65 protein-coding genes and 1 tRNA gene (1 of these 66 cut by a window edge) are annotated in these 53,815 nt (G+C 63.2%); 46 read left to right on the forward strand and 20 right to left on the reverse strand.

Annotated features, from left to right (window positions below; genetic code table 11):
• The 4 genes from BMX85_RS25430 to BMX85_RS25445 all read left to right on the forward strand — a co-directional run.
• On the forward strand, window positions 1–363 hold a 363-nt coding region (locus BMX85_RS25430), incomplete at its 5' end, for an alpha/beta fold hydrolase (RefSeq protein WP_143068066.1).
• A gap of 86 nt (window positions 364–449) precedes the next feature.
• Window positions 450–1,235, forward strand: coding sequence for a hypothetical protein (locus BMX85_RS25435; RefSeq protein WP_143068067.1), 786 nt, complete (start codon window positions 450–452; stop codon window positions 1,233–1,235).
• 46 nt (window positions 1,236–1,281) lie between these two features.
• A complete protein-coding gene (locus BMX85_RS25440) occupies window positions 1,282–1,473 on the forward strand; it encodes a hypothetical protein (protein WP_090325467.1) in 192 nt (63 codons plus the stop codon).
• A 54-nt stretch (window positions 1,474–1,527) separates the two neighbouring features.
• Window positions 1,528–3,843 carry an ATP-binding protein gene (locus tag BMX85_RS25445; protein WP_143068068.1) on the forward strand — a complete coding sequence of 772 codons (2,316 nt, stop codon included), beginning with the start codon at window positions 1,528–1,530 and terminating at the stop codon, window positions 3,841–3,843.
• 437 nt (window positions 3,844–4,280) lie between these two features.
• Here the strand turns inward: BMX85_RS25445 and BMX85_RS31345 are convergent, their stop codons facing one another.
• Both BMX85_RS31345 and BMX85_RS30250 read right to left on the reverse strand, forming a co-directional pair.
• Window positions 4,281–4,415, reverse strand: coding sequence for a hypothetical protein (locus tag BMX85_RS31345; protein ID WP_255372396.1), 135 nt, complete (start codon window positions 4,413–4,415; stop codon window positions 4,281–4,283).
• Window positions 4,416–4,469: 54 nt separating this feature from the next.
• Window positions 4,470–4,736: a hypothetical protein gene (locus tag BMX85_RS30250; RefSeq protein WP_143068069.1), complete on the reverse strand. Its 267-nt coding sequence runs from the start codon at window positions 4,734–4,736 to the stop codon at window positions 4,470–4,472.
• 152 nt (window positions 4,737–4,888) lie between these two features.
• On the opposite strand from BMX85_RS30250, the gene BMX85_RS25455 reads away from it, so the two are divergent.
• The 3 genes from BMX85_RS25455 (at window position 4,889) to BMX85_RS25465 (ending at window position 8,230) form a co-directional block, all read left to right on the forward strand.
• Window positions 4,889–5,542, forward strand: coding sequence for an NUDIX hydrolase (locus BMX85_RS25455; protein WP_090325472.1), 654 nt, complete (start codon window positions 4,889–4,891; stop codon window positions 5,540–5,542).
• Between the two features lie 142 nt (window positions 5,543–5,684).
• The gene (locus tag BMX85_RS25460) at window positions 5,685–6,542 is read left to right on the forward strand and encodes a phosphoribosyltransferase family protein (RefSeq protein ID WP_090325475.1); all 858 of its coding nucleotides are present in this window, start codon (window positions 5,685–5,687) and stop codon (window positions 6,540–6,542) included.
• Window positions 6,539–8,230, forward strand: a complete 1,692-nt coding sequence (locus BMX85_RS25465; protein ID WP_090325477.1) for a nicotinate phosphoribosyltransferase — start codon at window positions 6,539–6,541, stop codon at window positions 8,228–8,230. Before BMX85_RS25460 ends, BMX85_RS25465 begins: the two co-directional genes overlap by 4 nt.
• A gap of 44 nt (window positions 8,231–8,274) precedes the next feature.
• Here the strand turns inward: BMX85_RS25465 and BMX85_RS30815 are convergent, their stop codons facing one another.
• A complete protein-coding gene (locus BMX85_RS30815) occupies window positions 8,275–8,526 on the reverse strand; it encodes a hypothetical protein (RefSeq protein ID WP_143068070.1) in 252 nt (83 codons plus the stop codon).
• Between the two features lie 118 nt (window positions 8,527–8,644).
• Here BMX85_RS30815 and BMX85_RS25470 point away from each other — a divergent pair, with 118 nt between their 5' ends.
• The 9 genes from BMX85_RS25470 to BMX85_RS25505 all read left to right on the forward strand — a co-directional run bounded on the left by BMX85_RS25470 (window position 8,645) and on the right by BMX85_RS25505 (window position 15,305).
• Complete coding sequence (locus BMX85_RS25470; RefSeq protein WP_090326069.1) at window positions 8,645–9,952, forward strand: tyrosine-type recombinase/integrase; 1,308 nt, start codon at window positions 8,645–8,647, stop codon at window positions 9,950–9,952.
• 110 nt (window positions 9,953–10,062) lie between these two features.
• Complete coding sequence (locus BMX85_RS25475; protein WP_090325479.1) at window positions 10,063–10,914, forward strand: hypothetical protein; 852 nt, start codon at window positions 10,063–10,065, stop codon at window positions 10,912–10,914.
• Between the two features lie 102 nt (window positions 10,915–11,016).
• Entirely contained in the window at window positions 11,017–11,238 is a 222-nt protein-coding gene (locus BMX85_RS25480; protein ID WP_090325481.1) for a hypothetical protein, read from the forward strand.
• On the forward strand, window positions 11,238–11,714 hold the full coding sequence (locus tag BMX85_RS25485; RefSeq protein WP_090325483.1) for a helix-turn-helix domain-containing protein: 477 nt from the start codon (window positions 11,238–11,240) through the stop codon (window positions 11,712–11,714). The genes BMX85_RS25480 and BMX85_RS25485 overlap by 1 nt, the downstream gene beginning before the upstream one ends.
• Window positions 11,714–11,836 (forward strand): hypothetical protein, encoded by a 123-nt coding sequence (locus BMX85_RS31350; RefSeq protein WP_255372397.1) that lies wholly within the window; start codon window positions 11,714–11,716, stop codon window positions 11,834–11,836. The genes BMX85_RS25485 and BMX85_RS31350 overlap by 1 nt, the downstream gene beginning before the upstream one ends.
• Window positions 11,836–13,890 (forward strand): plasmid recombination protein, encoded by a 2,055-nt coding sequence (locus BMX85_RS25490; RefSeq protein WP_090325485.1) that lies wholly within the window; start codon window positions 11,836–11,838, stop codon window positions 13,888–13,890. The genes BMX85_RS31350 and BMX85_RS25490 overlap by 1 nt, the downstream gene beginning before the upstream one ends.
• A complete protein-coding gene (locus tag BMX85_RS25495; protein WP_090325487.1) occupies window positions 13,887–14,495 on the forward strand; it encodes a DUF6651 domain-containing protein in 609 nt (202 codons plus the stop codon). The genes BMX85_RS25490 and BMX85_RS25495 overlap by 4 nt, the downstream gene beginning before the upstream one ends.
• A gap of 113 nt (window positions 14,496–14,608) precedes the next feature.
• Window positions 14,609–14,929, forward strand: coding sequence for a hypothetical protein (locus BMX85_RS25500; protein ID WP_090325489.1), 321 nt, complete (start codon window positions 14,609–14,611; stop codon window positions 14,927–14,929).
• Window positions 14,930–14,951: 22 nt separating this feature from the next.
• Window positions 14,952–15,305 (forward strand): DUF2280 domain-containing protein, encoded by a 354-nt coding sequence (locus tag BMX85_RS25505; RefSeq protein WP_090325491.1) that lies wholly within the window; start codon window positions 14,952–14,954, stop codon window positions 15,303–15,305.
• Between the two features lie 12 nt (window positions 15,306–15,317).
• Here BMX85_RS25505 and BMX85_RS25510 read toward each other — a convergent pair whose 3' ends face one another.
• From BMX85_RS25510 to BMX85_RS30260, 3 genes are all read right to left on the reverse strand, one after another.
• Window positions 15,318–16,136 (reverse strand): hypothetical protein, encoded by an 819-nt coding sequence (locus BMX85_RS25510; protein ID WP_177196886.1) that lies wholly within the window; start codon window positions 16,134–16,136, stop codon window positions 15,318–15,320.
• 1,063 nt (window positions 16,137–17,199) lie between these two features.
• Entirely contained in the window at window positions 17,200–17,325 is a 126-nt protein-coding gene (locus tag BMX85_RS31355) for a hypothetical protein (RefSeq protein WP_255372398.1), read from the reverse strand.
• Window positions 17,326–17,491: 166 nt separating this feature from the next.
• Entirely contained in the window at window positions 17,492–17,947 is a 456-nt protein-coding gene (locus BMX85_RS30260; protein ID WP_143068071.1) for a hypothetical protein, read from the reverse strand.
• Window positions 17,948–18,312: 365 nt separating this feature from the next.
• Here BMX85_RS30260 and BMX85_RS25520 point away from each other — a divergent pair, with 365 nt between their 5' ends.
• From BMX85_RS25520 to BMX85_RS25555, 8 genes are read left to right on the forward strand one after another with little or no spacing between them, the layout of a single operon-like run.
• Entirely contained in the window at window positions 18,313–18,516 is a 204-nt protein-coding gene (locus tag BMX85_RS25520; protein ID WP_090325494.1) for a hypothetical protein, read from the forward strand.
• Window positions 18,513–19,205, forward strand: a complete 693-nt coding sequence (locus BMX85_RS25525; RefSeq protein ID WP_090325496.1) for a hypothetical protein — start codon at window positions 18,513–18,515, stop codon at window positions 19,203–19,205. The genes BMX85_RS25520 and BMX85_RS25525 overlap by 4 nt, the downstream gene beginning before the upstream one ends.
• Window positions 19,202–19,702 (forward strand): hypothetical protein, encoded by a 501-nt coding sequence (locus BMX85_RS25530; protein WP_090325498.1) that lies wholly within the window; start codon window positions 19,202–19,204, stop codon window positions 19,700–19,702. The genes BMX85_RS25525 and BMX85_RS25530 overlap by 4 nt, the downstream gene beginning before the upstream one ends.
• Complete coding sequence (locus tag BMX85_RS25535; RefSeq protein ID WP_090325500.1) at window positions 19,699–19,950, forward strand: hypothetical protein; 252 nt, start codon at window positions 19,699–19,701, stop codon at window positions 19,948–19,950. The genes BMX85_RS25530 and BMX85_RS25535 overlap by 4 nt, the downstream gene beginning before the upstream one ends.
• Complete coding sequence (locus BMX85_RS25540) at window positions 19,947–20,156, forward strand: hypothetical protein (RefSeq protein WP_090325502.1); 210 nt, start codon at window positions 19,947–19,949, stop codon at window positions 20,154–20,156. Before BMX85_RS25535 ends, BMX85_RS25540 begins: the two co-directional genes overlap by 4 nt.
• Entirely contained in the window at window positions 20,153–20,413 is a 261-nt protein-coding gene (locus BMX85_RS25545) for a hypothetical protein (RefSeq protein WP_090325505.1), read from the forward strand. The genes BMX85_RS25540 and BMX85_RS25545 overlap by 4 nt, the downstream gene beginning before the upstream one ends.
• Entirely contained in the window at window positions 20,410–20,727 is a 318-nt protein-coding gene (locus BMX85_RS25550) for a hypothetical protein (RefSeq protein ID WP_090325506.1), read from the forward strand. Before BMX85_RS25545 ends, BMX85_RS25550 begins: the two co-directional genes overlap by 4 nt.
• On the forward strand, window positions 20,724–21,890 hold the full coding sequence (locus BMX85_RS25555; RefSeq protein ID WP_229210666.1) for an AAA family ATPase: 1,167 nt from the start codon (window positions 20,724–20,726) through the stop codon (window positions 21,888–21,890). Before BMX85_RS25550 ends, BMX85_RS25555 begins: the two co-directional genes overlap by 4 nt.
• Window positions 21,891–22,083: 193 nt before the next feature.
• Here BMX85_RS25555 and BMX85_RS25560 read toward each other — a convergent pair whose 3' ends face one another.
• Window positions 22,084–22,416, reverse strand: coding sequence for a hypothetical protein (locus BMX85_RS25560; RefSeq protein ID WP_143068072.1), 333 nt, complete (start codon window positions 22,414–22,416; stop codon window positions 22,084–22,086).
• Window positions 22,417–22,641: 225 nt separating this feature from the next.
• Here BMX85_RS25560 and BMX85_RS25565 point away from each other — a divergent pair, with 225 nt between their 5' ends.
• Entirely contained in the window at window positions 22,642–23,208 is a 567-nt protein-coding gene (locus tag BMX85_RS25565; RefSeq protein WP_090325510.1) for a recombinase family protein, read from the forward strand.
• A 73-nt stretch (window positions 23,209–23,281) separates the two neighbouring features.
• Here BMX85_RS25565 and BMX85_RS25570 read toward each other — a convergent pair whose 3' ends face one another.
• From BMX85_RS25570 to petA, 8 genes are all read right to left on the reverse strand, one after another.
• On the reverse strand, window positions 23,282–23,488 hold the full coding sequence (locus BMX85_RS25570; RefSeq protein WP_143068073.1) for a hypothetical protein: 207 nt from the start codon (window positions 23,486–23,488) through the stop codon (window positions 23,282–23,284).
• A gap of 10 nt (window positions 23,489–23,498) precedes the next feature.
• Entirely contained in the window at window positions 23,499–24,374 is an 876-nt protein-coding gene (locus BMX85_RS25575) for an SDH family Clp fold serine proteinase (protein ID WP_218147408.1), read from the reverse strand.
• Window positions 24,375–24,589: 215 nt separating this feature from the next.
• Window positions 24,590–24,665: transfer RNA gene (locus BMX85_RS25580), tRNA-Thr, on the reverse strand.
• A 26-nt stretch (window positions 24,666–24,691) separates the two neighbouring features.
• On the reverse strand, window positions 24,692–25,174 hold the full coding sequence (locus BMX85_RS25585; RefSeq protein ID WP_090325514.1) for a ClpXP protease specificity-enhancing factor: 483 nt from the start codon (window positions 25,172–25,174) through the stop codon (window positions 24,692–24,694).
• Window positions 25,175–25,274: 100 nt separating this feature from the next.
• Complete coding sequence (locus BMX85_RS25590) at window positions 25,275–25,886, reverse strand: glutathione S-transferase N-terminal domain-containing protein (protein ID WP_017877976.1); 612 nt, start codon at window positions 25,884–25,886, stop codon at window positions 25,275–25,277.
• Window positions 25,887–26,001: 115 nt separating this feature from the next.
• Entirely contained in the window at window positions 26,002–26,766 is a 765-nt protein-coding gene (locus BMX85_RS25595; protein WP_090325516.1) for a cytochrome c1, read from the reverse strand.
• A 34-nt stretch (window positions 26,767–26,800) separates the two neighbouring features.
• The gene (locus BMX85_RS25600) at window positions 26,801–28,213 is read right to left on the reverse strand and encodes a cytochrome b (protein ID WP_090325518.1); all 1,413 of its coding nucleotides are present in this window, start codon (window positions 28,211–28,213) and stop codon (window positions 26,801–26,803) included.
• A gap of 3 nt (window positions 28,214–28,216) precedes the next feature.
• Complete coding sequence (gene petA, locus BMX85_RS25605; RefSeq protein WP_090325520.1) at window positions 28,217–28,825, reverse strand: ubiquinol-cytochrome c reductase iron-sulfur subunit; 609 nt, start codon at window positions 28,823–28,825, stop codon at window positions 28,217–28,219.
• 369 nt (window positions 28,826–29,194) lie between these two features.
• On the opposite strand from petA, the gene mscL reads away from it, so the two are divergent.
• The 3 genes from mscL to BMX85_RS25620 are packed head-to-tail and all read left to right on the forward strand — an operon-like array spanning window position 29,195 to window position 31,534.
• A complete protein-coding gene (gene mscL / locus BMX85_RS25610) occupies window positions 29,195–29,620 on the forward strand; it encodes a large conductance mechanosensitive channel protein MscL (protein WP_090326081.1) in 426 nt (141 codons plus the stop codon).
• 46 nt (window positions 29,621–29,666) lie between these two features.
• Window positions 29,667–30,836: a Do family serine endopeptidase gene (locus BMX85_RS25615; protein WP_090325522.1), complete on the forward strand. Its 1,170-nt coding sequence runs from the start codon at window positions 29,667–29,669 to the stop codon at window positions 30,834–30,836.
• Between the two features lie 8 nt (window positions 30,837–30,844).
• The gene (locus BMX85_RS25620) at window positions 30,845–31,534 is read left to right on the forward strand and encodes a DUF2461 domain-containing protein (RefSeq protein WP_090325525.1); all 690 of its coding nucleotides are present in this window, start codon (window positions 30,845–30,847) and stop codon (window positions 31,532–31,534) included.
• A gap of 51 nt (window positions 31,535–31,585) precedes the next feature.
• On the opposite strand, the gene BMX85_RS25625 is transcribed toward BMX85_RS25620, so the two are convergent.
• The 5 genes from BMX85_RS25625 to BMX85_RS25645 all read right to left on the reverse strand — a co-directional run bounded on the left by BMX85_RS25625 (window position 31,586) and on the right by BMX85_RS25645 (window position 34,620).
• Window positions 31,586–32,629 carry an NAD(P)H-dependent glycerol-3-phosphate dehydrogenase gene (locus BMX85_RS25625; protein WP_090325527.1) on the reverse strand — a complete coding sequence of 348 codons (1,044 nt, stop codon included), beginning with the start codon at window positions 32,627–32,629 and terminating at the stop codon, window positions 31,586–31,588.
• 47 nt (window positions 32,630–32,676) lie between these two features.
• Complete coding sequence (locus BMX85_RS25630) at window positions 32,677–33,120, reverse strand: SH3 domain-containing protein (protein ID WP_090325538.1); 444 nt, start codon at window positions 33,118–33,120, stop codon at window positions 32,677–32,679.
• Between the two features lie 130 nt (window positions 33,121–33,250).
• Entirely contained in the window at window positions 33,251–33,730 is a 480-nt protein-coding gene (gene secB, locus BMX85_RS25635) for a protein-export chaperone SecB (RefSeq protein WP_090325540.1), read from the reverse strand.
• Between the two features lie 158 nt (window positions 33,731–33,888).
• Window positions 33,889–34,149 carry a glutaredoxin 3 gene (gene grxC / locus BMX85_RS25640; RefSeq protein ID WP_090325542.1) on the reverse strand — a complete coding sequence of 87 codons (261 nt, stop codon included), beginning with the start codon at window positions 34,147–34,149 and terminating at the stop codon, window positions 33,889–33,891.
• Window positions 34,150–34,164: 15 nt separating this feature from the next.
• Entirely contained in the window at window positions 34,165–34,620 is a 456-nt protein-coding gene (locus BMX85_RS25645; RefSeq protein ID WP_090325544.1) for a rhodanese-like domain-containing protein, read from the reverse strand.
• 108 nt (window positions 34,621–34,728) lie between these two features.
• Here BMX85_RS25645 and gpmA point away from each other — a divergent pair, with 108 nt between their 5' ends.
• From gpmA to BMX85_RS25735, 18 genes are all read left to right on the forward strand, one after another.
• Window positions 34,729–35,475, forward strand: coding sequence for a 2,3-diphosphoglycerate-dependent phosphoglycerate mutase (gene gpmA, locus BMX85_RS25650; protein WP_090325546.1), 747 nt, complete (start codon window positions 34,729–34,731; stop codon window positions 35,473–35,475).
• The gene (locus tag BMX85_RS25655; RefSeq protein WP_090325549.1) at window positions 35,423–37,045 is read left to right on the forward strand and encodes a peptidoglycan DD-metalloendopeptidase family protein; all 1,623 of its coding nucleotides are present in this window, start codon (window positions 35,423–35,425) and stop codon (window positions 37,043–37,045) included. Before gpmA ends, BMX85_RS25655 begins: the two co-directional genes overlap by 53 nt.
• A 14-nt stretch (window positions 37,046–37,059) precedes the next feature.
• Window positions 37,060–38,682, forward strand: coding sequence for a S41 family peptidase (locus BMX85_RS25660; RefSeq protein ID WP_090325551.1), 1,623 nt, complete (start codon window positions 37,060–37,062; stop codon window positions 38,680–38,682).
• Window positions 38,683–38,729: 47 nt separating this feature from the next.
• Complete coding sequence (locus BMX85_RS25665; protein WP_090325553.1) at window positions 38,730–39,503, forward strand: HesA/MoeB/ThiF family protein; 774 nt, start codon at window positions 38,730–38,732, stop codon at window positions 39,501–39,503.
• 34 nt (window positions 39,504–39,537) lie between these two features.
• Entirely contained in the window at window positions 39,538–41,658 is a 2,121-nt protein-coding gene (locus tag BMX85_RS25670; RefSeq protein WP_229210667.1) for an amidohydrolase family protein, read from the forward strand.
• Window positions 41,659–41,868: 210 nt separating this feature from the next.
• Entirely contained in the window at window positions 41,869–42,312 is a 444-nt protein-coding gene (gene gspG / locus BMX85_RS25675; protein ID WP_090325555.1) for a type II secretion system major pseudopilin GspG, read from the forward strand.
• A 20-nt stretch (window positions 42,313–42,332) separates the two neighbouring features.
• A complete protein-coding gene (gene gspH, locus BMX85_RS25680; protein ID WP_090325557.1) occupies window positions 42,333–42,824 on the forward strand; it encodes a type II secretion system minor pseudopilin GspH in 492 nt (163 codons plus the stop codon).
• Between the two features lie 20 nt (window positions 42,825–42,844).
• Window positions 42,845–43,222, forward strand: coding sequence for a type II secretion system minor pseudopilin GspI (gene gspI / locus BMX85_RS25685; RefSeq protein WP_090326088.1), 378 nt, complete (start codon window positions 42,845–42,847; stop codon window positions 43,220–43,222).
• Window positions 43,219–43,836: a PulJ/GspJ family protein gene (locus BMX85_RS25690; protein WP_090325558.1), complete on the forward strand. Its 618-nt coding sequence runs from the start codon at window positions 43,219–43,221 to the stop codon at window positions 43,834–43,836. Before gspI ends, BMX85_RS25690 begins: the two co-directional genes overlap by 4 nt.
• Before the next feature lie 44 nt (window positions 43,837–43,880).
• The gene (gene gspK / locus BMX85_RS25695) at window positions 43,881–44,846 is read left to right on the forward strand and encodes a type II secretion system minor pseudopilin GspK (RefSeq protein WP_229210668.1); all 966 of its coding nucleotides are present in this window, start codon (window positions 43,881–43,883) and stop codon (window positions 44,844–44,846) included.
• A gap of 37 nt (window positions 44,847–44,883) precedes the next feature.
• Window positions 44,884–46,134, forward strand: coding sequence for a type II secretion system protein GspL (gene gspL, locus BMX85_RS25700; protein WP_090325562.1), 1,251 nt, complete (start codon window positions 44,884–44,886; stop codon window positions 46,132–46,134).
• Between the two features lie 58 nt (window positions 46,135–46,192).
• Window positions 46,193–46,705, forward strand: coding sequence for a type II secretion system protein GspM (gene gspM, locus BMX85_RS25705; protein ID WP_090325564.1), 513 nt, complete (start codon window positions 46,193–46,195; stop codon window positions 46,703–46,705).
• 28 nt (window positions 46,706–46,733) lie between these two features.
• Window positions 46,734–47,507 carry a type II secretion system protein N gene (locus BMX85_RS25710; protein WP_090325566.1) on the forward strand — a complete coding sequence of 258 codons (774 nt, stop codon included), beginning with the start codon at window positions 46,734–46,736 and terminating at the stop codon, window positions 47,505–47,507.
• Window positions 47,508–47,619: 112 nt separating this feature from the next.
• On the forward strand, window positions 47,620–49,926 hold the full coding sequence (gene gspD / locus BMX85_RS25715; protein WP_090325569.1) for a type II secretion system secretin GspD: 2,307 nt from the start codon (window positions 47,620–47,622) through the stop codon (window positions 49,924–49,926).
• Between the two features lie 14 nt (window positions 49,927–49,940).
• Entirely contained in the window at window positions 49,941–51,362 is a 1,422-nt protein-coding gene (gene gspE, locus BMX85_RS25720) for a type II secretion system ATPase GspE (RefSeq protein WP_090325571.1), read from the forward strand.
• Between the two features lie 10 nt (window positions 51,363–51,372).
• Window positions 51,373–52,593 (forward strand): type II secretion system inner membrane protein GspF, encoded by a 1,221-nt coding sequence (gene gspF, locus BMX85_RS25725; RefSeq protein ID WP_090325573.1) that lies wholly within the window; start codon window positions 51,373–51,375, stop codon window positions 52,591–52,593.
• A gap of 26 nt (window positions 52,594–52,619) precedes the next feature.
• Entirely contained in the window at window positions 52,620–53,288 is a 669-nt protein-coding gene (locus BMX85_RS25730; RefSeq protein ID WP_090325576.1) for a type II secretion system protein N, read from the forward strand.
• 9 nt (window positions 53,289–53,297) lie between these two features.
• Window positions 53,298–53,815, forward strand: the start of a protein-coding gene (locus BMX85_RS25735; RefSeq protein WP_090325578.1) for a patatin-like phospholipase family protein. 1,762 nt of this gene lie beyond the right edge of the window; only the first 518 of its 2,280 coding nucleotides appear in the window; its start codon is at window positions 53,298–53,300; its stop codon lies off the right edge, out of view.

The following is a 53,815-nucleotide window of genomic DNA, read 5'->3' on the forward strand; positions in this document are numbered from 1 at the left end:
TTGTACCTGGACATCGCCTCGGGCCCGTTCTACGGCTACAACCGTCCCGGCGCCAAGCCGTCGCAAGGCATCATCAACGCCTGGTACGCGCAAGGCATGCAGGCCGGCCACAAAAACACCTACGACTCGATCAAGGCGTTCTCGGAGACCGATTTCCGCGAAGACTTGAAAAAGTTCGACAAGCCGACGCTGGTGATCCACGGCGACGACGACCAGATCGTGCCGATCGACGCCGCCGGCAAGGCCTCGGCCGCCATCGTCAAAGGCGCCAAGCTGATCGTCTACCCCGGCGCGCCGCACGGCCTGACCGACACGCATAAAGAGAAGTTCAACGCCGACTTCCTTGCGTTTGCTCAATCCTAAGCGTCGTAAAAATGTACATGGCGGGCTTCGAATGATCGAAGCCCGCTTTGTGACGTTATACTCAAGCGTGTCAACCGGAGTCTTGCATGAACCTGACGACGCTCGCCGCTGCCTTGCTATTGTTGTGTGGTCAGTCTTGCGCCAGCGAGTGCGTCATCCGCGTCGCCTATCCCGATCGGGAGCGTCCGCCGTATTACTTCGGCAACGGCGCGGTGGTGCCGGAGATTGCCGGCGCGGGGGCCGATCTGCTTCGGCTGGCCGTGCGCAGCGTCGGCTGCACGGCCGAGTTGGTGCGCCTGCCGGCGGCCAGGATCCGGCTAGCGCTGATCAGCGGCAGCGTCGATCTGGCGCCGGTCGACTTGCGCGATGGTGAAGAACCATATTCCGCGTTGCCGATGAAGGCCGGCCAGCTCGACGCGCGGCGCGGCATGCGGATGACGGCGGTGGTGTATGTCCGCGCCGGCGACGGCCTGCCGGCAGATCTCAATACGCGCGATTATTTCATGACCCACACGCTGGTCACCAACCAGGGCTCGCCGCTGGGCGAACAGCTCAGGGATGAGGGTTTCAAGGTCGACGGCGGCGCGCCCGACGCCTACAGTAACATGGACAAGGTGGCGATCAGGCGCGCCGACGGCTTCGCCATCTCGATCGCCAATATCGAGGCGCTGGACGCCGTCATCGCCGCGCGCCACGGCGCCGCGTTGATGCGGCTGGCCATCCCCGTGCGCAAATCGACCTTGTGGCTATCGGCCAGCAACGCCTATTTCGCGCGCAACCCGGAACGGGTCGAGGCGGTGTGGCAATGGTGGGGCGAGAACTCGACGCGCCGGCTGGCCGAATTCGTCAAGAATTATCCGGTGCAGAACTGAGGACGCCCGCCGGCGGCCGGCCCCGAGCTACGGCCATCAGCGGCTGATGGCAACGCGCCAGGCGGCCGAGGTGTCGCTGCGGCACAAGTTCAAGCGCCAGGCCTTCAACGAATTCATCCTGGCGCAGGGGGCTGGTGCCGCCGGCCTGGCTGCGCACGGCGGTGATGGAGGAATTCGTCCCGGCGCAGCGCTGAGGGCCGCCGTCGGCGCCGTCGAAATCATCATAGCGAAATATTAATAGGTGACGGAAAGTAGTAGAATCGCGCCAATTCTACTTACTGCGAGAGCCCCCTTGATAGACAGTCCACCGGTGCGCGCACTGCGCGCCGCCTTGTACCGGAGCATGGAGCGCCCCGAGCACGGCGACCAGGACCTGCAGGGCTGGCGCAACCGGCTGCTGAACGGCTTGTGCGCCGCCGCCTTCTGGCTCGGCCTGGTGGCCTTTTTGCCCAGCATGTGGGCAGCGGCCAAGCAAGGCCGCTTGCCACTGGTGGCGACCGATATCGTCGCGCTGGCCGGCATCGGCTGGCTGCACTACCGGCGCGATATCGGCTACCAGCTGCGGGCCGGCGCATTGCTGGGCATTGTTTATCTGATCGCCGTGGTGCTGCTGTTTTCGCTTGGACCGTTGTCGCAGATTTATTTGCTGGCGGTCCCGGTGCTGTGCACGGTGCTGATCGGCAGCAGGGCCGCGCTGGTGGCGCTGCTGTGGTGCGGCGCCACCCTATTCCTGGCCGGCTACCTCGGCGGCATAGAGCCGGGCCTGGCCGTCGTGAAGGTCGGCCCGCTGGCGCACTGGTTCACCCTGAGCGTCAATTTCCTGCTGGTCGCTTCCGTGTTGACGGTCTCGTGCACCTATCTGCTGCACGGGCTGGACGGCGCGCTGGCGCGCCAGCGCGTCATCCACGCCCGCAGCCACGACAACGAAACCCGCTACCGCCAAGTGCTGGAGGCGCAAATCGCCACCCTGCACGCGCGCGAGGCGGACCTGCGCGCCTCGCAGGCGAGCCAGGCCGAATCGCTGGCGGCGCAGCGCGCGGCGGAAGTATCGAACCAGCTCAAGAGCGACTTCCTGGCGATGATCAGCCACGAGGTGCGCACGCCACTGGGCGGCGTCATCGGCATGCTGCGCTCGGCGATGAAGGACGCCGGCGTGGCGCCCAACACGCGCGACAAGCTGCGCCTGAGCCTGAGCAACGCCGAGGTGCTGCTGCAAATCATCAACGACATTCTCGACTTCTCGCGCCTGGAGGCGGGCAAGATGCCGCTGGAGGTGCTGGACTTCGACCTGGCCGGCTTGCTGGGCGACGTCGTCGGCCTGCTGGCCGAGCGCGCCGAGGCCAAGGGCGTCTCGCTCATCGCCGAGTTCGATCCCGGGATGCCGGCCTGGTGGCGCGGCGATCCGACGCGGCTGCGGCAGGTGGTGGTGAACCTGGTCGGCAACGGCGTCAAGTTCACCGAGCGCGGCGAAGTGCGCGTGAGCGTGGCGCAAGACGGCGGGCGGGGCATCGTCCTGACCGTGCGCGACACCGGCATCGGCATCGAGGCCGAGGCGCTCGGCCGGCTGTTCCAGAAGTTCGAGCAGGCCGACGCCGCCACGTCCCGCAAATACGGCGGCGCCGGATTGGGGCTGGCCATCTGCAAGAACATCGTCGGCGCGATGGGCGGACGCATCGAGGCGATCAGCGAACCCGGCTTCGGCAGCGTGTTCCGCGTGCATCTGCCGCTGGAACCTGGCGCGCCGGTGGCCGTGCCGGTCGAGGAGGCGCGCCGTCCGCACGCCGCCCGCCTGGCCGTGCTGTGCGCCGAGGACGGCAGCACCAATCAGGTGATCTTGACCGAGCTGGTGAGCAATATGGGCCACACCCTCACCATCGTCGAGGATGGCCTGGCGGCGCTGGAGGAATTGGCCGCGCGCGACTACGACCTGGTGATCATGGACGGCCGCATGCCGCGCATGGACGGCAGGGCCGCCCTGCAGCGGCTGCGCGCCGGGCTGGACGGCGTACGCGACGCGGCGGTGCCGGTGATCGCGCTGACGGCCAACGCGACGGCGGATGAGCGGCAACGCTTCCTGGCGGCCGGCGCCAGCGGCTTCCTCGCCAAGCCGATCGATGAGATCGCCTTGCACACCGAGATCGCCCGCCAGCTGGAGGCGCTGCTGGCGAACGGCAGGCCGTTGATCGGCGAGCAGCGCGCCATGGCGGCCGGCGCGCCGGCGCTGAGCGAGCTGGACGACATGTTCGGCGTGGCGGAGTTGCCGGCCGCCACCCTGCGGACGCCGGAAGTGGACGCCAAGCTGCAGCGCGCCATGCGCTCGGCGTTCGTGATCGAAGGGCCGCGCCTGCTGACTGCTGTGTGGCAGGGGCTGGACGACGGCGATGGCGCCGCGGTCGCGCTGGCCGCGCACAGCCTGATGGGCGGGGCCGCGTTTCTTGGAGCGGATGCATTGCGTGCGCGTTGCGCGCGGATCGAGCAACTGGCCGACGCCGGCGAGCTGGACGCGGTAAGGCCGCAGCTGGCGACGCTTACCTTGGAGCTGGCGGAGACGTTGGCGGCGATTGAGCCACGGGTGGGTGCCGCTCCGGCTGCCTCCACGGTGCTCTAGGTGCTAGGTAGCTAAAGCCTCGCGCTTGGCGACGACTGCAAATTGCAGATTCACTTTCATACCGTCCTCCGCGAGTGGGCGTTGTCGCAAGAGTATGAGCATATCAACATAGTCACCATCGCTCATGAGGTCGTTTATGCAATCGGGTTTGAAATTGGCGTACCGAGCGTGCGCAACAAGCCAGCGGAATTCAAGACGATAATCGGTGGCGGATCGTAAAAAAAAGGAGCTAGCGTGATGCCGTCTTTTGCCTTGCGACTGCTTTGACTTGTGCTTTTTTCGCGCTAGCGCAAGGCGCGCAAGTATCTTCGTTCCGGCAAAAGCATTGGCGGCTCGATCTGCTCACTTGGGAGAACCAGTACTTTTAGATCACTTCATTGGTTGGCAAAGGCCCGCCAGCGACATCCCGCTGGCGGGCCTTTTTTAGTTGCTACCTGTTAGAAGCAGCAGGAGAGCATCTTCATGCAGCATTCCAGACTGACGCAGCAGTCCATGGTGGTCGCCGCATAAGCGCCAGCCGAAGCCAACAGGATGGCCGTCACGGCAGTTGCTTTGATAATGATTGATTTCATGGTGTTTCCTTTATTAGCCAGAAGTTGAGTTGTTGGTGACATCACTTCGGCGTGCTAATCAGGCGGGCACCAGACATCTTTCGCTGGTGCCGGAGACATGGCCGTGGCGGGGGCGTGCGCTGCCAGCCGCGTCGGCGCCGGCGCGGGCAGGGCGATATCGGTGGCAATGGCGGGCATCGCGGTCGGCAAACAATCGCTTGAGACGCATTGCGTCACCGGGCAATCGGCGCTCTTGCAGCACATGCGAGCGGGCGCAGCCGCCAGCACGGAGCTGTGCAGCACAAAGACCAGCGCGATGAACATGGCAAGTAAATGTCGCATGGGTTGATTGTAGCAAGCTTGCGGGCGGCGCGGCCGGCCGGAGCGAGACTTCGTGGCGCCGCCTCGTTTTGTTGGTCTCCGAAACGATTTATTCCACTTGACACGTTCACTTGTTAGTTGCAATATGCCACTAACATTAGCGAGCGATCCCCATGAACTTTGCCTTACCTCTTGTCACTGTCGATGCCGTTTTACTGACACTCCGTCAAGGCGAGCTACAAGTTGCGTTGCACCGCCGTGACAAGGCACCGGACGAAGGAATGTTGGCGTTGCCCGGCGGTGTGGTTCACGTGGACGAGGATGCATCCACCGAAGCCACAGTCGCGCGCGTTTTGAATGACAAAACCGGTTTTCAGCCGCGTTACCTCGAACAGTTACAGTGGTTTTCCGGCAAGCACCGTGATGCGCGTAGTTGGTCGATCTCCCTGGCCTATCTTGCGCTGGTGCCGGTGGAGGAGCTGGAAGCGGCGAGTCCCAACTCGTTTCATTTTTACGGCGTCGATCACTTGCCCCAATTGGCGTTCGACCACACCGATATCATCGCCGCCGCCGTGAGCCGCGTGCGCAACAAATCCAGTTATTCGACCTTGCCATGTTGCCTGCTGCCGGAGAAGTTCACGTTGTCCCAGTTGCAAGCCACGTATGAAGCGATTTTGATGACGACGTTGGAGAAGTCCAACTTCAGACGCAAGATCGAAGCGTGGGATGTTGTGGAACCCACGGAAGAATTTCTGACGGGCGCCCAGCGGCCGGCCAGATTGTACAAGCTCAAGGACTTCATGTTGTTTGGGAAATCTTTCGGTTGAGCGAAGAATTCGCTTGCCTTCAGGATTGGTTGCGTTATACTTAATTGCGTTTCACCACTAAGTGACCTCGATGTGGTGCGACTTTCGGGTTTAATCAGGTTTTACTTAGTTGCATTTTGACTTTAAATAAAAGGCTATTGCCATGCTCACTATTACATCGCTCTACACCGAGGAAACTCGCCGCGCGGTCACGCTGGAGCCGCGCGTCTTCACCTTTGCGGGCGGGGAAAGCCAGGTCGTGCTGCCGGACGCCTTCGTTGCCGACACCAAGTCCGTCGCCGGCGTCCGTATCAACGCGTGGCTGAGGACGGCCGACACGGTCATGCAGCTGTTGTTGCTGACGGATGCCGTGCGCCGCGTGATGCCGAATGTACCGCTGCACTTGAACATGCCTTATGTGCCCTACGCCCGGCAGGACCGCGTCTGCAATCCCGGCGAAGCGCTGAGTGCTAGGGTGTTTTGCGACCTGATCAATGCTCAAGCCTACGCCAGCGTGACGATCGCCGATCCGCACAGCGATGTGGTGCCGGCCCTGCTTGATCGGGTCAACGTGGTCGATGCCTCGGTCATGCTGGCGGAAGTATTGCAGCAGCCGGCCTTCGCACGCGGCGTCACCCTGCTGGCTCCGGATGCCGGCGCCAGAAAGCGCGTGCAGCAGCTGGCCAAGAAACTTGGCGTCGAACATATCGCTTTCGCCGACAAAGTGCGCGATACCAAGACCGGGCGAATCTCCGGCACCTCCGTATCGAGCGACTTGCCGCATCTCCCCATCCTGGTGGTTGACGATATTTGCGATGGCGGCCGAACCTTTGTCGAGTTGGGCAAGGCGCTGGCCGAAGTCTCCCAACAACCACGCTACCTTTACGTGACGCACGGCATTTTCAGTAAAGGTTTTGAAGAACTCAATCTTTACTACCAACGCATCTTCACCGCCTACAACTGGAACACTTCCAACCTCAACGACAAGTTGACCACCATTACTCAAGGAGCTTTGGTATGAACGCACCGGAACGCACTGAAAAGAACAATCTGATCCCATTCAACCTCGCGGACTTTTACAAGACGGGCCACCCACCGATGTATCCGCGCGAGACCAAAAAACTGGTGGCCAACTTCACGCCGCGCTCCGACAAGTACGCGCCGGTATTGCCCGGCCTGTTCGATCACAAGGTCGTCTGGTTCGGCCTGCAGGGCTTCATCCAGGAATACCTGGTCGACGTGTTTAACAACGAATTCTTCAACAAGCCCCAGCAGTTGGCTGTGCGCAAATACCAGCGCCGCATGGATACCGCGCTTGGTCCGGGCGTGGTGCCGGTCGACAGCCTCGAAGCGTTGCACGCGCTCGGTTATCTGCCGCTGGAGATACGCTCATTGCCGGAGGGCTCGCGGGTCGATATCAAAGTCCCGCCGGTTTTGTTCATCAGCACCAACGAGCAATTCCCGTGGATCGCCACGTACTTCGAAACGCTGTTCAGCTGCGAGAACTGGAAGCCGTCGACCGTCGCCACCATTGCCTTCGAGTTCCGCAAACTGCTGACATACTTCGCCAGGATGACCGGCGCCCCGGAAGACTTCATCGGTTGGCAGGGGCACGACTTCTCGATGCGCGGCATGAGCGGCGTCCATGACGCGATGCGTTGTGGCGCGGCGCACTTGCTGTCCTTTACCGGCACCGACACCATTCCGGCGATCGACTATCTGGAGGACTTCTACGGCGCCGATGCCGAAAAAGAACTGGTCGGCGGCTCGATTCCCGCCTCCGAGCACAGCGTAATGGCGCTGCGCATTCTGTTGACGCAACAACGTCTGGCGGCCGAGCCCTCGAATGCCGACAAAGACGAGAAAGCGCTGCGCCGCCTGGCCGAGCTGGAAATCATGCGCGAATTCGTCAGCAAGGATTACCCTGTGGGCATGGTGTCGATCGTCAGCGACACCTTCGATTTCTGGAACGTCATCACGGTGATTGCGAAAGCGCTCAAGCCGGAAATCCTGGCCCGCAAACAGGATGCGCTGGGCAACGCCAAAGTGGTGTTCCGCCCCGACTCCGGCGATCCGGTGTTGATACTGACCGGTTACACCGACGACGAAATAACGCGCCAGGACGACGGTTCGTACGTCGTGCGCGCGAGCGGCGAACGGATTACCGACGCGGAACGCAAAGGCGCCGTCGAATGTTTGTGGGATATTTTCGGCGGCACCACGACCAGCAAGGGTTTCAAGGTTCTCGACTCGCACGTCGGCTTGATCTACGGCGATTCGATCACGCTTCAGCGCGCGCTGAGCATCCTGCAGCGCCTCGCGGCCAAGGATTTCGCGTCCTGCAACGTGGTGTTCGGTATCGGCTCGTTCACCTACAACATGCTTACCCGGGACAATTTCGGTTGGGCGATGAAGGCCATCTACGCGCAGGTTGGCGACGAGTCGGTGGAGATCTACAAAGATCCTGCGACCGACAACGGCACCAAGAAGTCGGCACGCGGGCTGCTGCGGGTGGAGCGGGAAGGCGACAAGTTCGTGCTCTACGAGCGTCAGACGGAAGAAGAGGCCAATGGCGGAGCGCTGGTACCAGTGTTCCGCGATAGCAAGATGCTGGTCAACCAGAGCCTTGCGGAAATCCGGCAACGCCTGCAGGAATCGTGGGTTTGTCCCGAGCCGGGCAGCATCGTTTGGAATAACGCCGTCGAGTAAGCGGCGGAATATGGAACGGGGCCGCCGGGCGGGCAAGTGATCGCTTAGACCGCCGACATCCGTTCCAGGGCTTGTGCCGAGGCGAGAAGGCCGCCGAGTAATTTATCCGTATAGCAGATACTATCAGCTACATACGCGACGCACAAAACAAAAAGCCCAGCCGGTGAGGGCTGGGCTAAGTGTTTGATTTTGCTGGTGCCGACTGCCGGTTTCGAACTGGCCACCTGATGATTACAAATCGCTGGGAATTGTGTTTTCCATGATTTCCCATTGATGCCCCAAACAGCCTCGCTCATAGGAGAAAACGGCATTTTCGCTGTTTGCGGTACATCGAAACTTCCCGATGGTTTCCCTTAATTTGCTAGAATCTGCCTACACAGTGCCTACATGGCGCCTACACGGGGGAGTCAGCAGGTGGCGAAAGTCAATTTCACAGCCGACAGGGTCGCAACGTTTCAATGCGACGCCGGCAAGCAGCAGAGCATCCTTTGGGATGCGAAAACGCCCGGGCTGGGCCTGCGCGTGACCGCCGCCGGCGCGCGCTCCTATATATTCGAGACGCGACTGCACGGCAAAACGTTGCGCATCACTATTGGCGACGTGCGCACTTGGACGGTCGCTAAAGCCCAGGCCGAGGCTACGCGATACAAAGCGGACACCGACAAAGATATCGACCCCCGCCAGGTGCGTGCCGAGCAGCTGGCCACCCAAGCCGAAGCCAAGGCGACAGCTGCGGCCGACGAGCTTCGAGACTCTATAACGTTGGGCGCTGTTTGGTCGGTCTATGTGGCGGAGCGCACACCGTACTGGGGCGAACACCAAATTAACGCCCATCGAAAAATCATTCAGGCCGGCGGAGAGAAGCGCAAGCGCAGCCCGAAACTAACCGAACCGGGGCCGCTCGCGTCGCTGGCTGGACTCCGCTTGGTCGACCTCAATAGCGCGCGCCTCGAAGCATGGGCGAAGCTAGAAGCGCTGGCCCGGCCGTCGAGTGGGCGGCTCGCCATGCGCCTGTTGAAAGCCTGTTTGAATTGGTGCGCGGCGCACCCTGATTATGCTGCTGTCGTGACCACAAACGCAGCAAAGAGCGCTAAGGCGCGCGAGACGCTGGGCAAGCCCAAGGTAAAACACGACTTGCTGCAGCGTGAGCAATTGGCCGCGTGGTTTGAAGCAGTGCGGAGAATCGGCAATCCAGTTATCGCGGCTTACCTGCAAACACTGTTGATGACTGGCGCCAGGCGGGAGGAGGTGGCCGGGCTGCGCTGGGTCGACGTCGACTTTCAGTGGGGCAGCATGAAGCTGGGCGACAAGGTGGCGGACTTTCGGATGGTACCCTTGACGGCCTACGTTGCGCACCTGCTGGCCGCGCTTCCGCGCCGGAATGAGTGGGTATTCAGCAGTCCCAGCGCCGAATCGGGCAAGCTGGCCGAGCCACGCATCGCCCATAACGAGGCAGTGGCCGCCGCCGGCCTGCCACATCTGACCTTGCACGGGCTGCGCCGGAGCTTCGCAACGCTGAGCGAGTGGACCGAGACGCCGGCCGGCATCGCTGCACAGATTCAAGGGCATGCGCCCCAAGGAGTCCGCGAACAGAATTACATCCGCCGTCCCCTGGACTTGCTGCGCAAGTGGCACATTAAAATAGAGGAGTGGATGCTAGAGCAAGCCGGCATCCAGTTCCAACCAGCGCCAGCAGCTTTGCGCCTGGTGCCGGCCGCCTGACCACATCAGGCACGATTTACGCCACACTCTAGACTTAGCGGTCGAACGCCGACTCCTTCATCGGCCGGGTGTGGCACCTATTTTTGAAGGCGACACCTGAAGGGGTGCCAATGGAAGACACGGATGATGTGGCTGGCGCCGAGCCTATGCCTGCTTGCTGCAACCCTAGCCGCGCAAAAGATATGCTAGGAATCGCTGCCATCTTTGTACGAGATGCGCTCGAGCATGACCACGACGTACTTTACGAAACATACGGTATCCGTCCGGATGAAGCCGCGCAGTCGCTGCGCTACGCAGAACTGGCAGAACTCCGGGCGTGGGGAGTTGATGAAATGGTGGAGGCGCCGGTTCGTGCGCAGGCGTCAAGTGAGAACGCATTGCGCCGTCGCATCCTTATGGCCATGAAGGCCGAGGGCCTTCCTGACTACGTTCACCCTGGCGATGCAGTCATTCTCATGGAGCGCTCCGGCCTAATGCTGTCCGGTGAGCTGCGAGACGCCGTGGTCTGCATGAGTACTCGGTCCTACGGCGACGACCAAGCGGATTTTGCGCTGGTGGATGAAAATCGTCTACGTAGATTACTTGGAAGGCCGACAATTACAGAAGAAGAATATAACGGCGGCTCGGCCGAGGCGGCGGAACGGTCAGTGCTGTCAGAATTGCGCGCTACTGCGCCCGCGTTTAAGCGGACACTACACGTAACCACGACGCGGGTACGCGTTCTCACTGCCGAGATTGAGTATGCGATAGAGAGAGCGGATAGCGATGAAAATAGACCGGTGTGGACGGAGTTATCGAAGCTGGCCGAGATAAAACATGGCGCCATGATTGGATACGTGGCCGAAGGTATTCAGTATCGCGGCGATACTCACCGTGCGACAGGGGAGCCGGATATCCTAACCTTCAAACAACTCTGCGACCGGCTGCGCAACCGCCGAAACAAGCGCGATAGGGCGGTCTAAGGCGAGATAAGGCGCGCTATAGCGCTCTGCTATCGGAGAAAATCAACAAGCCGGAAATGATGCACTCATACCGTGAAAACGGGCTGATTAGGAGTGCATCACATGCAACTAGTTTCTCTCCCGCCTGCCTTGGCCATCGTCGCCCAGGGTCGTGACCACATTACCACCGCCGAGTTTGCGCGCGCCATGTGCCGCGCCACCCAAACGGTTCTGAAAAATCACTGCCTCACCGGCGAGTGCTACGGCGTGCGTCCCATCAAGCGCGGCAAAATGCTGATGTGGCCCTTGGCCGGCGTCGCCCGCGCGCTGAGCGCGGAGGCATAATGAAAAACGCCCCCACCGAAATTAACGATGAGAGCGCCCCAGACAAGCGCGATTCTACACCAGGAACGTTCCCAAAGCGACGCAATACTGTAATTGCCGGCGTCCTCGCCGCGCTGATGGAATCGAAAACCATCACGAGCATGGACAGCGTTTTTTCCATGAGCACCACCAGGCTGGCCGCGTTCGTCTGCCGCCTCGAACAGCGCTACGGCTGGACGATTGACCGCCACGATGTTGCAACCGGCACCAATGACGGCCGCGAATCGTGGGTGACAGCGTATTGGTTGCCAAAGTCCGCCATCGGGAAGGCGTTTGACCTTGGCGCACGCGAATGGGTGGACGGCGTAAAAGCGGCGAGCATCGATCGCCGCAAGCTTGCCGGCAAGTGCAAGGCCGAAGCCGCAAAGAAGAACGCCATCCGCAATAAACTGCGCAAGCAAGACCCCCGTCAGGGGCGGTTGTGGGGCGAGCTGTAATGCGCCGCGCTATCGCCTTGGGCGCCGTGCTAGCGCTGCTGCCGGCTGCGCCGCCGCCACCTCCTCCTGTCCTGATGCTGCTGGCGACCTTGCTGGCCAGCTTGGTGCGCGGGTGTTCGTAATGCAGGATGCCCACTTCCTGGCCGTCAAGCCGCTGAGCGTGAAGACCACGCGCGCCAGCTGCGCAGATGCGGTCATCCTCAACGTGATGCGCCACAACGCCCGGGAGCTACAGGCTGAAATCGGCATTGGCGCTGAGAGCGGCATTGACCCTAGCCGCATCCATCTGAACGTGACCCTGCACGGCCCGGCCACCGCTGACGGCGTGGCCAGCGCGGCGCGCGACGCGATGCGGGAGCATGGCATCGTGGCGCCCCGTAAAAATGCGACGCTGGGCATTGAGATTGTCGTAAGCCTTCCGGCCGGCTTGGCCATCGACCACCTGGCATACTTCCGCGCCGCGACGACGTGGGCCCAGCAGCACTACGGCGTGCCGCTACTGAGCGCCATCCTTCATAACGACGAAAGCAGCCCGCACCTGCACCTTGTCTTGCTCCCGGTCCGGGGCGGCAAGCTGGTGGGCTCCGAGCTGCTGGGCAACCGCGCGACCATGAAGGCGATGCAAAAGGATTTCCACGACCAGGTCGCCAAACAATACGGCCTGCGCATGCTTGCGGCGAAGAAGCGTCACAGCGCCACCGAGCGCGCCGCCGCCATAGCGCTGCTGCGCGTCACCCTGCAATCGAACAGCGCTTTGACCGACGGCGCCATCGATGCGCTGCTGGTCGCACACGCTAGAAACCCTGAACCGCTCTTGCTGGCGCTAGGCCTGGCCATGCCGGCACCGCCGGTCAAAGGCTCGTTCGTCGCGACGATGACCCGGAAGGTGCGCTCCGAAAGCCCTAATAGGGGTTTCACGAAATCCACTTTAGGAGATTTTGGCACTGACATGGCGCCCGGTTTGGGAGCTGAAAATAAAATGTCCTATGCTCTGTTAGGACTTCCGATTTCCACGCCCAATATTTCACCGCAATCAGCCGGCATTCAGGCTACCAACCACCAGCACCCGGCCGACGGCCTGCTGACGCCGCAGCACACCCCTGCAGCAGCCGACACCCTCCCGGGAACTCAGGCGACCTCCGAGCCATCCACCACCGGCCAGGCCGCGCCAACCAGCACCAGCACCACACCAGCCCGGCGCAAACACACCGCGGCGAATCGCCAGCCTGCCGCAGCCTCGCCGGCGTCGCTTCAGACCGTCAGTTTGGCGGAGCAGGCCAGTGCCGGAAAATTATCCGACCCCCCCCGGCCCGTCCGCCAGCTGGACACCCCTGCGGTCGACCACCACCAGGCCGCCGCCGCCGGTACCCGCAGGCATTCCACCCAGATTCCGGGTGATTTAGGTCGGCAGCACTCACCCGAAAATTCGGGTCAGCTAGATGCCTTGATGTTTCAAGACATCCAACCGTCGATCACCGGGCCAGCCAAACGTACGAATTTCGTCCGGCTGGGCGAGCAGCACCAGGTCGGCGCCGACGATGTGAGCAGTTTTGCGCGCATCTCCTCGCCGCCCACCGGCCAGGCCAAGGCGACGCAATACGTCGAGCTGGTCCACCACCAGGCCGATGCCTGCGAGCCTTCGTGCACGCCGCGTCCGAAGCTCAGCGCCACCGACCCGAGGATTGCCAGAAAGTTTGTGCCGACGATATTCGTCGCCACAAGCGCGCCGTGTGCGAACGGAATGCGTACGCACAAAGATGTGTCCAAAAGTGGATGCATCTCCAAAGGGGGCGCAGATTTAGCACCCCCTGCAGGTGTGCCCAACGTTGGGCAGGCCCACGCGGAGGGCATCCCCAATTCTGGAGACACCCCCTCAGCCGGCGGCGACCTGCTCAAAACTCAGCAGGTCGACCAACAGGCCGGCCAAGCCGACGCACACCGGTGCTCCCCCGCTGGGGGCGGACATCCGAGCCCCCAGCGGGGGATGGTGCCGGAAGCGGAGGACGACTACCACCGCCACCGCGACGACGAGCAGCCGGCCGAAACCTGGTGCGTTGACCTGGGCGAGTTCGTACAGGCCACCGGCCCGCCGTGCGGAGCCTGTCAACTATACCCACGACCAAAGCCGGCCCGGCGGCATTCCGGGAACTCGAACAGAAAGTCAAAACCACCATGAAAATCAAAACCACCCCAGACGGCAAGCACGCCATCCTGAAAAACGGCGTGCCGCTGTACGTCATGGCCGACGGCACCGAGCGGGAAATCGACGGTGCTGCCGCCTTCAAGCTGGCGCTGAGCAAGCATTTCGAGGCGTCGCCTGTGATGTCGCGCTTGAAGCTCCCGGCCGACATCATCGCCGCGTCATTCGGCAGCCATTTCGATATCCAAGGCGGCAAGTTGGTGGCTCTGGACAAGCACGGCATCAAGGAATATTCCAGCAGCCGCCCGGGCGAAGTGGCGACGTTTGACGAAGCGCTGGGCCAGCTCATCGACCGGTACCCGAATAAAAGCATGCTCCTGAAAGATGTGGGAGCGCCGGGGGCCGCCCAAGCTCCGGGCGAGCAGCCAGGGAAAGGCGGCACCGTAACGCGCGCTGCTTTCGACGCAATGCCGCCGGCCGCCCGCGCCAAGTACATCACCGGCGGTGGGCGTATTGCGGATGTCGCCAGCGCGGCCCCGCCTGCGCCACCTTCCGGAAGCATCACCCGAGCCACCTTTGACACCCTGAACCCCCAAGAGCGTGCCAAGTACGTCACGGGCGGCGGCAAGGTGGCTGACTAAGCCAAGCGGCCCGCTGAGCGGCTTTCGCTGCCCGGCAGGCCCAACCACACCCGCATAGTCTTTTCGCGTCGCCACGGCGCGATAAATGGCCTTGCCGGGTAAACGGAGATGAGATGAACGACCGAGAACTGACAAATGCCGCGCTGTTGTGGCACACCGCCCACGCGCGCCGGCTGGCCGTCGGGAAGGAAAAGCGCCGCCTCGACGCCAAGCTCAAGGCCGGCGGTGATGATGGCTGGAGCCTGCAGCGAAGCATCCAGCAGAGCGAGGCCGGGCGCCAAGTCACCGAACTGAAGCGCAAGGAACTGGCCGCCTTGCGCGCGCTGGCCAGGGTCTGTGCGAAGCAGCGCGGACACCTGCAGGCCGCCGATGTCATCGATGTGGATGGCACCGTGGTGCTGCTGGCGGGCGCCGATGACCAACTTTTAGCTTGACCTGCCTTGACGGATTTTAACCATGACGACCCTACCCGGCCACGTATGCGCCTATATCGTTGCTGCTCTCGCCTGCTATGACTCCCCTGAACAGGTGGCGGCAGCCGTCAAAGTAAATTTCGGCCTAGTGCTGACCCGCCAGCGCATCGAGGCGTGGCATCCCGAGCGGCGCGCCGGCGCACGACTGGGCGCCCGGTGGCGGGCCATGTTCTACGAAACGCGCGGCAAGCTGCTGGCCGAGCTGGACGACATCCCCATCGCCTGCCAAGCCTACCGCCTCCGCGTATTGGACCGGGTGGCCGCGCAGGCCGAAGCGATGGGCAACTTCGAATTGGCGGCGCGCATCATCGAGCAGGCAGCACGCGAGGCCGCTTAAAGAGAAGTCCAATTAAGATGGCGGCTTTCCGCCCCGTGCCTGACGTTCCTGCTTCTTTCTTTCAGCTTCACGAAGCGTTGCAAGTCGCCGCGCCTTTTTCTTGGTCTCGTCAGGGACATGCATCCATTTTGCTACCACGTCGACAAGCTCAGGATTAAGAAACAACGGTGCATTGATTGCTTGGAAGTTGTTGAGGAACAAAATTCCTTCTTGTCCGCTGAGAGAAAATTTTAAGTTTTGCCAGACCAGAGCATCATGCGCCGGGTGCTCCGAGTCACCCAAAACTCGCTCTAGAAGTGCCCCTTGGATATGGCCGTTTGTCGCGGGCCCATCCAATCCCAATGCGATTCGGCGCACATTTTGTAGCAGCACATCCTCACTAGGTTCATCTGCGTAGTGAACGACATCTAACGGCTCACAGTATTGCCGCAGGCGCCAAACCAAACGGTCCAGCATTATTAGCTCGATATCTTCCAGTTCGAGGGACATTAGAAGATATCGGTCTCCATCGCATTGAGCCACATGGTCGAAAACCTGCTGCTCATCCTCTCCCAACCTAATCTCGAAAGGCAGACGACTGTTAATTCTTCTCAGCGCCTTTGCAATGTTGTGGCCTAGGTCGCCTGTTTTCTGGCGATTGAGCATCAAAATGCACTTTAAGTACTTTTCAATGGCCTGCTCCGCCGACCACAAAAAAGGGATGGCGAGGCGAGCCCTCATTGCGAGCCGTGCTGCTATGTAATCTGCGTCGCCGGTATCGCGAAAGCATCGGATGGCGAATTGATTCACCTTCGCATGCTCCGGCGGCTTTATGTACTCGGGCCGTTCCATTTGCAGCTCCTGTCGATAAAGTACGGCAATCTTATCAGTGAGATGGGGCCACCAACCGAATAAGTTCGCAGAAGGTTCGCGGATGGTGCGCGTTTTCGGCGCAAGGGCGGCCCCGCCGAAGAAAGCCGCTCTTCATAGGCAAAACAAGCCACCTTTGGGCTGAAAAGCTGCTGTTTCACGAACGATTCCGGCTCGTATAGGTGCGCACTTTAGTTCGCAGCTGGGGCGCGATAAAGTCGAATGCGCGCGGCATATCGCCGACTTCCTCAGATTGAGGGCGTGCGACTGGCGGCGCCCATCCGTCAATGACGGGCCGGATGCTGCAATCCGGATACTTCCGCCACTGGCGGCGGTAACCCCTCAGATTGAGGGATGCTTAAACTACCGGATTTCCTTTGGTTTTGTCAAAATGAAAACTACGGGGAAACCCGGAGTATGCTCAAAGCCGGAAGTCCTGCTTAGCCCTCAAATTCCGGCGAAAACGGGAATACCCGAGCGACGGCCCAGGTCCTGCAATGCAGGACATTAACCGTCGGCGGCGCGATACTGAACATGAAGGGGCGCGCCGGCCGGCCGCGACATCGCATTCAAGCCAATGAGGTGTGCTGTGCGACCGGCGGAATCTTTCGCTGGTTGCTGGTGGCGCCGCCCGGTACATCTGGGAAAATCCCACATGTAGAATCGACCTGCCGAAAATACGGGAAAATCCCGGGTATAGCAGCGGGCGACATTACCGGAAAATCTGGTATTGCGACCTAGTGCGCGGCCGGTGGTGGCGCCGGCTGCGGCCCGGTCCAATCCTGTGAAAATCACACATTAGGTGCACAGTGCCGGGCTGGCGAAGGATGGGGCGCCGTCTGCCCAGTTTTCGGCACACGGTACCGATACAGGAAATCCTGCATCGCCTGGCGCTATGGGAAATCCCATACCGGCGCCGACTGCGGACGAAATTCGTCGGCAGTGGCGCTTTTGCGGCCTACTTTAGTGGGTCGCAAATTTCTACCAAAACGGCATTCAGCAGCGCGCAGGGCTACCGACTTCTAATTGTGACGCTGGCTCACAATTAGATGTCCCGGTTGCGGGTATCGTTCGCAGAAACGACACTGCCGGCGACGCGCGCGGCGGTTGCCAATCGGCGGTTGCCAGTCAGGTTGCCAGTGGAAAGTGGTATCCAGCGACTGGTATCCATGCCGGTATCCACGGCATTGCGCGGTCGACGCCCCGAAACCTTGGGGCGTCTGAACCGCCCTGGCGGTGCCCATCCTCAAACTGAGGGCGGGCCGTCGTCACCCCTGAATCGGGGGTCTCGACAGAACGGCCGTGCAGCGCCAGCGTTTTCGATTTTGGATTTTTTATTACTTGGCGACAGTGGCGCTCTCCTGTTCTATTACCCCCGAACTAAGAGCGGCGTAGCCGAGTATTTTCCAATCGTAATATTTCGCTTGCTTTATCTCGTCTTTTGACTGGTAGTCGCTGGTCTCAATGGTACCAATGCCGTCATGCATGAGAACGAGACCCTTCCAAACATCATCGTTTTTATGGGCCTGTTTTGCCGTCACCCAGACCATGTAGTTACCCTTGTTGACCACGACGTCTTTGGTTACAAGCGTGCCACGACCTTTGTAAATAATGCCTCCATAACTTTGCTTTTGTTCATCAAGGCTGAAGTCGCGAATCTCAAATTTGGTAGGTGTCGCTGTGTTAGAAGCAGCTGCCGCATCGGTCGCTTTGGCAGCCGGAGGTGAGGACGAGGACTGTTGGCAACCGACTAGAGCAGCGAGCAGTAAGGAAAGAGCAATAATTTGGCGCATGGATTTTCCTGATTATGGTTATTGGTTTAGTGCCAACAGTATATTTGAATTGATAATCGGAAATCTATCCAATTACCACGCCCGCGAAAGTGCTTGACGGTTTACCCAGTGCCGACTATCCTAAAAAAGCCCCGAGAAAAAGGGGAACGGGTTTGGCGACTCGGAATAACCTACAGCGGACAACCGCTCTTGAGCGGCTTTTTTTCGTCCGTACTGCCTCTGCACGCCTTCTATGACGGGCCTGGGTGGGGATGCCTTCGGGCATGCCGGTAGCTGTAGGTTCCGGTTCGCCAACCCCGCCTTGTGCCCGTCTCCCTATTTGGCGATAGGAACGGGTTTATACGCGAACCTACAGAGGCCCCATCATGGTCAACAGCACCCTCACGCCCGAACAATCCCGTCTCGACACCATCAAGCATCTGCGCTGGCAGGCCAAGGCCGTCGCCAACCTGCTGTCTGCCGTCCACCTGCTGCCGGCCGCCGACCAGCAAACCACGCTCGACACGACGACCCGCCTCGCCGACGAACTGGCCAGCGACCTGGCCACACTGGTGCGAGGTGCCGTATGAGCCCGGACTTCTCCCCCGCCGTGCTGTTCGCTACCGGCTGCGGCAAGGCCAACGACTGGCTCACCACCAACGCAACGCGGCGCCATCCTGTTTCGTCCGTTGTCTGGCGGGCGCTGCGCCTGACTGAAATGGTGATGCAATACGAAACCGAAGACAATTTCCCCGACCTGCTGGCCGCTTGGGAGAAGGGCTTCGATTCACTCATTCCACCGACCACAGCAACAGCCGGCACCGGCAATGCGCCGGCGCTGCTGGTCGAGCTGCGCCACGCCGACACCATCATCAAGGCCATGCTCAACGCCATGACCGCCCAGCAAAAAGCCCGCGTCGCGGAAAAGCTCGAGGCTGACGGCGTCGTCACCGACGGTATGAGCCGGCACCACGAGCGGCGCGCTGCTATAGAAGCTGCCAAGGCTGAACATGATACCGCCGGTGACCGCCCGGGCAGCAAAGTCCTACTTGACATCCAGGCGCGCGCATCCGACGCGGCCGCGCAGGCCGCCGACATCGCGCACCTGCTGCAAGCGACGTTCGAGAAGTTGGACGAACTGTCCGCTGTTGGCGGGCAGATGGTTTCGTTGGTCAATGCCGCAAATTGCTTCGCCACCTGCGCGGCGCGCAACGTCGAGCTCATCCGTGAGGCCACAGCCGACATCATCGCGCTGGCGCAGGAAGAGGATGCTCAATGAGCGCGCTCGTAGTTATTCCAGCCGAGCCAACCATCCGCATGTTGGGTTACATCGGCATCGCCGAGTTTCAAGGCACGCGCGCTATGCTGGAGGCGGAGGGCATCGTCCCAGCGAATATCAAATGGCCAGAGGGTTACGATGACCTGCGGTGGGACGAAGGTAAGTTTGAGTACTGGATAAGGCGGGAGCGCCCTGACGGTGCGAAGGGCCCTCGCAAGCTGTTCGTCGACGTCGATTGGTGGTGTCTGCGCCAGCAAGTAATTGGCGAGACTTTCATCGATTACGAACTGAAACGCAAAAAAAAGGAACTGGCCGAGTACGTCTACCGTCACAGCGCCAAGGGTCAAGCTGATTCGGATAGGAGTTTTAATGCATACGCGGCAGCGTGCGGGGACGAGAAATTTCAGGCATTCAAGGCACTGTTCCCTGGTCTCGTCAAACCGAAGCGCGGTCGTCGCGCCAAGAGCATCCAGCAGGCCCAAGGAGTTGCGGCATGAGCGCGCCCGTCGAAATCAAGCCGGCCGCGCCGAAGCGCCAGCGCCGCGCCGCCAAACCGCAGGCGGTGCCGGCCGCCGAGTTCGGCGCCTTGGAAATCCGCGCCGCTCTCGCGGTCCGTAGGCTGCCGGCAGACAGGAAGCAAAGTTGGTGTGAGATGCTGGAAAGACTGGCGACGAAGTTGGAGGCTGATGCCGCAGCAGCGCGGCCAGCGCCGGTATTGCGCCTTATCTCTGGAGGTGCGCGATGACCGCCCCGAAGAAACCACGCAGCGCCGCCGGCCTGAAGCCTGCGCCGGCGCCACCGCTCACGGTCGACCAGCAGTTGCTCCTCAAGTACTACGCTGAGATATGCGACGAGTCCCAGCAGCACATTTTGCGGATGATGGCATTGGCGACCAAAAGTTGCCCGCGCCATGTCCGGCCGGCGCTGCGCCTGGTCGGAGGTGTGAAATGACCAGCACCACGACCAAGCCGCCCCGCGCGCGCAAGAAACCGGCCGCCGGGCCGCTGCGTCTGGTGGTGGACAACCTCAGCGCCGATGACAGGGAGCTACTCAGCTACTTCCACGGCATTGCGCACGAGGTCCGCCGGCACGTGTTGGACGTGGTCCGCCATGTGTCAGTGAGTCGACCACTTGTTGAACCCACGCCGGAACGGTCGGCGCCGGGCATTTGCTTGGTGTCCACCGCGGTCGCGGGGGAGCGCCCATGACGACCCTCGCCGAACTGGGCCGCATCCGCACTGAGTTTGGCCTCGCGCCGGTGGGCGGCGTCCTGTGGCTGGGCGTCGGCATGCTGCCACCCAAGCGCAACGCTATCGAAATCGACCCGGCCAACTTGCCGACCGCGATGGAGTGCCGCGCCGTGGCCGGCCTTGACGTGGTACTGGTCTTTCCCGGCAATCTGACCAGATACGGCGCGCTGCGCACGCTGTCCGACCGGCTGTATCAGGCCCGGCCGCGCCGCCTGCTGCTGGTCGACGGCGACCACAACCGGACGGCTTTCCTCAAGCTGGCGGAACCATGATGGCGGACGGACATATGGATGGCCAGATGGCCGGCTTCACTTTGGGTAAGGAAGATAGCGAGGCCCGGGCCGCGCGCATCGAGCTGGAGAGCAAGGGCGAGACGGCACGCCCGTTCGATAGGGGCATGCAGCGCGGCGAGCGCGTCGTCAAAATCCGGTGCGGCGCCGACATCAAGCCCCTGCCTATCACCTGGCTGTGGCCTGGCTGGGTTCCGGCTGGCAAGCTGACCATCTTGGCCGGCGCCGCCGGTACCGGCAAGACCACGCTTGCCCTCGCGCTGGCGGCCGTGCTGACCTCCGGCGGGCGCTGGCCGGACGGCACCGCATGCGCGGCCCAGGGCAATGTGCTGATATGGTCGAGTGAGGACGTGGCCGACGATACCCTGGTGCCGCGCCTCATTGCGTCCGGTGCCGACCTCGCGCGCTGCCACTTCATCGAGGGTATAGCCCAGGACGGCGAAAGCGTACCGTTCGACCCGTCGCAGGATATTCCAGACCTACGGCGCGCCGTCGACGCCATCGGCGGCGTGAGCCTGCTGCTGATAGACCCCATCGTATCAGCGGTGGCCGGCGACATGCACCGCGCGAACGACGTGCGCCGCAGTCTGCAGGCGGTAGTCGACTTCGCCGACGCCCACGGCTGCGCGGTCATCGGCATAACGCACTTTGCCAAGGGCGGCGCCGGCAAGGCGCCACAGGACCGGGTGATAGGCTCACAGGCATTCGGCGCCCTCGCGCGCATGGTGCTGGTGACCGCAAAGGAAGAAGGCAGCAACCGCCGCGTGATGGCGCGGGCAAAGTCAAACATCGCGCCCGACGATGGCGGCGTGGCCTACTCGCTCGAGCTGGCGACCATCGCCGGCGGCATCGAGGCAACGCACGCGGTATGGGCCGGCTCCATCGAGGGCACGGCGCGGGAAATCCTGGGCGACGTGGAGCACGACGAAAGCGGCGAGGATGGCGACGCGCGTCAGGACTTGGAGCGCATGCTGGTGGACACGCTCCGGGAGGCGGGCGGTAAGATGGCCACGAAGGCGCTACAGGCCGAGGTGCGCGACGCCGGGCATTCATGGGATGCGGCCAAGCGGCTGAAGAAATCGCTCGGCATCGAGGCCAAGAAGCTCAGCATGGGCGGCGCCTGGATTTGGTGCCTTCCCGAATAAACGGTCGAAGGGAGCGCGAAGGGAGCGAAGGGAGCACTGTTTTTTCTGTGCTCCCTTCGCTCCCTTCGTGCGCTCTTCGGGATTGGTGATGCCCGACCTGGGAGATAAAGGGGGTGGCAAAACAACACCCCTTTATTGTTCTGGCAAGGGAGTAGCGAAACACTGCCCCGTCTCATCAAACTACGTGGCGCAACTATCGGTCGTTATAGCTGAACCAGAATGCTAATTCATCAATCAAAGTCGAAAGTTCAATCTTATCGTCGGTGGTAAAGCCGAGTGCCTTGGCATGCCATAGGCCTTTTCCATCCGTAGCAGCTGGAACGTCTTTCGTATCCATAAGTTTCTTCAATTTCGCCACCCAGATGCGCGCATCGTCATTAAGGGTGCTCTCGTCAAATTTATTGAAAGCAAGCGAGCACGCATGAAAGCACTCTGATATCGACGCCTCTTCTCCTTCCGTATGAGGCAGCATTAAATATCGTCGGGCATCGGCTAATTTTTCCGCTTGGTACGTATAGCTAAGCATGGTGTCCTCTTAGATTGAGTTGAATTGGTTGACGCAATGCAATTATGCGGCAGCGTAGCCATATTGGCAACATAAGAGCAGGCACACAACCCTGTTAGAAAACGATCGATTTCCAACAGGTATGAAAGGGAAGCAATGTCTATGTTGGAAATATAGGGCTTGCTATTTCTAACAGGTGCAGATATTCTAACAGTGTTTTCTAACAGTCTTAACCGGAGAAACACCATGGCAACCTTCGCATATGGCCGCGTCAGCACCAAAGAGCAAACCGCAGACAACCAGAAGATGGAAATCGTCGCGGCCGGCCACCAGGTCGATTACTGGTATGCGGATACCATCAGCGGCAAGACCAGCGCCACCGAGCGTCCCGAGTTCGCCGCGCTGCTGGCGCAGATTCGCAACGGCGAAACGTTGGTAGTGACGAAGCTCGACCGGCTGGGCCGCGATGCGCAGGACGTCGGCGCCACCGTCAAGCTGCTGGCCAAGCGCAAGATTGCCGTCATCGTTCTGCAACTGGGCACGCTCGACCTGACGTCGACGGCCGGCAAGATGATGCTGACCATGTTGGGGGCTGTGGCTGAGATGGAGCGTGACTTGTTGGTGGAGCGCACGCAGGCGGGCCTGGCCCGCGCCAAGAGCGAAGGCAAGACATTGGGTCGTCCGTCGAAGACCACGGCGGAGCAGCGCACCGAAATCATCGCCAAGTATGCCGCCGGAGATAGCGTTAGTTCGCTGGCTCGGACATATTCGGTATCTCGCGCCAATATACTTGGCATCGTTCAGCCTGCGTAGATACCGACTGGAGAGAACAATTGCGGGGCATGGTCATTAATACAAAAAACCGGATTGTCTCCGGTTTTTTTGCTTATCGCTTGGCGTAGTAAGAGCTAAATGTCTTCGCGGGGGGCTGAGTAGCAAGACCATCCAAAGGAGCTATCGTGTAGCCTTGTTTAGCAGTATAGCCTTGACGTTCCATTTCACGATACAGCTCCTGCATAGGCGCGGCGTCGCGACGGACGTGCTCAAACTCCGGCTTGCTCAATACATTTTTGACTTGGTCTACGAGGCTCATTGCGCTCTCCTTAAAAAACATTCTTGCTGTGAAGGACAAATTCGTAATTCTGACGCTGCATGTAGTCAGTTAGTAGGTCGTTATATGTCCTGATGGCGTCACGTAATTCTGCATTGGCAGAGTAATCTTCAATTTCAAGGCGCAGCGCACGTTTGAGTGTATTGATACCAATCATCCTACCGTGTGAGTTCCATTCCTTGTGATTGCCCAACTGTTTTGCAATTTGCTCCGCTCGTTCCGCCTTCTCTTCGGCAGTGACCGGTTGCCCAATCTTTGCAGCGTCTGTTCGATGCATAGCCCAGTCTTTAAACTTGTATTCAACCAGCCACTTCTTCAGCAAGCTGACAGACAAGTCCCTTGCTTGCTCATAGCGAGCCAGCACACCCTGGTCTTGGCTCTGAATAATTCCATACTCAGCACCCGATAATGTGCCTTGGCGCGATTTCTCTATTAACTTCTCGTATTGGTCTAGATACCCCATCGCAGGCACATAGTCTTCGCGTCCCTTAACGGGAACTTGGGGGTCAATGGGCCCTAGGGAAGAGGAATAATCCATGTAAATTTTGTCGCCAGACATGCACCAGATTGTGCCGGCGGACATAGCAAAGTCGGGCACTATGAAGTGTACAGATGAGTAATGATGGCGAACAATCTCAACCATTTTCTCGACCATTTCAGCGCTACCGCCGCCAGTGCGAACAAAAATATTGAGCGTGTCCTTTTTCCCTGCTTGAGCGACTATTGCTTCAATGAAGTGCCGGAAGGGAATCAGGTAGTTGGGGTGGATTTGACCACAGTAAAACATTACGTCGCCGCCCAAAAGGTTCTCTAGCGCAGACGAGTAATCCTGAAGCTGATTACGAATCGTTGTATCAAAGATACGCAATTTCTTCTCCAGATTTCATGTTGGTAATTTAGTATGTACTTATACAGAGCGTCACGCAAGTTTCTTTGCGGGAATTTACAGCATTGTTGCGCTGCTGACTCAGTAACCCGGCAGAAAAACCTACACAGTGCCTACATGATTCTGAAAACTGACAAAAATGAGCAAAAGGGTTACAGGAAAAAATCCTGTAACCCTTTGAAAATGCTAGCTTTTTCTGGTGCCGACTGCCGGTTTCGAACTGGCCACCTGATGATTACAAATCAACTGCTCTACCAAATGAGCTAAGTCGGCGAAACTTGTACGGGGCAAATTATACGCTATTTAATCCGCGTGAGGGTGGGGCGCCCGCCCTTTTTGGGTGGGTCGTTGTCGTCCTGCGGACCGCTTGCGGCCTCGCTTTTGCCCTCCGGCGCCGGCGTCGGCACGGCCGCCAGCGACGGTCCCGGCACGCTGGTTTCCTGCGTCGGTTGCGGCGCGTCGGCGCCGCCCGCCTGCGGCTCGAACGCCATGCCCTGGCCGTTTTCGTTGGCGTAGATCGCCATCACGTTGTTGACCGGGACGTAGATTTCGCGCGAGACGCCGCCGAAGCGGGCGTGGAAGCGGATGCTGTCGTTGTCCATCTTCAGGCCCGAGGTGGCGCCGAAACTGATGTTGAGGACGATTTCGCCTTTCTTGACGTATTCCATCGGCACGGTGGTCGAGGCGTCGACCTTGACGGCCAGGTAGGGCGTGTAGCCGCTGTCGGTGCACCACTCATAAATGGCGCGCAGCATGTAGGGCTTGGTAGAGATTTCGGACATGGTATTCCAGACTACGGTAAAACACGGCACGCCCCCGGTTCAACACGGTGGGCGCGCCGATCATTTCAACTAAACATCGGCGTTTCCGCGATCGAACCGATCAGCGGCGCATGACCTTTTCCGACGGCGTCAGCGCTTCGATGTAGGCCGGACGCGAGAAGATGCGCTCGGCGTACTTCATCAGCGGCGCGGCGGTCTTCGACAATTCGATGCCGTAGTGGTCCAGGCGCCACAGCAGCGGCGCGACGGCCACGTCGAGCATCGAGAATTCGTCGCCGAGCATGTACTTGTTCTTCAGGAACAGCGGCGCCAGGGTCGTCAGGCGGTCGCGGATTTCCGCGCGCGCCTTGTCGTGGCTCTTGTCGTTGCCCTTGGCGCGTTCGCTTTCGAGCACGTGCACGTGGACGAACAATTCCTTCTCGAAATTGAACAGCATCAGGCGCGCGCGCGCGCGCATCAGCGGGTCGGCCGGCATCAGCTGCGGATGCGGGAAGCGCTCGTCGATGTATTCGTTGATGATATTCGATTCGTACAGAATCAATTCACGCTCGACCAGAATCGGCACCTGACCATATGGATTCATGGTCGAGATATCTTCCGGCTTGTTGAACAAGTCGACGTCGCGCACTTCAAAGTCCATGCCTTTTTCGAACAGGACCAGACGGCAGCGCTGCGAAAATGGGCAGGTTGTACCCGAGTAGAGAACCATCATTTTTTGTAGTTCCTTAAAAACTAAGGGGGTGAGCCCGCGAACGGATCACCCCGGATCGATCGCCCGCCAACGGCGGGCATCGCAAAACAAGCGCCGGGCCAGCCGGCGCTCTCGATTATTTAACTTCTTTCCAGAACGACGCGTTCAGGCGCCATGCCAGCAAGACGAACAGGGCCATGAACAAAACCACCGCCACGCCCAATTTTTTGCGGGTCTGCGCCGCAGGCTCCGCCATCCACTCCATGTAACCGACCAGGTCGGCCACCGCGGTGTCGAATTCCAACTTGTTCATGCTGCCGGCCTTGACCTGCTCGAAGCCGGCGAACTGGTGCACCATCTTACCGTGCTCGTGCGGATCTTCCACCTCGACCGTCTTGATCGTCTGGATGCCCTGCAACTCCCACAGCACGTGCGGCATCGCCACGTTTTCCAGCACCCGGTTGTTCCAGCCGGTCGGACGGGTGTCGTCCTTGTAGAAATTGCGCAGGTAAGTATACAGGTAGTCGCCGCCGGTGCCGGCGCCCGACGATTTGGCCCGCGAAATGACCGACAGGTCCGGCGGCACCACGCCGAACCAGACCTTGGCATCCTTCGGACGCATGTTGGTGGTCATCATCTCGCCGACCTTCTCGCCGGTGAACAGCAGGTTCGATTTGATCTGCTCCTCGCTCAGGCCCAGGTCCTTTAGGCGGTTGTAGCGCATCGACGAGGCGTTGTGGCAGTTCAGGCAATAGTTGACGAACAGCTTGGCGCCATGTTGCAAGGCGGCCATGTTATTCGACCGGTCCGGCGCCTTGTCGAGGGCGACGCCGCCTTCGTTGGCGAACGCCAGGGCCGGCAGCAGGGCCAGCGCGGCCAGCAATTTCTTTGCAAAATTCATGTCATGTCCTTTATCTACTTTAGCCAAGGTACGGTCAGTGCGCGTGGAAGACGACGCGGTCGGGCACTTTTTTGAACGTGCCCATCGCGCTCCACCATGGCATGAACAGGAAGAAGCTAAAGTACAGCAGGGTGCACACTTGCGACACCAGGGTGCGGCCGTCGGTCGGCGCCAGGGTGCCGAGGTAGCCCAAGGTCAGGAACGACAGGAAGAACACGGCGTACACATACTTGTGCCAGGTCGGACGGTAGCGGATCGACTTGACCGGCGACTTGTCCAGCCACGGCATGAAGGCCAGGATCACCACCGAGCCGCCGAAGAACACCACGCCCCAGAACTTGGCGTCGAGGATCTGCGGCAGCATGCCGATGATGGCCACCAGCGCGATGACGGCGATGGCGACTTTGACCAGGCGCGGCAGCTGCGACTTGAGCCAGACGAACACCACGTAGGCGGCCACGAAGAACATCAGCACCCACATGAAGTCGGCGGTGGTGGCGCGCAGCACCGAGTAGAACGCGGTGAAGTACCAGGTCGGGGCGATGTGCAGCGGGGTTTTGAGCGAGTCGCCCGGCAGGAAGTTGTTGTACTCGAGGAAGTAGCCGCCCATTTCCGGCGCGAAGAACACGACGGTGCTGAAGATCAGCAGGAACACCGACACGCCGAACAGGTCGTGCACCGTGTAGTACGGGTGCGACGGGATCGAGTCGACCGGGTGGCCGTCCGGGCCCAGGTTTTCCTTGACCTCGATGCCGTCCGGGTTGCTCGAGCCGACTTCGTGCAGCGCGATCAGGTGCGCCGCCACCAGGCCCAGCAGCACCAGCGGGATGGCGATCACGTGGAACGCGAAGAAGCGGTTCAGCGTGGCGTCTGAGACGACGTAGTCGCCGCGGATCCACAGCGACAGGTCCGGCCCGATCAGCGGGATGGCGCCGAACAGGTTGACGATCACCTGGGCGCCCCAGTACGACATCTGGCCCCATGGCAGCAGGTAGCCGAAGAAGGCCTCGGCCATCAGGCACAGGAAGATGGCGAAGCCGAACAGCCAGATCAGTTCACGCGGCTTGCGGTACGAGCCGTACAGCAGGCCGCGGGTCATGTGCAGGTAGATGATGATGAAGAAGGCGGAGGCGCCGGTCGAGTGCATGTAGCGCACCAGCCAGCCCCACGGCACTTCGCGCATGATGTATTCGACCGAGCCGAAGGCCAGGTTGGCGTCCGGCTTGTAATGCATGGTCAGGAAGATGCCGGTGACGATCTGCAGCACCAGGACCAGCATCGCCAGCGAGCCGAAGATGTACCAGAAGTTGAAGTTTTTCGGGGCGTAGTATTTGCCCCATTGGTCGTTCCATAGCTTGGTCAGGGGGAAGCGGTCGTCGACCCAGCCAAGTGCTTTTTGTGCCACCGGCGCGTTCGCCGGCAGTTTTGTCTCTTTGAAAGCCGCCATGATTTACGCCTCGCCTTTCTCGTCTTTGCCAATGACCAGCTTGTTGTCGCTCAAGAACATGTAGCGCGGCACTTGCAGGTTGTCCGGCGCCGGCTTGTTTTTAAAGACGCGGCCGGCCATGTCGAAGGTCGAGCCGTGGCATGGGCACAGGAAGCCGCCTTCCCAGTCGTCCGGCAGCGACGGCTGCGGACCGGGGGCGAACTTGGACGAGGGCGAGCAGCCGAGGTGGGTACAGATGCCGACGGCGACGAGGATGTCGGGCTTGCGCGAGCGCCATTCGTTGCGGGCGTATTCGGGCGTGAATTCTTCCGGATTGCGTTTCGATTCGGCGTCGGCGACCTTGCCGTCGGTCTTTTTCAGCGACGCCACCATCTCCGGCGTGCGCTTGAGGATCCAGACCGGCTTGCCGCGCCATTCGACGGTCGTCATTTCGCCGGGGTTGAGCGCCGAGATGTCCACCTCGACCGGCGCGCCGGCGGCCTTCGCCCGTTCCGACGGCTGGAAGGTGCTCACCAGCGCCCCCGCGGTTGCCAGACCCACTACACCACCCGCCGCGCCTGTTGCGACGAGCAAACCGCGACGGCCGGAATCGACCTGCTTTTCGTTACTCATACAAACCCCAATCAGTCAAAGTGCGAACAAAATCTGGAAACCGCGAACAATCCTGAAAACGAAAACTTGATGAAGCACGAATGTAGCTTCTAGCAACCTTAAATTATAAGGTAACCGTGTAGCGAATTAAAGCAAAAACGTTGCCGTAACCCCAATTTGGGCGATTTGCGCACCGTTTTGGGCTTGATTTTTGGCCGACTCTGCCCTATGAGGACGCCCGGCCGTTTTGCTAATTGATATAGGTCAAACTTATAACGTAAATCGCTGTGCAAATGCGCGAACGGCAAGCGTGTTTGGAATCTAATTGAAAAAATAGTATGATCCACACGCAGTTTTGTTCACAAATGACCACACGCCGAGGATATGAAAATGACAATGATGCAAGAATTCAAAGAATTCGCGATGAAGGGCAATGTGGTCGACCTCGCCGTTGGCGTGATCATCGGCGGCGCCTTCGGCAAGATCGTCGATTCGCTGGTCACCGACATCATCATGCCGCCGATCAGCAAGCTGTTCGGCGGGCTGGACTTCGCCAACTACTATATCGGCCTGAACGGCCAGGCGGCCGGCCTGAGCCTGGCAGAAGCCAAGAAGCTGGGCGCCGTGTTCGCCTACGGCAACTTCGCCACGATCCTGCTCAACTTCATCATCCTGGCCTTCGTCATCTTCCAGATGGTGCGGCTGATGAACCGCGCGCGCAAGCTGCGCGAGCATCCGGTGGTGACGCCGCCGCCGGCGCCGCCCGCCGAAGACATCGTGTTGCTGCGCGAAATCCGCGACGCGCTCAAGAAATAATCTGGAACAACCAAGGACGCCGTCCACCGGGCGGCAGATGCAAGCTATGCGACGACTCTGGTTATTGTTTGCGCAAACGGTGACCGTCGTTTTGGCGCTGTATTTCGTCTACGCGGCCGTGATGCCGCAGGGCGCCGCGCCCGTGCGCCTGCAGCAGATGGGCAGCCCCGAGCGGCCGGCGGTGATGCTGGAGGCCGGACCGGGCAAGGCGCCGGCGTCGGCCGTCGGCTCGTACCGGGCGGCGGCCGGGCGCGCGATGCCGGCCGTGGTCAACATCATCACCAGCAAAAAGCCCAAGCACCGCAAGCATCCGCTGCTCAAGGATCCGTTCTTCAAGAAATTCTTCGGCGACCGCGACGGCGAGGGCGACGACGACGAGGCCAGCCTCGGCTCCGGCGTCATCGTCTCGGCCGAGGGCTATATCCTGACCAACAACCACGTGGTCGAGGCCGCCGACGAGATCGAGGTCGTGCTGGCCGACGGCCGCAAGGCCGCCGCCAAGGTGGTCGGCACCGATCCGGAGACCGACCTGGCGGTGATCAAGATCGCGCTCGACAAGTTGCCGGTGATCGTGCTGGGCCAGCCCGAGCAGTCGCAGGTGGGCGATGTGGTGCTGGCGATCGGCAATCCGTTCGGCGTCGGCCAGACGGTGACGATGGGCATCATCTCTGCGCTGGGGCGCAACAACCTGCACATCAACCACTTCGAGAACTTCATCCAGACCGACGCCGCGATCAACTTCGGCAACTCGGGCGGGGCGCTGGTCGACGTCACCGGCAACCTGCTGGGCATCAACTCGGCGATCTATTCGCAAAGCGGCGGCTCGGTCGGCATCGGCTTCGCCATTCCGGTGTCGACCGCCAAGACGGTGATGGAGGCGATCATCAAGTCCGGCCACGTGGTGCGCGGCTGGATCGGCGTGGAAACGCAGGAAATCACGCCGGAGATGGCCAGCAGCTTCGGCCTCAAGCGCCAGAGCGGCGCCATCATCGCCGGCGTGGTGCGCCACGGCCCGGCCGACAAGGGCGGCATCAAGCCGGGCGACATCCTGCTGACGGTCGACGGCAAGCCGGTCACCGACACCAACGGCATGCTCAACCTCATCGCCCAACTGACGCCGGGCGAAAAAGCTAAAATGACGATCCTGCGCAAGAGCCGCGAAGCGACGGTCGACGTCACCGTCGGCAAGCGTCCGGCCAGCGCCAAAATAAAGTAAACCAACCCATGCATTTACGCGACCTGACGCAATTCCTCAAAGAACTGGCCGACAACAACAACCGTCCGTGGTTCATCATGAACAAGCCGCGCTACGACATTTTGCGCGAAGAATTCCTGCAGGTGGTCACCGAGATGATCGCCGGCGTCGGCAAGTTCGATCCGGCGGTCAAGTTCAGCAATCCGAAGAAGGCGATGTTCCGCATCAACCGCGACGTGCGTTTCGCGCATGACAAGAGCCCGTACAAGACGCGCTTCTCGGCGGCGGTGGCGCCGAACGACATGCGCCGTCCCAGCCAGACCGGCGGGCCGACGTACTACATGCAGATCGACGGCCAGGGCAGGTTGCTGTTCGGCGCCGGCGAGTACATGCCGCCGGCGGGGCGCTTGAAGGCCTTGCGCCAGCACATGGTCGACGACGCGGCCGGGTTCAAGAAGGTGCTGAAGAACAAGAAGCTGCGCCTGACGTTCGGCGACATCCGCGACGAGGGCAAATTGATGCGTCCGCCGAAGGGCTTCGACGCCGATCACGAGCACATCGAATACATCAAGCTGAAGAGCTTTTTCGTGTGGACCGAGATCGACGTGCCGATGAACCAGCCGGAGTTGCTGGTGCCGCTGATCGTCAACGGCCTGAAGGACGCGTTCCCGCTGGTGCAGTGGATGCGCGAAGCCAAGGAAGAAACCGAGGCCGAGTAATCAGAATCACCCCGGAGTTACGCGTCTCCGGGGTGATGTCGCCGCCCGCGGTCAGCGTTTGACTTTTTCATCGCGCGGGTCGCGCGACAGCAATCTGGCGACCATCGCCTGCGGCTGGTCGCCGTCGAACAGCACGCCGGCCACCGCGTTGGTGATCGGCATGTCGACGCCCATCCTGGCCGCCAGCTCGCGCACCGCCTTCGAGCACGGCACGCCTTCGGCCACGTGGCCCAGCTCTTGCACGATGGTTTCCAGCGCCTTGCCTTGCGCCAGGCCGAGTCCCACGCGCCGGTTGCGCGACAAATCGCCGGTGCAGGTCAGGATCAGATCGCCCATGCCGGTCAAGCCCATGAAGGTCTCGATCTGCCCGCCCAGCGCGGTGCCCAGGCGCGTGATCTCCGCCAGCCCGCGCGTGATCAGCGCGGCGCGCGCGTTCAATCCCAGTCCCAGCCCGTCGGCCACGCCGGTGGCGATCGCCAGCACGTTCTTGACCGCGCCGCCGACCTCGACGCCGACCAGGTCCTCGCTCGAATACACGCGGATATTGCCGCCGTGGACGGCCGTCACCACGCACTCGCGCAGCGCCGCCGAACCCGAGGCGATGGTCAGCGCGCACGGCAGCCCGCGCGCCACTTCCTGCGCGAACGACGGCCCCGACAACGCGCCGCCGGCGACGCCGTCGCCCAGCACGTCACGCACGATCTGATGCGGCAGCAGGCCGGTTTCATATTCAAAGCCCTTGCACAGCCACACCACATGCGACACCGCATGCGGCTTGAGCTGCTCCAGCAGCGGCCGCAAGCCCGCCACCGGGCAGGCGGCGATCAGCAGGCCGTCGGCGCCGGACGCGTGCGCCAGCGCGGCGTCGAAGCCGGTTTCAACCCGCAAACGCGCGGGGAAAGGATGGCCGGGAAGGTAGTCGGTGTTGTCGCGGGCCTCGCCCATGGCTTGCAGCGAGGCGCTGTTGCGGCCCCACAGCAGCACGTCGTGGCGCTGCGCCAGCGCGATGGCGACGGCGGTGCCCCAGGCGCCCGCGCCGAGCACGGTCACCTTGCGCACGCCGGGCGCCGCTTGTTTGGTTTGATTATCTAGCATGGGATCCCGTTCGGCGCCACTGAAGGGCCGTGGTTCAGATCCTGGGATTATATGCCCCAGATCTCGGCATTCTTGACGTAACCGACCAGGCCGTCGCGATGGCGCACCTTGATCCAGCCGCCGGCGGCCACTTCGGTCACTTCCATCAACACGCCCTTGTCGGCGGTGAAGACGGGCGCGGCGGCGTCATCCGGCGTGGCGCGCACCTTCAGGTTGGCCACGCGGGAAATCACGTTGCGCTTGGCGGTCAGGCCCTTGGCCTCGGTCCAGGCCATTTCGCCGTTGACGTCGCGCACCTTGAGCCATTCGCCGTAGGCCAGCACCACTTCGAGCGGGGCGCCGCGCGGCACCACGAACAGTTTGCCGCCCTTGGTCGACGGGGCGTCGTACAGCACCGCGGGCGCGGCGCCCACCGTTTTGAAGTCGAACGCGTGGCTGCTCGCGGCGGCCAGCATCAGGCTCAAACCTGCGATCAAACGGGGAAATGTCATGGCTTACCTTGCTGATGGAGGACAGCGCGCGGGGCGCGGCTAGTCGGGTGAAACAGCCGCCGGACGAGCGCCCGGCGACGTTGCTACAGTATAACTCCAAGCGCGTACTTGGCTCTTACTTTCGCGCTTGTTAGTGCGTGGTGGTGCTGTCGGCGGCTGGCGCCGCGGCGGCGGCGTCGGCCACGGCTTGCAGGCGCTGCTGGTAGAACACTTCGAAGTTGATCTCGGCCAGGTGCACAGGCGGGAAGCCGGCACGGGTGATCACGTCGGCGATGTTGGCGCGCAGGTAAGGGTAGACGATGTTCGGGCAACCGATGCCCAGCAGCGGATCGAGTTGATCGGCAGGGATGTTACGCGCTTCGAAGATGCCGGCTTGCTTGCCTTCGACCAGGAAAGCGACTTTGTCTTTGACCTTGGCGGTCACGGTGATGGTGACGGTCGATTCGAAGATGCCGTCGGCCAGTGGCTCGGCGCCCACGTCGAGTGCGACTTCGATGGTCGGGGCTTCCTGTTCCAGGAAGATAGCTGGGGAATTCGGTTGCTCCAGCGACATGTCTTTCAGGTAGACGCGTTGGATTTGGAATACTGGTTGCAGGTTTTCTTCAGACATGGAACGCTTTCGTTATAGTGAAAACGAGCGGCACGCGCCGCTCAGATGATGTTGGCTTGGGATGGCCGAATAAAAGCCCAAATCAAACGCGAGGGCAATTGTATCAAAACCACTATCGATGCAAAGGATTTCCGCCCGCTCGTTGTATTTGGTGTCAGTTAGCCATTTAACAAGGGTGTCAGGCCGCCGGCTTGATCGAGCGCATACAAATCGTCGAAACCGCCGACATGCTTGTCGCCGATGTAGATTTGCGGCACGGTGCGGCGCCCGGTTTTTTGCATCATCAGCATCCGCTGCTCCGGGTCGAGGTCGACGCGGATTTTCTTGAGCTCGGTCACGCCCTTCGATTCGAGCAAGCGCTCGGCGCGGGTGCAGTACGGGCATACGGCGGTGGTGTACATGATCACTTCGGTCGTCATGATGCTTCCTTCCAATTATTTTGCCTGCGGCTTGGCCAGCGTGACCGATGGCTTCGACGGGGTTGCCGACGGCTTGGCCAGCGGCAGACCGGATTTTTGCCATGCGGCAATGCCACCTTCCAGGTTCACCACATCGGTGAAGCCCGCTTTGGACAGTTTAGCCGCAGCCGAGGACGCACGGGCGCCGGATTGGCAAACCACCACCACGCTCTTGCTCTTGAACTTGTCCAGTTCGCCGATCCGCTGGTCCAGTTCGGCCAACGGGATGTTCTTCGCGTCCGGCAGCGAACCGTTGGCGAATTCTTTCGCGTCGCGTACGTCTACAATGGTGGCTTTGCTACGATTAATCAACATCGTCACGTCTTGCGGGGTCGCCCGTTTGCCGCGCTGGGTCAGCAAGGGCCACAGCAGCGCGCCGCCGGACAGAACGACGACGGCGATGATGAAAATATTGTCAATGAAGAATTTCACGGGGTTCCAATGGTTTAACTTAATCCGCGCATTATAAAATAGAAGCTGGAAGAGTTCTTAAAGCACTGGTAATCCCTCCGATTCACTCCTTTTTTGAAGATAGTCCACATGTACAAAATCGTATTCATGCGCCATGGCGAATCCACCTGGAACCTGTCGAACCGCTTCACCGGCTGGACCGATGTCGACCTGACCGAAAAAGGCGTGGCCGAAGCCAAGGCCGCCGGCAAGGTGCTCAAGGAATCGGGCTTCACCTTCGACCTGGCCTACACCTCGGTGCTCAAGCGCGCGATCCGCACCCTGTGGCTGTCGCTCGACGAGATGGATATGATGTACCTGCCGATCAAGAACGACTGGCGCCTGAACGAACGCCACTACGGCGCGCTGCAGGGCCTGGACAAGGGCGAAACGGCCGCCAAGTACGGCGACGAGCAGGTGCTGGTATGGCGCCGCAGCTACGACACGCCGCCGCCGCCGCTGGAGGAGGGCGACGACCGCGCCTCGTTCAACGACCCGCGCTACGCCGGCCTGGACAAGTCGCAGATCCCGCTCACCGAATGCCTGAAGGACACCGTGGCGCGCGTGATGCCGGCCTGGGACGAGGAAATCGCCCCGGCCATCCGCGCCGGCAAGAAGATCATCATCTCGGCCCACGGCAACAGCCTGCGCGCGCTGATCAAGATGCTCGACGGCATCAGCGACAACGACATCGTCGGCCTCAACATCCCCAACGGCCAGCCGCTGGTGTATGAACTGGACGCCGACCTGAAGCCGATCCGCCACTACTACCTGGGCGACGCCGATGCCATCGCGGCGGCCCAGGCGGCCGTCGCCAACCAGGGCAAGGCCAAGTAATTTGTCTTATTCTTCATTGAGATCTTGGCGCAAAGTGTGGCGCCGCGCCGCCGTCACGGGCGCGGCCTTGCTGTTGATAACGTCGCTGGGCGCTCATGCCCAGTCCGCCCGTTCGGGCAAGCCCACCGAGCGCAGCAAGCAAAAGGCGCTGGCCGAGGCCGAGCGCGCCGGCTTGCAGCAAAAGCTGTCGGCGCTGAAAAAGGACATCAGCAAGACCGAAAGCGCCAAGGACGACGCGGCCGATACCCTGGCCGAGTCGGAACAGGCGATTTCCGACGCCAACCGCGCGCTGCGCGACCTGCAGCAGGAGCAGGGCGATACCCATAGCAAACTGCAACAGCTGACCGCCGAGCGCGAGCGGCTGACGGCCACGGTCGCGCTGCAAAAGCAGCAGCTGGCCAAGCTGTTGCGCGAGCACTATGTCGCCGGCAATGAAGACCGCATCAAATTACTGCTGTCCGGGGACAACCCCAACCGCATCAACCGCGATCTGCAAATGATGGCCTATGTGTCGCAGGCACAGGCCAAGTTGCTCGACGCGCTGCGCGCCAACCTCAAGGCGGTCGAGGACAACCAGGCCGAGGCGCAAAACGCCAACGACGAGCTGGCCGAGATCGCGCAGGAGCAAATGCAGCAAAAGGCCAAGCTGGAGCAGGAAAAGACGCGCCGCGCCGCCTTGCTGTCGACCTTGTCGCAAAAGCTGGTGGCCCAGCGCAAGGAAGCGGGCAACGTCGAACGCGACGAGCAGCGCATCAGCGGCCTGGTCGACAAGCTGAACAAGCTGATCGAGGAACAGGCGATCGCCGCCGCCGCCGAGAAAAAGCGCCAGGAGCAGCTGGCCGCCGCCCGCGCCGCCGCCAAGGCCAAGGCCGACGCCGAGAAGAAGGCGCAGCAGCTGGCCCAGGCCCAAGCCCGCGCCAAGGCGGCCGCCGCCGCGCAGGCCGAGCGCGAACGCCTGGCCAAGGCCAATGCCAACAAATCCGGCACCATCAAACCGTCGCAGCCGGCCCAGCCGGCCAGGCCGCCGGTGCCGGCCCGACCCGACCCGATCGACGCCGACGAACCGAAAGTCGCGCTCAAGCCCGAGCCGGCGCCAACGCCGGCGCCGGTCGAGGAGCCGGTCCGCCCGCCGGCCCGTCCGGCCGACATCGCCTTGGCGCCGGCCGCGCCGTCCGGCGCCTTCGCCAGCCTCAAAGGCCAGATGCGCTCGCCGGTCAGCGGCCAGGTCGCCGCCAAGTTCGGCAGCAAGCGCGGCCAGGGGCCGAGCTGGAAGGGCGTCTTCATCCGCGCCGCCGAGGGGGCCGACGTGCGCGCCGTCGCCGGCGGCCGGGTGGTGTTCGCCGAATGGCTGCGCGGCTTCGGCAACCTGATCATCGTCGACCACGGCGGCCAGTACATGAGTATTTACGGCAATAATCAGTCGTTGCTGAAACGGGCGGGCGACATCGTCAAACCGGGCGACCCGATAGCGAGCGCGGGCAACAGCGGCGGCAACGAGGAATCAGGGCTATACTTCGAGCTTCGCCATCAGGGCACGGCATTCGATCCGGCTGGCTGGGTCAAGTTTTAAGGTTCGCGGAGAAAATGGGCAACAAGATTAAGAGCATGGGTTTGATCGGTCTCGGCGTCATCGCCGGCGTCACCGCCTCGTTGCAGTTTCCCGCCATCGCGCAGAAAGCCGGCGGCACCCCGTTGCCGCTGGAGGAATTGCGCCAGCTGTCGGACGTCTTCGGCCTGATCAAGACCGACTACGTCGAAAACGTCGAGGACAAGAAGCTCGTCACCGACGCCATTTCCGGCATGGTGTCCTCGCTGGACCCGCATTCGGTCTACCTGGACAAGAAAGCCTTCCGCGAAATGAAGGAGACCGTGGCCGGCAAATTCGTCGGCATCGGCGTCGAAGTCGGCATGGAGGACGGCTACATCAAGGTCGTCTCGCCGATCGAGGACACGCCCGCCTTCAAGGCCGGCATCAAGACGGGCGACCTGATCACCCGCATCGACGGCACGCCGATCAAGAACATGTCGCTCGACGAAAGCGTCAAGAAGATGCGCGGCGAGCCCGGCTCCAAGGTGGCCGTCACCATCAGCCGCAAGGACGAGGACAAGCCGCTCGTGATGACCATCACGCGCGAGGAAATCCGCGTGCAAAGCGTCAAGACCAAGATCGTCGAGCCCGGTTACGCCTGGGTGCGCATCTCGCAGTTCCAGGAACCGACCCTGGACGACATGGCCAAGCAAATCACCGCGCTGTACGCGCAAGACCCGAAAATCAAGGGCCTGGTGCTGGACCTGCGCAACGATCCGGGCGGCCTGGTGCCGGGCGCGATCGGCGTTTCGGCCGCCTTCCTGCCCAAGGACTCGGTGATCGTCTCGACCAACGGGCAACTGGCGTCGTCCAAGGAAACCTTCTACGGCCGGCCCGAGTTCTACGCCCCGCGTTCCAAGACCGATCCGCTGGCCAAGCTGCCGGCCGGCCTGAAGGACGTGCCGATGGTGGTGCTGGTCAACGCCGGTTCGGCCTCGGCGTCGGAAATCGTCGCCGGCGCGCTGCAGGACTACAAGCGCGCCACCATCATGGGCACGCAGACCTTCGGCAAGGGCTCGGTGCAGACCTTGCGCCAGCTGACCGCCGACACCGCCGTCAAGCTGACCACGGCGCGCTATTACACGCCGCAAAACCGCTCGATCCAGGCGCGCGGCATCGTGCCGGACCTGATGGTCGACGAGACCGCCGACGGCGACGGCTTGAACAGCCTGCGCATGCGCGAAGCCGATCTGCAAAAGCACCTGGGCAACGACAAGGACCCCGAGGCCGAGAGCATCGCGCAGAAGGCGCTGAACGCCCAGCGCGACGGGCTGGAGGACGCGCAGCGCATGGCCTCGCTGTCGAAGAAATCCAAGCCGGTCGAATTCGGCTCCAAGGACGACTTCCAGCTGGCGCAGGCGCTGAACCACTTCAAGGGCTTGCCGGTCAAACTGTCGAAGGTGGAGGCGGGTGCCGCGGCCGGTGGCGACGGCGTCGGCGAGATCAAGTCCGATAGCGGTCCGGACCTCAAGTCGGACGCGAAGTCCGACGCCAAGCAAGACGGTAAACCAGACGGCAAGCCGTCCACCAAGCCCGCAAGCAAGCCGGCCGCCAAGCCCGAAGCCAAATCCAAAGCCGGCGACGGCAAGCCAGCCTCGAAACAGCCGGTCGCCCAATAACCGAACGACACTAATACCGAATGGCGGCCCGGCCGCCGGTTGAGACCATGGACGATTCGCAACTACTGCGCTACTCGCGCCACATCCTGCTCGACGAAATCGGCATCGAAGGCCAGCAAAAGCTGCTGGCCGCGCACGCGCTGGTGATCGGCGCCGGCGGCCTCGGCTCGCCGGCGGCGCTGTACCTGGCGTCGGCCGGCGTCGGCCACATCACCCTGGTCGACGACGACACCGTCGACCTGACCAACCTGCAACGCCAGATCGCCCACACCACGGCGCGGGTCGGGCAGCCCAAGGCCGCCTCGGCGCGCATCTCCTTGCAGCAGATTAATCCCGGCATCGTCGTCGGCGCGCTCGCCGAGCGGGCCGACGACGCCCGCCTGGCCGAACTGGTGGCCGACGCCGACGTCGTGCTCGACTGCACCGACAACTTCGCCACCCGCCACGCCGTCAACCGCGCCTGCGTGGCGTTTGGCAAGCCGCTGGTGTCCGGCGCGGTGATCCGTTTCGACGGCCAGATCAGCGTGTTCGACCCGCGCAACGCAGCCAACCCCTGCTATTCATGCCTGTTCCCGCAGGATCAGCGGTTCGAGGACGTCGCCTGTTCCACCATGGGCGTGTTCGCGCCGCTGGTGGGCGTGGTCGGCGCCATGCAGGCGGCCGAGGCGCTCAAGCTGCTGATGGGCGTGGGCAGGTCGCTGGCCGGGCGGCTGCTGATGCTCGACGGCCTGAACATGGAATGGACCAGTATCGGCGTCGGGAGAAATGACGCCTGCCCGGTGTGCGGCGCAGGTAAAATGATAGCGAAAAATACAACGTAGCATCCGCCAAAACCACCACCTCCAGGAGAAGACCTTGCTGACGAAACGACTCGCCGTACTTCCGCTGGCCTTGGCCGCCGCCTTCGGCGCGCAGGCCGCCAGCACCACCAAGTATCTGATCTACACCGAAAGCGGCAAGCAGATGGGCGAGCAGGTGGTCGAGCAGCAGGACGACGGCCTGACCAGGGTGCGGTTCATCTACAAGAACAACGGCCGCGGTCCCGAGCTGAGCGAGCAATTCCGCGTCGGCGCGGACGGCACCATGACCGAATACGCGGTCAAGGGCAATTCCACCTTCGGCGCCGTGGTCGACGAGCGCTTCGCGCGCAAGGGCGACCAGGCCGAGTGGAAATCGACGTCGGAGCAGGGCAAGAAAACCGTCGCCGGTCCGGCCGCCTATGTGCCGCTGAACAGTTCCTTCGAGGTCATCTCCACCGCCATCACGGCGCTGGCCGCCGCGCCGGACAACAAGCTGCCGCTGCTACCGTCGGGCACCTTGTCGCAGACCAGGCTGGACTCGCTGGAGATCACCAGCGCCGCCGGCCAGAAGCAAACCGTGCAACTGCTGGCGCAAACCGGCATCGGCCTGTCGCCGTCGTTCATGTGGGCCACCACCGGCGCCAAGCCGCGCCTGTTCGCGGTCATCATTCCCGGCTTCATGAACGCGCTGGAGGAGGGCTGGCAGAACGCCATCCCGGAACTGGCCAAGCGCCAGAAAGCGGCCGAAAGCAAGATGCTGGCCGATGTCGCCACCAAATTGCAGCATCCGCTGCCGGGCCTGACGCTGGTCAAGAACGCGCGCGTGTTCGACAGCGAGAAAGCCACCGTCGGCGCGCCGTCCGATATCTACATCCTGCGCGGGCGCATCACGTCGGTGCAGCCGGCCGGCTCGCCGGCGCGCGACGCCGCCAACACCATCGACGCCGGCGGCCGCATCGTGCTGCCGGGCCTGTTCGACATGCACGGCCACGTCGACCGCTGGTCCGGCGCGCTCAACATCTCGGCCGGCGTCACCAGCGTGCGCGACATGGGCAACGACAACGCCCAGATGCAGGCGATGCTCGACGAGACCACCGACGGCAGGCTGCTCGGCCCGCAAGTGGTGCCGGCCGGCTTCCTCGAGGGCGAGAGCCAGTACAGCGCCAATGGCGGCTTCGTCGTCAAGGATTTGCAGGGCGCCAAGGACGCGATCGACTGGTACGCGCAGCGCGGCTATCCGCAGCTCAAGATCTACAACTCGTTCCCGAAAGACATCCTGAAGGACACCGTCGCCTACGCCCACACGCGCGGCATGCGCGTCTCCGGCCACGTGCCGGCCGGCCTGCGCGCGCAGCAGGCGCTCGACGCCGGCTACGACGAGATCCAGCACATCAACCAGGTGCTGCTGAACTTCTTCGTCAAGCCGGACACCGAAACGCGCAACCTCAACCGCTTCGTGCTGCCGGCCGAGAAGGTGGCCGATCTCGATTTCAATTCCAAGCCGGTCAAGGACTTCGTCGCCCAGCTGGCCAAGAAACAAATCGCCATCGACCCGACGATGTCGGCGTTCGCCTTCCTCAAGCAGCGCGACGGCGATGTCAACGAGCCGTACGCCGACTTCGCCGCCAACATGCCGCCGGACGTGGCGCGCGGCTTCTCGGTCGGCTCGATGAAGATCGACGGCGCCGAGCAGCTCAAGCGCTACGAGAAATCCTACGGCAAGATGGTCGACTTCGTCGGCGTCATGTACCGCGCCGGCGTGCCGATCGTCGCCGGCACCGACGACATCGCCGGCTTCACCTTGCATTCGGAGCTGGCGCTGCTGGTCAAGGCCGGCTTGACGCCGGCCCAGGCGCTGCAGGTGGCCACGCGCAACGGCGCCCGCTACACCCGCACCAGCAACGATCGCGGCAGCATCACGCCGGGCAAGCTGGCCGACCTGGTGCTGGTGGACGGCGACCCGACCAAGGACATCAAGGACGTGCGCAAGGTGTCGGCGGTGATCACGCGCGGGTATGTGATCTACCCTGGCGAGATCGACACGGCGCTCGGCATCGCCCCGTTCGTCAAGGACGCGCCGACGGTGGCCAAGACCGCCGCCGCCGTGGCCGAGGCCGGCGGCGGCAACGACGGCGCCCGCAACCGCATCGAGGCGAGCGCGCGCAAACACGATTGACGCCGCGGCCGCCGGGCCCCTGAAAAGGCCCGGTATGACAACCGCATGACAATGCCATGACGTGACGATGACAAGCGGGTCAAACCGGGTGAAAAGCGCCGATTGTTAAGGCCCGTTTAAGCCCCGGGGCGCAAAAATCACGCCTGCGCTTGCTCTGGGACCGCCGTTTCGGCCTTATACTCTGCACTCACTTTAATTTGGTAGTAAATTATGAAAAAAGCAACACCTCAACGTCGCGCCGCGCGCGGTTTCACGCTGATCGAAATCATGGTGGTGGTGGTCATCATGGGTGTGCTGGCGGCGCTGGTCGTGCCCAAGCTGCTGAGCCGCACCGGTGAATCGAAAGTGGCCGCCGCCAAGGTCGACATCGCCACCGTCATGCAGGCCCTCAAGCTGTACAAGCTGGACAACCAGCGCTATCCGACCACCGAGCAGGGCCTGCAGGCGCTGCTGACCAAGCCGACCAGCGGCCCGGCCGCCAACGGCTGGAAGACCGGCGGCTACCTGGAAAAGATGCCGAAGGACCCCTGGGGCGCGCCGTACCAGTTCCTGTCGCCGGGCATCAAGGGCGAGATCGATGTGTACTCGCTGGGCGCCGACGGCGCCCCGGGCGGCACCGGCGACGACGCCGACATCGGCTCCTGGGAAAACTGACCGCACGGAGATCGCCCATCATGCGCGCCGCGCGCCGGCCGAGCCGAGGCTGGACGCCGAGAGGCTTCACACTCATCGAGTTGCTGGTGGTGATGGTCATCCTGGGCATCACGCTGGGCATCGTCTCGCTTAGCGCGATGCCCGGCCAGAAGCAGGCGCTGCAGCAGGACGCGCAACGCGTCGCGCTGCTGCTGCAACTGGCGCGCGACGAGGCGATCGTGCGCAACCGCCAGATCGCCTTCGAGGCCGGGCCGGACGGCTACCGCTTCCTGATCCGCAACGACAAGCAATGGGACTTGGCGGTGCAGGACGACCTGCTGCGCGAGCGCGAGTTCAAGCAGGGGCCGGTGACGCTGATGCTCGATCCGCCGTCCAACGTCCAGAACGACAACAACCTGCGCATCATCTTCGGCCGCGAACCGGTCGACAAGCCGTTCGTGCTGACCATGACCGGCGGCGGCGGCAGCGTCGCCATCCGCGCCGACGGCATCGGCCATTTCACGGTGGACTGAGCGAACACAAGATGCACAAGATGCGCCGATCCCCTCGCGACAATCAAGGCTTCACGCTGCTCGAAGTGCTGGTGGCGCTGGTCATCGTCGGCACCGCGCTGGGCGCCTCGCTGCGCGCGGTCGGCAGCCTGACCCAGAACAGCAACGGCCTGCGCGCCGCCATGATGGCGACCTGGTCGGCCGAGAACCGGTTGGTGCAGCTGCGCCTGTCCAAGGCGTTTCCGGCGGTCGGCAAGCAAACCTTCGAATGTCCGCAGGGCGACATGAAACTGATGTGCCAGGAGGAAGTCATCGCCAGCCCGAATCCGCGCTTCCGCCGGGTCGAGGTCAGCGTCTACGACCAGGCCAATCCGGAACGCCGCATCATCAAGCTGGTCCAACTGGTGCTGAACTCATGAGCCGCGTCCATGCACGGCGCCGTGGCGGCTTCACGCTGATCGAATTGCTGGTGGCCATCTCCATCCTGGCCATCGTCGCCGTGCTCGGCTGGCGCGGCCTGGACGGCATCATCCGCTCGCGCGAGTCGCTGACGGCCAAGATGGAGCAGACGCGCGGCCTGCAACTGGCGTTCGCGCAGTTGCAGAGCGATTGCGCCAGCCTGGCCACGGCCACCTTGGTGAACAACCGGCCCTACATGCTGGCCGACAACGACCGGCTGACCTTCGTGCGCGTGGTGATGACGGAAAACGAGCCGACCCGGCTGCAAGTGGTGGCCTACCGCGTGCGCGACGGCGTGCTGACGCGGCGCGAATCGAACGCCACGCGCGACCTGCTGCAACTGGACGCGCTGTGGCAGGCGGCGCTCAACGACACCGACACCGCCGCCAGCGTGGCGCTGCAGTCGGACGTGGTGTCGATGGGCGCGCGCTACTGGATCAACACCGAATGGCGGCCGGCGGCCGGGATGACGACGGGCGGCACCGGCAACGCGCCGACCGGGCTGGAAGTGTCGCTGGCCTTGCAGGGACAGGACGTGCCGATGGTCAAATCCTTCCTGCTGGGGGCGCTGTGAGGCGGCCGCCGCGCCGACACCGCGCACCGGCGCGCCAGCGCGGCGTGGCGGTCATCACGGCGCTGCTGCTGACGACACTGGCCGTGACCATCGTCACCAGCCTGTTCTGGCAGCAGCAGGTGCAGGTGCGCTCGATGGAAAACCAGCGGCTGCAACTGCAAACGCGCTGGATCGTGCGCGGCGCGCTGGACTTGAGCCGGCTGATCCTGTTCCAGGACTTCCTCGATTCGTCGACCTTCACGCGCCTCAACGGCATCTGGTCGACGCCGCTGGAAGAGACCCGGCTGGACGATTACGTCGAGCGCGAGCGCCAGGAGGGCGAGGATTTCAACGCCACCCTGTCGGGCAAGATTGTCGACGCGCAGTCGCGCTACAATCTCGCCAACCTGGCCGCCGCCCGGGTTCCGGACAAGTTGCAGATCGGCGTGCTGCAACGTCTATTGACAAATCTGCAATTAGACCCGAATCTGGCGCAGCAGGTGGCGATGCAGGTGGCGATGACGCAACCGGTGCAGAGCGCGCCGCCGGCCGGCGGCACACCGGCCGGCGGTACGCCACCGGCGCCGGCGGGCACGGTGCCGATGTCGGGCAGCGTCGAGCCGATGGGCTTCGTCCGGCTCGAGGATTTGCTGTCGGTCAGCGGCTTCACGCCGCAGGCGATCGAGCGGCTGCGCGAGTTCGTCATCGTGCTGCCGCAGCCGACCAGGGTCAATGTGAACACCGCACCGCCCGAGCTGATCGCGGCGTTGGTGCCGGGCATGTCGCTGGGCGACGCGGCGGCCATGGTCAACACCCGCAAGGGCGCTTATTATCGGGATATGGCGGATTTCACGAAGCAGCCGCAGATGGGCGCGGCGCAGCGCATAACGGCGGTCGATGTGGCCGTCCGCAGCGACTATTTCCTGGCCTTCAGCCGGGTCAAGCTGGACCGGGCGGCGCTGGACACGGTGTCGCTGCTGTCGCGGGCGCCGACCGGCCTGACGACGGTGGTGTGGATACGGGAAAACTAAAGCAGCGATATAGAGCGATCAACGAAAGCGAGACCCTTTGAGTACATTATTTATCCGCTATCCGGCCAAGGCCAGCGTCGACAGCGGCGCCGCCCAGACCTGCCCGTTCGCGCTGGTCGGCGACGGCGGCCATCTGGAGCGGCAGGGCACGTCGCCGCTGGGCAACCTGGGCGAGCTGATCGCCGCCTCGCGCAAGGTGGTGCTGATGCTGGCCGCCTCCGACGCGACCCTGCTGCGCGTCAAGGCGCCGCCGCTGTCGGCCGCGCGCCTGAAGGCGGCGCTGCCGGCGCTGGTCGAGGAACAAGTGCTGGGCGACACGGCCGACTGCGTGCTGGCCGCCGGCGCGGCCGACGCCGACGGCGTGCGCACCGTCGCCGTGGTGCAGCGCGCCTGGCTGGAGGTGCTGGTCAAGGCGCTGCTGGCGCAGGGCGCGCACAGCGTCTCGGTGCTGCCGATGCAGCTGTGCCTGCCGTTCCAGCCGGGGTCGGTCTCGGCCGCGCTGAGCCTGGGCGACGCCGGCTACGAATTGATCCTGCGCCGCTCGCAATACGACGGCATGGGCCTGGCGCTGCCGGGCGAGCCGGTGGCGGCGCTGCACACCTTGCGCGCGATGGCCGGCGACGAGCCGGTCACGTTGTACCTGTCGCAGGAGCAATTGAAGCAGTTCGAGCCGCTGATGGCCGACGCCGCCAACGCGCCGCACGGCATCAGCCTGGCCGAGGACCACTGGCAGCATTGGGTGGCGGCGTCGCGCTCGGCCGGGTTGGACCTGGCGCCGGCGCTGGGCGCGGCCGGCGCCTCGGCGCGCGAATGGCAACGCTGGCGCTGGCCGCTGCGCATCGCCGCGCTGGCGGTGCTGGTCAACGTGGTCGGGCTCAACGTCGAATGGATGCGGCTCAAGCGCGAAGCCAACGACGTGCGCCTGGCGATGATGCAAACCTTCAAGGCGGCCTATCCGAAGGAAACCGTGATCCTCGATCCGGTGGCGCAAATGCGCAAGAACATTTCGCTGGCCAAGGCCGACGACGGCCAGGCCGCGCCCGACGGCTTCATCGCCATGAGCGCCAACCTGGCCGAGGCGCTGAGCGTGTTGCCCACGCGCGATGTGATCGCCAGCCTCGATTATAGGGAACGCACTCTGCAGGCGAAGGTCAAACCCAATACCGTCGACGCCGCCGCGATGACGCAAATCCGCGGCGCGTTGCAGGCCCGCAGGCTGGAATTGACGGAAGCCAATCCCGGCACCTGGCAAATCCGCGTCGCCAGCACCGGCGCGGCGAAACCATGAGAACCGCCATGAGCATCCCCATGAGCACCACGATGAACAGAACCATGAGCGCAACGGCATGAGCAAACTCGATCAAACGATACAGGACTACCGCGCCCGGGCGTCGGCCTTCTGGCTGGCGCGCACCGAGCAGGAGCGCCGCCTGCTGGCCATCGGCGGCGTGGTGGTCGCGCTGGGCCTGTTCTACGGCGTGCTGCTGTCGCCGGCGCTCGAGGGCCGCGAGAAGCTGAGCAAGGAGTTGCCGGTGCTGCGCCAGCAGGCCGCCGAGTTGCAGGCGATGGCGCTGGAGGCGGCCGCGCTGCGCGGCCAGAACACCATCGAGCCGACGCCGATGACGCGCGACAGCCTGACGGCCGGCCTGGCCGCGCGCGGCCTGACGGCGCAGTCGGTCAACATCACCGGCGAGTACGCCAAGGTGCAGCTCAACAACGTGGCCTTCGCCGGCATCGTCGTCTGGCTCGACGCGGTGCGCAACGAAAGCCGCGTCGCCGTCCAGGACGCCAATTTCACGGCCCAGGACACGGCCGGCATGGTCAACGCCACCTTGACTTTGCGCCAGGGCGCGCGATGAGCGTGCGGCTTGCGCAAAAAGGCCATGCATGAAGCGCGCCGTGCTATGGTTGCTGACCATCGCGCTCAGCGTGCTGGTCACCTTGGCGGTGTTTTTTCCGGCCACGTGGCTCGGCGCGATCGTCGAACAGCGCACCGGCGGCCGTTTGACCTTGGGCGACGCGCAGGGTACGCTGTGGCGCGGCTCGGCCTTCATCGGCGGCGCGGCCGGCGGCAACCGGCCGGTCACGCCGTTGCTGCCGGGACGCTTCAGCTGGACGATCTCGCCGCTGGCGCTGGTCGGCATGGTCGACCTGCGGCTGGACAACAGCGAGGCGCTGGCGCAGCCGGTGACGTTCCGCGGCAGCTGGTCGCAGTGGCAATTGAGTCCGTCGGCGCTGCTGCTGCCGGCGCAGGGCCTGGCCGGACTGGGCGCGCCGCTCAACACGCTGGCGCCGAGCGGCATCATGCGCCTGTCGTGGACCGCGCTGGAGCTGGCGCTGCAAGACCGCCAGATCGCCGTCAACGGCCGCACCACGCTGGAGATGACCGACATGTCGTCGCGGCTGGCGCCGGTCAGCCCGCTGGGCAGCTACACCTTGGCGCTCGACTGGCGCGGCCAGCAGGCGGCCTTGACGCTCGATTCCGTCAAGGGGCCGCTGTTGCTGAGCGGGCGCGGCAACCTGAATAACGGCCGCCTGCAGTTTTCCGGACAGGCGGAGGCGGCAAGGGGACACGAGGACACGCTGGCCAATCTGTTGAATTTGCTCGGCCAGCGCCGTCCCGGCAGCGACCGCAACGTCATCGCGTTAGAGGTGCATTAGAGGTGGTTTCCGTGGGGCGGATTGGCGCGCGGCGCGTAATCGGCCAAGCGCCACCGACGGAGTTATATTTAGTTTCAACCGTGGTTACAACACTAGATACAAAGTTCAGACAATGAAAAAACAGTCCGTGAGCAAATCCAATCTTCCCGCGCTGCGCCGCCTGAGCGCGGGTGCGATGCTGTGCTGCGCGCTCGGCGCCGTGCCGACCGCCGGGCTGCTGTGGCCGGCCGTGGCCAACGCCGCCGCCGATGACGCCGCGCTGAACTTTGTCGGCGCCGACATCGAGTCGGTGATCAAGGCCGTCGGCCACTACACCAACATCACCTTCGTCATCGACCCGCGGGTCAAGGGCACGATCACGCTGGTGTCGGAAAAATCGATCAGCAAGTCGCAGGCGTTCAGCCTGCTCACGTCGGCGCTGCGCCTGCAGGGTTACGCCGTCGTCAGCGGCGACGGCTACGCCAAGGTGGTGCCGGAGGCGGACGCCAAGCTGCAATCGGGCCCGACCCAGATCGGCTCGGCGCCGACGCAGATCAAGGGCGACCAGATCGTCAGCCAGATCTTCCACCTGAACTACGAATCGGCCGGCAACGTCGTCACCGTGCTGCGCCCGCTGATCTCGCCCAACAACACCATCAACGCCAATCCGGGCAACAACACGGTGGTGATCACCGACTACGCGGACAACCTCAAGCGCCTGGCCAAGATCATCTCGGCGCTCGACGCGCCGGCCGTGGCCGACCTCGACGTGATTCCGGTGCGCTACGCCATCGCCAGCGACCTGGCCTCGATGGTCAACAAGCTGATGGACGCGAGCGGCGGCGGCGGCGCGCCGGGCGCCGGCGGCGGCGACGCCGGCCGGGTCAGCGTGCTGGCCGATCCGCGCACCAACTCGCTGGTGCTGCGCGCGCCGTCGGCGGCCCGCTCCAACCTGGCCAAGTCGCTGATCGCCAAGCTCGACCAGCCGACCCAGGAACTGGGCAACGTGCACGTGGTCTACCTGAAGAACGCCGAGGCCACCAAGCTGGCGCAGACCTTGCGCGCGCTGGTGTCGGGCGACACCTCGTCGACCAACCAGCAGGGCGGCACGGGCACCGGCAACACCGGCCAGGGCAACCAGGGCATGGGCGGCCAGAGCAGCAACACCGGCGGCTTCGGCGGCCAGAGCAGCGGCAGCTCGGCCAGCGGCGGCAGCAGCGGCCCGACCAATCCCCTGCTGACCGGCAACAGCAATTCGCAGCAACAGCAGGGCGGCGGCGGCCAGGCCGGCTATATCCAGGCCGACGCCACCACCAACACGCTGATCATCACGGCGCCGGAATCGGTGTACCGCAACCTGCGCGCCGTCATCGACCAGCTCGACGTGCGCCGCGCCCAGGTCTATATCGAGTCGCTGATCGTTGAAGTAACGTCCGACAAGGCCTCCGAGTTCGGCGTGCAATGGCTGGGCGCCACCGGCAATGCCGACAGCAAGTACCGCCTGGGCGGCCTGCAACAGTCGTCGATCGGCGGCAGCAACAACAACATCGGCAACGTCGCCCTGTCCCTGCTCAACGGCTCGTCGTCGACCACCACGCCGACCCTGCCGGGCTCGGGCCTGACGGTGGGCCTGTTCAAGCAGGTCGCCGGCGGCCTCGGCCTGGGCCTGCTGGCGCGCTCGCTGGAATCCGACGGTAACGCCAACGTGCTGTCGACGCCGAACATGATCACGCTCGACAACGAGCTGGCGACGATCTCGGTCGGCCAGAACGTGCCGATCCTGACCGGCCAGTTCACCACCACGTCCGGCACCAACAGCAATCCGTTCCAGACCATCGACCGCAAGGAAGTGGGCCTGACGTTGAAAGTGCGCCCGCAGATTTCCGAAGGCGGTACCATCAAGCTGGCGATCTACCATGAGACGTCGAGCGTGGACAAGGCGACCCTGAACGCCACCGCCGGCATCACGATCAACAAGCGCGTGATCGAGAACAACGTGATCGCCGACGACGGCCAGATCATCGTGCTCGGCGGGCTGATCGAGGACACCGAGGGCGACAGCACCGACAAGACGCGCGGCCTGGGCGACATTCCGATCATCGGCAACCTGTTCAAGTACCAGACGCGCAGCCGCAAGAAGACCAACCTGATGGTGTTCCTGCGCCCGGTCGTGATCCGCAACCAGGAGCAGAGCACCAGCCTGGCGACCGACCGCTACGACTACATGCGCTCGTCGCAGGAGGCGATCAAGCCGCCGCAAAGCGTGCTGGTCGAGGATCTGGGCCAGCCGGTGTTGCCGCCGCTGCAAAACGGCGTGCTGACCGGCGGCGGCACCGTCGCCAAGCCGATTCCGCCGGCGCCGATTCCGCGCGTGCCGGGCCGCGCCGACAATGTGCAGCCGCAGCCGCAGCAACAACAGCAGCAGCAACCCCAGCAGTGAGATGAGCCGACGAGATGAGTAATCTTCTACCTTACGCCTTCGCCCGCGACTTCGTCGTGCTGGCGCAGCAGAGCGACGCCGCCGAGCACACGGTCGACGTGATGGTGTGCGGCGCCACGGCGCCGGCCGCCATCGCCGAGGTGTCGCGCCGCTTCGGCCGCATCCAGCTCAAGAGTATGACCCGGGCCGACCTCGAGACGGCGATCGCCACCGCCTACGCCAGCGCCGGCGGCAACGCCTCGATGGTGGCCGACGAGTTCGACGCCGAGCTCGACCTGACCAAGCTGTTGCAGGACGTGCCGGCGATCGAGGACTTGCTCGAATCGTCCGACGACGCGCCGGTGATCCGCATGATCAACGCGCTGCTGACGCAGGCGCTGCGCGACAGCGCCTCCGACATCCACATCGAGCCGTTCGAGCAAACCTCGGTGGTGCGCTTCCGCGTCGACGGTTCGCTGCGCGACATCGTGCGCCCGCGCAAGGCGATCCACGGCTCGCTGATCTCGCGGATCAAGATCATGGCGCAGCTCGACATCGCCGAAAAGCGCCTGCCGCAGGACGGCCGCATCACCCTGCGCATCGGCGGCAAGCCGGTCGACGTGCGCGTCTCGACCTTGCCGACCGGGCACGGCGAACGCGCCGTGCTGCGTCTGCTCGACAAGGAGGCGGGCCGCCTCGACCTGAACCACCTGGGCATGAGCGAGACCATGCTGCCCAAGTTCGATTCCTTGATCAACCAGCCGCACGGCATCGTGCTGGTGACCGGGCCGACCGGCTCGGGCAAGACCACGACGTTGTACGCGGCGCTGTCGCTGCTGAACGCCGCCACCACCAACATCATGACGGTGGAAGACCCGATCGAGTACGACTTGAACGGCGTCGGCCAGACCCAGGTCAACCCGCGCATCGACATGACGTTCGCCAAGGCGCTGCGCGCGATCCTGCGCCAGGACCCGGACGTGATCATGATCGGCGAGATCCGCGACCTGGAAACGGCGCAGATCGCCGTGCAGGCATCGCTGACCGGTCACCTGGTGCTGGCGACCCTGCACACCAACGACGCCGCCGCCGCCGTCACCCGGCTGCTCGACATGGGGATCGAACCGTTCCTGCTGTCGTCGTCGCTGCTGGGCGTGCTGGCGCAGCGGCTGGTGCGCAAGCTGTGCGGCCACTGCAAGACCTTCGACGGCCAGCTGTGGCACGCGGTCGGCTGCGAGCACTGCGGCCACACCGGCTACCAGGGCCGCGTCGGCGTCTACGAGTTCCTGGAGACGACGGAACAGATCCGCGCCCAGATCCACAACCGCGCGTCGGAGGCCGAAGTGAAGGCGGCCGCCATCGGCAGCGGCATGCAAACCATGCGCGACGACGGCGAGCGTTGGCTGGCGGCCGGCGTCACCACGCAGGCCGAGCTGCTGCGCGTGACCAAAGACTAGGCCGACAACGATGCCCGCATTCCGCTATGAAGCCGTCGACGCCGGCGGCGCCACCAAAAAGGGCGTGCTCAACTCCGACAGCGCCCGTTCGGCGCGCTCCGAGCTGCGCACCCTGGGGCTGGTGCCGCTCAAGGTCGACGCCATCGCCGCGCAGATCGACGCCGCCGGCGTGGCCAAAAGCCGCGGCTTCGGCGAACGGCTGTCGACCACCGAGCTGGCGCTGTTCACGCGCCAGCTGGCCAGTTTGCTGGAGGCCGGCCTGCCGCTGGAGCAAGCCTTCACCGCGCTGCTGGAGCAGGCCGAGCGGCCGTACATGCGCGACCTGATCGCCTCGATCCGCTCGGAGGTGATCGGCGGCGCCGCGCTGTCCGACGTGCTGGGCCGCCATCCGCGCGACTTCGCCGAGATCTACCGCGCGCTGGTCGCCTCGGGCGAGCAGATCGGCCAACTGTCGCGGGTGCTGTCGCGCCTGGCCGACTACATCGAGCGCCGCAACGCGCTGGTGCAAAAGGTGCGGCTGGCCTTTACCTACCCGGCGATCGTCACCGTGGTGGCGTTCTCGATCGTGATCTTCCTGCTGACCTACGTGGTGCCGCAGATCGTCTCGGTGTTCGCCAACACCAAGCAGAAGCTGCCGGTGCTGACCATCATCATGCTGGCCGTGTCGGACTTCGTGCGCAACTACGGCATCGTGGTGGCGATCCTGCTGGTCGGCGCGTGGTTCATGTGGCGCCGGGCGCTGCAAAATCCCGCGCTCAAACGGCGCTGGCATACCTGGCTGCTGACGGCGCCGTTGTACGGCAAGTTCGAGCGCAGCCTGAACACGGCGCGCTTCGCCAGCACGCTGGCGATCACCACCGGTTCCGGCGTGCCGATCTTGCGCGCGCTGGAAACGAGCCGCGACACCTTGTCCAATGTCGCCATGAAGGAGCTGGTCGAGGAGGCCAGCGACGCCGTGCGCGAGGGCGTGAGCCTGGCGCGCTCGCTGTCGGCGCAAAAGCACTTTCCGCCGATGCTGATCCACATGATCCGCGCCGGCGAGATCACCGGCGAGCTGCCGGCCATGCTGGACCGCGCGGCGTCCGCGCAGGAGGCCGATCTGGAGCGGCGCACCTTGACCATCGCAGGCCTGCTGGAACCGGCGCTGATCCTGGCGATGGGCGTGGTGGTGCTGCTGATCGTGCTGGCCGTGCTGATGCCTATCATCGAAATCAATCAGCTGGTACGCTGACAAGGGAAGTTATGAAGCATGAATCTATGAAGCGTTTGCCCCTGGCCGGCAGCGTGCTGGCCGTGGTGCTGCTGTCGGTGTCGCTGGCGTATTGGGGCTTGCAGCTGTTCAAGCCGGCGCAGCGCCCGATCGCCGCGCCGCCGCCGCCACCGCCGGTGGCGCTCAACCTGGAGGCGGCCAAGGGCCTGTTCGGCGGCCAGATCTCGGTCGCCGCCGCCAGCAACTACCAGCTCAAGGGCGTGGTCGCCTCGCTGGGCTCCGGCAGCGCCGCCATCCTGTCCGTCGACAACAAGCCGGCGCTGGCGCTGGGCATCGGCAAGGAAGTGGTGCCGGGCGTGACCGTCAAGGAAGTGCATCCGAAGTATGTGCTGCTGTCCGAGGGCGGCGCCATCAAGCGCATCGATTTGCCGAGCGACGCCGGCGCCAGCGGTTCGCCGGGACCTGCCGGCGGCCAGCCGTATCAATCGATGCAGCCGGGGCAGCAGGGGCCGCAAGGGGCGCCGCCGATGCCGGCGCCAGCGCCGGCCATGCAGCCGGCACCGGCCATGCAACCGCCGCCGTCGATGCAATCGGGACAGCCGACACCGCAGCAGCAACAACAGCAACAACAGCAACAACTGCAACAGAATCCGCCACGTTCGAGCACGTCGTCGACCACCATCGCGCCCGTTCCCGGCTTCGACCGTCAACAATAAGAGAGGCTTATGGTTATCGCCCGCTCCCTGGCCGCAGCAGTTTGCTGCGGCTTTTTCTTGTCCATCGCCGGTTTCGGCGCCTCGGCGCAGGCGCCGGTCCATCCCAACGCCGCCTCGGTGGCGCCGGCCGCCGTTGTGCCGCCGCCGGCCGCCAAGCCCGGTGCCAAGCCGCGTCCCAAGATCGCGCTGGTGCTGTCCGGCGGCGGCGCGCGCGGCTTCGCCCACATCGGCGTGCTGCGCGCGCTGCAGGAGTTGCGCATCCCGGTCGATTTCGTCGTCGGCACCAGTATGGGCAGCGTGGTCGGCGGCGCCTTCGCCGCCGGCAGCTCGGTCGAGCAGCTGGAGCAGCTGGTGCGCCGCACCGACTGGAACGCGGTGGTGGCGGACCGGCCGCCGCGCGACCAGCTGGCGTACCGCCGCCGCGAGGAGGATTTGCTGCTGCCGTCGCGCATCGAGCTGGGCGCCCGCATGGACGGCGTCACCTTGCCGCCGGCCGCCGCCGGCAACGAGGCGCTGGAGCTGGCGCT

It is taken from the genome of Duganella sp. CF517, assembly GCF_900110275.1.
Lineage (GTDB): Bacteria > Pseudomonadota > Gammaproteobacteria > Burkholderiales > Burkholderiaceae_D > Rugamonas.

Excerpts from the sequence above, each read along its gene's own strand:
- gspH (WP_090325557.1), top strand. The coding sequence starts at position 42,333 with ATGCGCGCCGCGCGCCGGCCGAGCCGAGGCTGGACGCCGAGAGGCTTC.
- BMX85_RS25495 (WP_090325487.1), top strand. The coding sequence starts at position 13,887 with ATGAAAATCAAAACCACCCCAGACGGCAAGCACGCCATCCTGAAAAAC.
- gspE (WP_090325571.1), top strand. The coding sequence starts at position 49,941 with ATGAGTAATCTTCTACCTTACGCCTTCGCCCGCGACTTCGTCGTGCTG.
- BMX85_RS25485 (WP_090325483.1), top strand. The coding sequence starts at position 11,238 with ATGAAAAACGCCCCCACCGAAATTAACGATGAGAGCGCCCCAGACAAG.
- BMX85_RS25465 (WP_090325477.1), top strand. The coding sequence starts at position 6,539 with ATGAACGCACCGGAACGCACTGAAAAGAACAATCTGATCCCATTCAAC.
- petA (WP_090325520.1), bottom strand. The coding sequence starts at position 28,825 with ATGAGTAACGAAAAGCAGGTCGATTCCGGCCGTCGCGGTTTGCTCGTC.
- BMX85_RS25525 (WP_090325496.1), top strand. The coding sequence starts at position 18,513 with ATGAGCCCGGACTTCTCCCCCGCCGTGCTGTTCGCTACCGGCTGCGGC.
- BMX85_RS25520 (WP_090325494.1), top strand. The coding sequence starts at position 18,313 with ATGGTCAACAGCACCCTCACGCCCGAACAATCCCGTCTCGACACCATC.
- BMX85_RS25510 (WP_177196886.1), bottom strand. The coding sequence starts at position 16,136 with ATGGAACGGCCCGAGTACATAAAGCCGCCGGAGCATGCGAAGGTGAAT.
- BMX85_RS25460 (WP_090325475.1), top strand. The coding sequence starts at position 5,685 with ATGCTCACTATTACATCGCTCTACACCGAGGAAACTCGCCGCGCGGTC.
- BMX85_RS25600 (WP_090325518.1), bottom strand. The coding sequence starts at position 28,213 with ATGGCGGCTTTCAAAGAGACAAAACTGCCGGCGAACGCGCCGGTGGCA.
- BMX85_RS25625 (WP_090325527.1), bottom strand. The coding sequence starts at position 32,629 with ATGCTAGATAATCAAACCAAACAAGCGGCGCCCGGCGTGCGCAAGGTG.
- gspM (WP_090325564.1), top strand. The coding sequence starts at position 46,193 with ATGAGCAAACTCGATCAAACGATACAGGACTACCGCGCCCGGGCGTCG.
- BMX85_RS30250 (WP_143068069.1), bottom strand. The coding sequence starts at position 4,736 with ATGCGACATTTACTTGCCATGTTCATCGCGCTGGTCTTTGTGCTGCAC.
- mscL (WP_090326081.1), top strand. The coding sequence starts at position 29,195 with ATGACAATGATGCAAGAATTCAAAGAATTCGCGATGAAGGGCAATGTG.
- BMX85_RS31345 (WP_255372396.1), bottom strand. The coding sequence starts at position 4,415 with ATGAAATCAATCATTATCAAAGCAACTGCCGTGACGGCCATCCTGTTG.
- BMX85_RS25530 (WP_090325498.1), top strand. The coding sequence starts at position 19,202 with ATGAGCGCGCTCGTAGTTATTCCAGCCGAGCCAACCATCCGCATGTTG.
- BMX85_RS25555 (WP_229210666.1), top strand. The coding sequence starts at position 20,724 with ATGATGGCGGACGGACATATGGATGGCCAGATGGCCGGCTTCACTTTG.
- BMX85_RS25630 (WP_090325538.1), bottom strand. The coding sequence starts at position 33,120 with ATGACATTTCCCCGTTTGATCGCAGGTTTGAGCCTGATGCTGGCCGCC.
- BMX85_RS30260 (WP_143068071.1), bottom strand. The coding sequence starts at position 17,947 with ATGCGCCAAATTATTGCTCTTTCCTTACTGCTCGCTGCTCTAGTCGGT.
- gspD (WP_090325569.1), top strand. The coding sequence starts at position 47,620 with ATGAAAAAACAGTCCGTGAGCAAATCCAATCTTCCCGCGCTGCGCCGC.
- BMX85_RS25660 (WP_090325551.1), top strand. The coding sequence starts at position 37,060 with ATGGGCAACAAGATTAAGAGCATGGGTTTGATCGGTCTCGGCGTCATC.
- gpmA (WP_090325546.1), top strand. The coding sequence starts at position 34,729 with ATGTACAAAATCGTATTCATGCGCCATGGCGAATCCACCTGGAACCTG.
- BMX85_RS25540 (WP_090325502.1), top strand. The coding sequence starts at position 19,947 with ATGACCGCCCCGAAGAAACCACGCAGCGCCGCCGGCCTGAAGCCTGCG.
- BMX85_RS25500 (WP_090325489.1), top strand. The coding sequence starts at position 14,609 with ATGAACGACCGAGAACTGACAAATGCCGCGCTGTTGTGGCACACCGCC.
- BMX85_RS25435 (WP_143068067.1), top strand. The coding sequence starts at position 450 with ATGAACCTGACGACGCTCGCCGCTGCCTTGCTATTGTTGTGTGGTCAG.
- BMX85_RS25570 (WP_143068073.1), bottom strand. The coding sequence starts at position 23,488 with ATGAGCCTCGTAGACCAAGTCAAAAATGTATTGAGCAAGCCGGAGTTT.
- BMX85_RS25535 (WP_090325500.1), top strand. The coding sequence starts at position 19,699 with ATGAGCGCGCCCGTCGAAATCAAGCCGGCCGCGCCGAAGCGCCAGCGC.
- BMX85_RS25585 (WP_090325514.1), bottom strand. The coding sequence starts at position 25,174 with ATGTCCGAAATCTCTACCAAGCCCTACATGCTGCGCGCCATTTATGAG.
- BMX85_RS25730 (WP_090325576.1), top strand. The coding sequence starts at position 52,620 with ATGAAGCGTTTGCCCCTGGCCGGCAGCGTGCTGGCCGTGGTGCTGCTG.
- BMX85_RS31350 (WP_255372397.1), top strand. The coding sequence starts at position 11,714 with ATGCGCCGCGCTATCGCCTTGGGCGCCGTGCTAGCGCTGCTGCCGGCT.
- grxC (WP_090325542.1), bottom strand. The coding sequence starts at position 34,149 with ATGACGACCGAAGTGATCATGTACACCACCGCCGTATGCCCGTACTGC.
- BMX85_RS25565 (WP_090325510.1), top strand. The coding sequence starts at position 22,642 with ATGGCAACCTTCGCATATGGCCGCGTCAGCACCAAAGAGCAAACCGCA.
- BMX85_RS25505 (WP_090325491.1), top strand. The coding sequence starts at position 14,952 with ATGACGACCCTACCCGGCCACGTATGCGCCTATATCGTTGCTGCTCTC.
- BMX85_RS25595 (WP_090325516.1), bottom strand. The coding sequence starts at position 26,766 with ATGAATTTTGCAAAGAAATTGCTGGCCGCGCTGGCCCTGCTGCCGGCC.
- secB (WP_090325540.1), bottom strand. The coding sequence starts at position 33,730 with ATGTCTGAAGAAAACCTGCAACCAGTATTCCAAATCCAACGCGTCTAC.
- gspF (WP_090325573.1), top strand. The coding sequence starts at position 51,373 with ATGCCCGCATTCCGCTATGAAGCCGTCGACGCCGGCGGCGCCACCAAA.
- BMX85_RS31355 (WP_255372398.1), bottom strand. The coding sequence starts at position 17,325 with ATGGATACCAGTCGCTGGATACCACTTTCCACTGGCAACCTGACTGGC.
- BMX85_RS25480 (WP_090325481.1), top strand. The coding sequence starts at position 11,017 with ATGCAACTAGTTTCTCTCCCGCCTGCCTTGGCCATCGTCGCCCAGGGT.
- BMX85_RS25545 (WP_090325505.1), top strand. The coding sequence starts at position 20,153 with ATGACCAGCACCACGACCAAGCCGCCCCGCGCGCGCAAGAAACCGGCC.
- BMX85_RS25655 (WP_090325549.1), top strand. The coding sequence starts at position 35,423 with ATGCCATCGCGGCGGCCCAGGCGGCCGTCGCCAACCAGGGCAAGGCCA.
- BMX85_RS30815 (WP_143068070.1), bottom strand. The coding sequence starts at position 8,526 with ATGAGCGAGGCTGTTTGGGGCATCAATGGGAAATCATGGAAAACACAA.
- BMX85_RS25560 (WP_143068072.1), bottom strand. The coding sequence starts at position 22,416 with ATGCTTAGCTATACGTACCAAGCGGAAAAATTAGCCGATGCCCGACGA.
- BMX85_RS25665 (WP_090325553.1), top strand. The coding sequence starts at position 38,730 with ATGGACGATTCGCAACTACTGCGCTACTCGCGCCACATCCTGCTCGAC.
- BMX85_RS25615 (WP_090325522.1), top strand. The coding sequence starts at position 29,667 with ATGCGACGACTCTGGTTATTGTTTGCGCAAACGGTGACCGTCGTTTTG.
- BMX85_RS25455 (WP_090325472.1), top strand. The coding sequence starts at position 4,889 with ATGAACTTTGCCTTACCTCTTGTCACTGTCGATGCCGTTTTACTGACA.
- gspI (WP_090326088.1), top strand. The coding sequence starts at position 42,845 with ATGCGCCGATCCCCTCGCGACAATCAAGGCTTCACGCTGCTCGAAGTG.
- gspG (WP_090325555.1), top strand. The coding sequence starts at position 41,869 with ATGAAAAAAGCAACACCTCAACGTCGCGCCGCGCGCGGTTTCACGCTG.
- BMX85_RS25475 (WP_090325479.1), top strand. The coding sequence starts at position 10,063 with ATGGAAGACACGGATGATGTGGCTGGCGCCGAGCCTATGCCTGCTTGC.
- BMX85_RS25710 (WP_090325566.1), top strand. The coding sequence starts at position 46,734 with ATGAAGCGCGCCGTGCTATGGTTGCTGACCATCGCGCTCAGCGTGCTG.
- BMX85_RS25490 (WP_090325485.1), top strand. The coding sequence starts at position 11,836 with ATGCAGGATGCCCACTTCCTGGCCGTCAAGCCGCTGAGCGTGAAGACC.
- BMX85_RS25690 (WP_090325558.1), top strand. The coding sequence starts at position 43,219 with ATGAGCCGCGTCCATGCACGGCGCCGTGGCGGCTTCACGCTGATCGAA.
- BMX85_RS25620 (WP_090325525.1), top strand. The coding sequence starts at position 30,845 with ATGCATTTACGCGACCTGACGCAATTCCTCAAAGAACTGGCCGACAAC.
- BMX85_RS25440 (WP_090325467.1), top strand. The coding sequence starts at position 1,282 with ATGGCAACGCGCCAGGCGGCCGAGGTGTCGCTGCGGCACAAGTTCAAG.
- BMX85_RS25590 (WP_017877976.1), bottom strand. The coding sequence starts at position 25,886 with ATGATGGTTCTCTACTCGGGTACAACCTGCCCATTTTCGCAGCGCTGC.
- BMX85_RS25550 (WP_090325506.1), top strand. The coding sequence starts at position 20,410 with ATGACGACCCTCGCCGAACTGGGCCGCATCCGCACTGAGTTTGGCCTC.